The sequence below is a fragment of the Bartonella rattimassiliensis 15908 genome, from assembly GCF_000278215.1.
Taxonomy (GTDB): domain Bacteria; phylum Pseudomonadota; class Alphaproteobacteria; order Rhizobiales; family Rhizobiaceae; genus Bartonella; species Bartonella rattimassiliensis.
In genome coordinates, this window is sequence record NZ_JH725067.1 from 21,964 (window position 1) to 79,634 (window position 57,671).

The 57,671-nt window shown below is 35.8% G+C and carries 36 protein-coding genes and 6 pseudogenes (1 of these 42 running past the window's edge); 8 read left to right on the plus strand and 34 right to left on the minus strand.

The genetic code is table 11. The features are described 5' to 3' along the window. The 19 genes and pseudogenes from MCY_RS09635 to MCY_RS06035 all read right to left on the minus strand — a co-directional run. Positions 1 to 273, minus strand: a pseudogene (locus MCY_RS09635) (BID domain-containing T4SS effector); the annotation flags it as partial. Positions 274 to 595: 322 nt separating this feature from the next. Then, positions 596 to 1,909 (minus strand): BID domain-containing T4SS effector, encoded by a 1,314-nt coding sequence (locus MCY_RS05950; RefSeq protein WP_007347475.1) that lies wholly within the window; start codon positions 1,907 to 1,909, stop codon positions 596 to 598. Between the two features lie 343 nt (positions 1,910 to 2,252). Continuing rightward, positions 2,253 to 3,107: a BID domain-containing T4SS effector gene (locus MCY_RS05955; RefSeq protein WP_007347476.1), complete on the minus strand. Its 855-nt coding sequence runs from the start codon at positions 3,105 to 3,107 to the stop codon at positions 2,253 to 2,255. A 342-nt stretch (positions 3,108 to 3,449) separates the two neighbouring features. Next, positions 3,450 to 4,517, minus strand: coding sequence for a BID domain-containing T4SS effector (locus MCY_RS05960; RefSeq protein ID WP_007347477.1), 1,068 nt, complete (start codon positions 4,515 to 4,517; stop codon positions 3,450 to 3,452). A gap of 298 nt (positions 4,518 to 4,815) precedes the next feature. Next, the gene (locus MCY_RS05965; RefSeq protein WP_007347478.1) at positions 4,816 to 6,414 is read right to left on the minus strand and encodes a BID domain-containing T4SS effector; all 1,599 of its coding nucleotides are present in this window, start codon (positions 6,412 to 6,414) and stop codon (positions 4,816 to 4,818) included. Positions 6,415 to 6,527: 113 nt separating this feature from the next. Continuing rightward, positions 6,528 to 6,659, minus strand: a complete 132-nt coding sequence (locus tag MCY_RS10190; RefSeq protein ID WP_007347479.1) for a hypothetical protein — start codon at positions 6,657 to 6,659, stop codon at positions 6,528 to 6,530. A gap of 1,119 nt (positions 6,660 to 7,778) precedes the next feature. Beyond that, positions 7,779 to 9,695: a Ti-type conjugative transfer system protein TraG gene (gene traG, locus MCY_RS05975; RefSeq protein WP_007347481.1), complete on the minus strand. Its 1,917-nt coding sequence runs from the start codon at positions 9,693 to 9,695 to the stop codon at positions 7,779 to 7,781. Positions 9,696 to 9,851: 156 nt separating this feature from the next. After that, the gene (locus tag MCY_RS05980; RefSeq protein WP_007347482.1) at positions 9,852 to 11,486 is read right to left on the minus strand and encodes a BID domain-containing T4SS effector; all 1,635 of its coding nucleotides are present in this window, start codon (positions 11,484 to 11,486) and stop codon (positions 9,852 to 9,854) included. A 10-nt stretch (positions 11,487 to 11,496) separates the two neighbouring features. Continuing rightward, the gene (locus tag MCY_RS05985; RefSeq protein WP_007347483.1) at positions 11,497 to 11,718 is read right to left on the minus strand and encodes an antitoxin VbhA family protein; all 222 of its coding nucleotides are present in this window, start codon (positions 11,716 to 11,718) and stop codon (positions 11,497 to 11,499) included. 72 nt (positions 11,719 to 11,790) lie between these two features. After that, positions 11,791 to 12,861: a P-type DNA transfer ATPase VirB11 gene (gene virB11 / locus MCY_RS05990; protein WP_007347484.1), complete on the minus strand. Its 1,071-nt coding sequence runs from the start codon at positions 12,859 to 12,861 to the stop codon at positions 11,791 to 11,793. Continuing rightward, positions 12,858 to 14,018 (minus strand): type IV secretion system protein VirB10, encoded by a 1,161-nt coding sequence (virB10, locus tag MCY_RS05995; RefSeq protein ID WP_007347485.1) that lies wholly within the window; start codon positions 14,016 to 14,018, stop codon positions 12,858 to 12,860. Before virB10 ends, virB11 begins: the two co-directional genes overlap by 4 nt. Beyond that, positions 14,011 to 14,877, minus strand: a complete 867-nt coding sequence (gene virB9 / locus MCY_RS06000) for a P-type conjugative transfer protein VirB9 (RefSeq protein ID WP_007347486.1) — start codon at positions 14,875 to 14,877, stop codon at positions 14,011 to 14,013. Before virB9 ends, virB10 begins: the two co-directional genes overlap by 8 nt. Beyond that, positions 14,874 to 15,542, minus strand: a complete 669-nt coding sequence (locus MCY_RS06005) for a VirB8 family type IV secretion system protein (protein ID WP_007347487.1) — start codon at positions 15,540 to 15,542, stop codon at positions 14,874 to 14,876. Before MCY_RS06005 ends, virB9 begins: the two co-directional genes overlap by 4 nt. Further along, positions 15,532 to 15,846 (minus strand): lipoprotein, encoded by a 315-nt coding sequence (locus tag MCY_RS06010; RefSeq protein WP_007347488.1) that lies wholly within the window; start codon positions 15,844 to 15,846, stop codon positions 15,532 to 15,534. Before MCY_RS06010 ends, MCY_RS06005 begins: the two co-directional genes overlap by 11 nt. A 206-nt stretch (positions 15,847 to 16,052) precedes the next feature. Further along, complete coding sequence (locus MCY_RS06015; RefSeq protein ID WP_007347489.1) at positions 16,053 to 17,027, minus strand: TrbL/VirB6 family protein; 975 nt, start codon at positions 17,025 to 17,027, stop codon at positions 16,053 to 16,055. Then, on the minus strand, positions 17,014 to 17,499 hold the full coding sequence (locus tag MCY_RS06020) for a hypothetical protein (RefSeq protein WP_007347490.1): 486 nt from the start codon (positions 17,497 to 17,499) through the stop codon (positions 17,014 to 17,016). Before MCY_RS06020 ends, MCY_RS06015 begins: the two co-directional genes overlap by 14 nt. After that, positions 17,496 to 19,841, minus strand: a complete 2,346-nt coding sequence (locus MCY_RS06025; RefSeq protein WP_196793435.1) for a VirB4 family type IV secretion/conjugal transfer ATPase — start codon at positions 19,839 to 19,841, stop codon at positions 17,496 to 17,498. The genes MCY_RS06020 and MCY_RS06025 overlap by 4 nt, the downstream gene beginning before the upstream one ends. A gap of 31 nt (positions 19,842 to 19,872) precedes the next feature. Continuing rightward, positions 19,873 to 20,181 (minus strand): VirB3 family type IV secretion system protein, encoded by a 309-nt coding sequence (locus MCY_RS06030; RefSeq protein WP_007347492.1) that lies wholly within the window; start codon positions 20,179 to 20,181, stop codon positions 19,873 to 19,875. Further along, entirely contained in the window at positions 20,182 to 20,502 is a 321-nt protein-coding gene (locus MCY_RS06035) for a TrbC/VirB2 family protein (RefSeq protein ID WP_007347493.1), read from the minus strand. A 395-nt stretch (positions 20,503 to 20,897) separates the two neighbouring features. Here MCY_RS06035 and MCY_RS06040 point away from each other — a divergent pair, with 395 nt between their 5' ends. Both MCY_RS06040 and MCY_RS06045 read left to right on the plus strand, forming a co-directional pair. Then, positions 20,898 to 21,623 carry a hypothetical protein gene (locus MCY_RS06040; protein ID WP_007347494.1) on the plus strand — a complete coding sequence of 242 codons (726 nt, stop codon included), beginning with the start codon at positions 20,898 to 20,900 and terminating at the stop codon, positions 21,621 to 21,623. A gap of 1,054 nt (positions 21,624 to 22,677) precedes the next feature. Continuing rightward, positions 22,678 to 22,884, plus strand: coding sequence for an EexN family lipoprotein (locus tag MCY_RS06045; RefSeq protein ID WP_007347495.1), 207 nt, complete (start codon positions 22,678 to 22,680; stop codon positions 22,882 to 22,884). 490 nt (positions 22,885 to 23,374) lie between these two features. Here MCY_RS06045 and MCY_RS06050 read toward each other — a convergent pair whose 3' ends face one another. Together MCY_RS06050 and MCY_RS10335 are read right to left on the minus strand one after the other, a co-directional pair. Beyond that, positions 23,375 to 23,734, minus strand: coding sequence for a helix-turn-helix domain-containing protein (locus MCY_RS06050; protein ID WP_007347496.1), 360 nt, complete (start codon positions 23,732 to 23,734; stop codon positions 23,375 to 23,377). A gap of 663 nt (positions 23,735 to 24,397) precedes the next feature. Further along, positions 24,398 to 24,577, minus strand: a pseudogene (locus tag MCY_RS10335) (integrase); the annotation flags it as partial. A gap of 342 nt (positions 24,578 to 24,919) precedes the next feature. Here MCY_RS10335 and MCY_RS06060 point away from each other — a divergent pair. Together MCY_RS06060 and MCY_RS06065 are read left to right on the plus strand one after the other, a co-directional pair. Further along, the gene (locus MCY_RS06060) at positions 24,920 to 25,765 is read left to right on the plus strand and encodes a TIGR01459 family HAD-type hydrolase (RefSeq protein ID WP_007347497.1); all 846 of its coding nucleotides are present in this window, start codon (positions 24,920 to 24,922) and stop codon (positions 25,763 to 25,765) included. Next, on the plus strand, positions 25,765 to 26,766 hold the full coding sequence (locus tag MCY_RS06065) for a bifunctional riboflavin kinase/FAD synthetase (RefSeq protein WP_007347498.1): 1,002 nt from the start codon (positions 25,765 to 25,767) through the stop codon (positions 26,764 to 26,766). The genes MCY_RS06060 and MCY_RS06065 overlap by 1 nt, the downstream gene beginning before the upstream one ends. Before the next feature lie 2,458 nt (positions 26,767 to 29,224). Here the strand turns inward: MCY_RS06065 and MCY_RS06075 are convergent. Together MCY_RS06075 and parA are read right to left on the minus strand one after the other, a co-directional pair. After that, entirely contained in the window at positions 29,225 to 29,455 is a 231-nt protein-coding gene (locus MCY_RS06075; RefSeq protein ID WP_007347500.1) for a hypothetical protein, read from the minus strand. Further along, a complete protein-coding gene (gene parA, locus MCY_RS06080) occupies positions 29,452 to 30,081 on the minus strand; it encodes a ParA family partition ATPase (RefSeq protein ID WP_007347501.1) in 630 nt (209 codons plus the stop codon). Before parA ends, MCY_RS06075 begins: the two co-directional genes overlap by 4 nt. Positions 30,082 to 31,338: 1,257 nt before the next feature. Here parA and MCY_RS06095 point away from each other — a divergent pair. After that, positions 31,339 to 31,668, plus strand: coding sequence for a protein tyrosine phosphatase family protein (locus MCY_RS06095; RefSeq protein WP_007347502.1), 330 nt, complete (start codon positions 31,339 to 31,341; stop codon positions 31,666 to 31,668). A gap of 1,195 nt (positions 31,669 to 32,863) precedes the next feature. Here the strand turns inward: MCY_RS06095 and MCY_RS10050 are convergent. Continuing rightward, positions 32,864 to 32,960 (minus strand): annotated as a pseudogene (locus MCY_RS10050) (DUF4102 domain-containing protein); the annotation flags it as partial. 2,124 nt (positions 32,961 to 35,084) lie between these two features. Between MCY_RS10050 and MCY_RS06105 the strand changes: the two are divergent. Further along, a complete protein-coding gene (locus tag MCY_RS06105) occupies positions 35,085 to 35,489 on the plus strand; it encodes a hypothetical protein (RefSeq protein WP_007347503.1) in 405 nt (134 codons plus the stop codon). Positions 35,490 to 36,058: 569 nt separating this feature from the next. Here the strand turns inward: MCY_RS06105 and MCY_RS06110 are convergent. The 6 genes and pseudogenes from MCY_RS06110 to MCY_RS10055 form a co-directional block, all read right to left on the minus strand. Next, a pseudogene (locus MCY_RS06110) lies at positions 36,059 to 37,147 on the minus strand (MFS transporter); the annotation flags it as partial. A 679-nt stretch (positions 37,148 to 37,826) separates the two neighbouring features. Then, entirely contained in the window at positions 37,827 to 41,177 is a 3,351-nt protein-coding gene (locus MCY_RS06115; protein ID WP_007347505.1) for an autotransporter outer membrane beta-barrel domain-containing protein, read from the minus strand. A 135-nt stretch (positions 41,178 to 41,312) separates the two neighbouring features. Beyond that, positions 41,313 to 43,214 carry an autotransporter outer membrane beta-barrel domain-containing protein gene (locus MCY_RS06120; RefSeq protein ID WP_007347506.1) on the minus strand — a complete coding sequence of 634 codons (1,902 nt, stop codon included), beginning with the start codon at positions 43,212 to 43,214 and terminating at the stop codon, positions 41,313 to 41,315. Between the two features lie 145 nt (positions 43,215 to 43,359). After that, the gene (locus tag MCY_RS06125; RefSeq protein WP_007347507.1) at positions 43,360 to 45,813 is read right to left on the minus strand and encodes an autotransporter outer membrane beta-barrel domain-containing protein; all 2,454 of its coding nucleotides are present in this window, start codon (positions 45,811 to 45,813) and stop codon (positions 43,360 to 43,362) included. 543 nt (positions 45,814 to 46,356) lie between these two features. Beyond that, positions 46,357 to 48,813 carry an autotransporter outer membrane beta-barrel domain-containing protein gene (locus tag MCY_RS06130; RefSeq protein ID WP_007347508.1) on the minus strand — a complete coding sequence of 819 codons (2,457 nt, stop codon included), beginning with the start codon at positions 48,811 to 48,813 and terminating at the stop codon, positions 46,357 to 46,359. Positions 48,814 to 50,302: 1,489 nt separating this feature from the next. After that, positions 50,303 to 50,804 (minus strand): annotated as a pseudogene (locus tag MCY_RS10055) (phage integrase central domain-containing protein); the annotation flags it as partial. A gap of 464 nt (positions 50,805 to 51,268) precedes the next feature. Here MCY_RS10055 and MCY_RS09460 point away from each other — a divergent pair. Beyond that, the gene (locus tag MCY_RS09460; protein WP_155887041.1) at positions 51,269 to 51,439 is read left to right on the plus strand and encodes a hypothetical protein; all 171 of its coding nucleotides are present in this window, start codon (positions 51,269 to 51,271) and stop codon (positions 51,437 to 51,439) included. 790 nt (positions 51,440 to 52,229) lie between these two features. After that, positions 52,230 to 53,249 (plus strand): ketol-acid reductoisomerase, encoded by a 1,020-nt coding sequence (ilvC, locus tag MCY_RS06140; protein ID WP_007347509.1) that lies wholly within the window; start codon positions 52,230 to 52,232, stop codon positions 53,247 to 53,249. A 177-nt stretch (positions 53,250 to 53,426) separates the two neighbouring features. On the opposite strand, the pseudogene MCY_RS09140 reads toward ilvC, so the two are convergent. The 4 genes and pseudogenes from MCY_RS09140 to MCY_RS10065 form a co-directional block, all read right to left on the minus strand. Then, a pseudogene (locus tag MCY_RS09140) lies at positions 53,427 to 54,719 on the minus strand (amino acid permease). A 565-nt stretch (positions 54,720 to 55,284) separates the two neighbouring features. Next, entirely contained in the window at positions 55,285 to 56,685 is a 1,401-nt protein-coding gene (locus MCY_RS06150; RefSeq protein WP_007347511.1) for an amino acid permease, read from the minus strand. Positions 56,686 to 57,280: 595 nt separating this feature from the next. After that, positions 57,281 to 57,553 carry a hypothetical protein gene (locus tag MCY_RS10060; RefSeq protein WP_244832538.1) on the minus strand — a complete coding sequence of 91 codons (273 nt, stop codon included), beginning with the start codon at positions 57,551 to 57,553 and terminating at the stop codon, positions 57,281 to 57,283. A 40-nt stretch (positions 57,554 to 57,593) separates the two neighbouring features. Continuing rightward, positions 57,594 to 57,671 carry the final stretch of a LysE family translocator gene (locus MCY_RS10065; RefSeq protein ID WP_342341422.1) on the minus strand. 243 nt of this gene lie beyond the right edge of the window, so 78 of the gene's 321 nt are visible here — the last part of the coding sequence; its start codon lies off the right edge, out of view; its stop codon occupies positions 57,594 to 57,596.

Here is a 57,671-nt window from a genome sequence, read left to right on the forward strand (position 1 = left end):
GCGTGGAGGTTTTGATGAAGTAGGCGTTGCATAGGGTGGGGTATTCTCTTGAATTGTTTGTTTGCTTTGTTCCCTATCTCTTATGCGTGGAGGGGGCGGTGGTGCAACCTTTGTGCGGTGTGACAAAGTCTCTGAGTGTTGTTGGACAGATGATTTGGGCACATTTTGAGAAACTTGGTGAGGTGAGGTGCCGTTGGTGGGAGATTGTTCAGCTTGTTGTTGAAATTTTTCTATCATTGCGGCTATCAAAGGGGAAGGATTTCTTTTTTTCATGCATGTTTCCTTTTAAGCTCTTCCAATATTGTTTTAAAATACTATTTAAGAATGTACGTTGGTGTTTATTCTGTTTTATGCTTTTTTACTGGCTCTTATGAGAGAGGATATGAAACTGAATGGTTTTGCAAGATTTGGCTTTATTGATGTAAATCATAATTACTCTCTCAATATTGTTTTAATCTCAATACTTTATCAATAGTTTAGATTAAGTGCTGGGAGAATAAATTTTGTTCCAATATCGCCTCTTTTGCTTAACGCAAATGATTTTTGCTATGTGTTTGCGTCAAGGAGCAGATTTAAGGTGAAAACTTATGTCTGTTTAACTGGCAAAAGCCAGCGCTTTTGGTAGCGCAGTTTTGCGTGAACGAAGATCTGTTTCTCTTTGCTGTGTAGAGCTTGTTGCCCCTTCATGAAGAATGATTGTTGTTGAAGGCTCAGTGTATTCAGCAGAGCGTAATAAGTGTTGTTGTTGATGCAAGTCTTGCGTTCTTTCAGATGCTTCACGGTGCTCTTGTTTTGCTTGCTGGGTTTGTGAAATGCTTTCTTTTACCTGTATTACAGCCGTTGCATAATTGTCAGCTGCGTCAATTAAGTGAGAAAGACCCGCTTCAGCATGTCTGCGTGCTTTATTTTTAAAGCCACATAGGTTGACACCCGCGTATTTATGAAAAGATTGAGGGGCGCCGGCAAGTTGCTGTGTGAGCTGTTCTATCGTTTCAGGGTTTTGGAAAAGCTCTTCTACTTGTGATTGCAAAATATCTGATTTACCAAAAACAACTTCGCACCAATAGTAAATTTGTGCATGGTGTCTTTTAACTTTTGAATGGTGATGAATTTGGGTAGAAATTTCCGCTTCTGAAAGGCTTTTTCTTTCATGATGATCTGGTTTTTGCAGAAGTTTAGCGATAGCTTCCTTCCCCATTAAGTATTCATAGTTTTTGAGTTCTTGCTCTGGAGATTGTAATAGGCTCTCTTTTGCATGTTTTACGGCTTCTGTATAACAATCAACGGTGATACATAGAGCGGAGAAACTTTCTTCCGCTTGTCTGCGCGTTTGATTTTTAAAGCCAAACACGCTGGTGCCGGAAAGTTTAGCAAGACTTTCAGGATGGGCTGTCATGCGCCATGAGAGTTCTTCTCCTGTAGCAGGATTTTTTTGAATTTCTTCCAGTTTTTCTTGTAAAATTTGGGGGTTGCCATAGGCACTTTCGGATAAACGTTCGATTTCTTCTTGATATGCTCGAATCAATGAATGGTGTGGAAGTAGTTTAGTGATTTCTTCTTCTGAGAGCATTATGGTTGCCTTTTGTGAAGCAACAACTGATGAAGCAACGGTTGTGTGTGTCGTTTCAGGTTCTGGTGGTCCTTTGATCGAACTGGTTTCTGTTAGGGATGTTGTTTGATTTGTTTTCGGAACGGATGCTTGTGCAATTTCTTCAAAAACCGTTTTTTCTCTTAAAAGAGAGTGTCTTTCTTCATTTTTTTCTGGTATAGGGGACAATCTTTTGCTTTTTGAAGGCGTTTTTGTTTGAAGGGGGGCTGGAGATGAAATTTCTGCCGCAGCTCTTTCATAGAGCTTTATAATTTCTTGTATTGAAGAGGATGGAAAAGGGTGAGGATCATCTTTTTTCATACATATTTCCTTTTAAGAGTTGTTCTAGAAAACCTCTTTGGCGCACTCTTGTCCTTTATGCTTTGAGCGTTTTTAGAGGAAGATATCAAAATTGAGTAGCCTCCAAAGATCTGTGATACTTGTGACCAGCTTAATTGATATTTGTGTCTTTTATACAGTTTTTTTGTGAAATTTTATCAATAAGTTATCGTAAATTACAGGATTCATTTTTAGGTCTATTTTTTGTAACGTTCTAAAACAATTTTTGGCGCAATCACGATCAAATGATTTGCGCCAAAAAACTAAATAAAAAAAGAAATTACATGAAAAACAAAAATTCATCTGTTTTTATGTTTATGCCCCCTTATATGGCATAAGAAAATCCTTTGTTGTGCTCATGTCTTTGTCGTTGAGGGCTGTGTTCTGGACTATCTGGCTTTTGTCCTCTTTCGTGATGATGGCGATGATGATGATGGGGTCTGGCATCTTGCGGAGAATGTTCTTGCTGGCGTCGTTGTTCCGCCATAGGGGTTCGCAACAGCTGTTCTTTTACTTTTTCTACAGCTTTTGTGTAACCATCAATGGCATCAACGAGATGGGGAAAACCGTTTTCAGCTTCTTTGCGTGCTGAACTTTTTATGCCAAGTGCATTGTGGCCAGCAAGCTTATGAATAGATTCAGGCTTTGCTGCAATTTCATATGAGAGGTCTTTTCCTTTACTGGAATCTGTAAGTATTCCTTGCAAGTGTTGCTGGAAAAGCTTGTCATTGCCATAAACAACGTTACCCCAATGTATCACTTCTTCTGCATATGCTTGGACCTGTGGATTTTTTAAAAGCATAACAGTTATTTGCTCAGTTGTAAGTGAAGAAGAAGGCCTTCCTCTTTGTTGTGGAGCCACCTCTGTATAGTCGGTTTCAGATTCTTGTTGTCTTTGAGGGTGATGTTTGCCTCTTGAATGAGGAGGCTTGCTGTTAACTGATGCGTATAGAACTTCAGCCTCTTTCTTTGGGGGAGCAACTTCTGTATAGTCGGTTTCAGATTCTTGTTGTCTTTGAGGGTGATGTTTGCCTCTTGAATGAGGAGACCTGCTGCTAACTGATGCGTATACAACCTCGTCTTCTGGGGTTGGGTGGCGCTGTTCTTTTCTATTTTGTTTATTAACTTGTGCATAGAGGGCTTCTGGATTTGCAGAAGGATGTGGATGATGTTTTTTCATACATATTTCCTTTCAATATTTTTAGAAAACCTCTTTGGTGCATTCCCCACTTTTAGTTTTGATAACTTTTATACAAAGAAAGATATCCAACCGAATGATCTCCAAAGATTTCGCGCTATTCAGAGTCAGTATAATAGACATTTGTGTCTTTTATACAGTTTTTTTATGAAATATTATCAATAAGTTATAATAAATTACAGGATTCATTTTTAGGACTCGTTTTTGTAACATCCTGAAACACTTCTTGGTGCAATCGCAATGAAACAATTTATACCAAGAAGCTCTATGAAAAAAAGATTAAATGAAAAACAAAAATTTATCCATTTTTATATTTATGCCTCCTTACATAGCATAAGAAGGTCTTTTCTCTTCGTGTCTTTGTCGTTGAGGGCTGTGTTCTGGACTGTCTAGGCCTTGTCCTCTTGCGTGACGATGATGAGGGCGGTGGTGGTGATGATGTCCGTGTTCTGTGTCTCTTTCTGGGCTTTCTTGTCTTTGACTTCTTTCGAGCTCACGTGTAAACTCTTTGTGGAGCCTTTGTGTTATATGCACATGTTTCTCAAAAGCTGAGAAAAGGCTGCTAAAGCCATCTTCAGCGGCTCTGCGTTCAGAGCTTTTTACACCAAGGAGTTGTCGACCAGCAAGCTTAGCAGAACTTTCAGGATTTTCTGCAAAATCCCATAGGATATTTTCCGCATTTTGGGGATCGTTAAGAACTTTAGCAAGTTGTTGATTCAAAGCATGTTGGTTATCATAAACAATTGTGCACCATTTTTGGACTTCTTGTACACTCTGTTGAAAGTGCACGTTTTTTAAAAGATTTGTTGTAAGCTCATCTTTGGGGCTTCTGGGGGGAGGGGTTGTTCTTCCTGAGCCAATTCCTGCGTAAAGGGGATTTTCCAGTTGTTGGGAGTCTTGTCCGCCCTGTGCACCGATGCCAACTGTTGCATACAAAGATTCTACAGGTTTCTGGGAAGGATGCCCATTATCTTGATCAAAGTTAAGCTCTGAATAGAGATGTTCTTCTGGTTTTTGGGGAGTGCGCCCGCCGTTACTAGATGGTTCATAGAGGGGATTAGTACGGCGTTGGAATTCTGGATCTCCCGTTGACAGATTAACTATTTCATAGGGCTCTACGAGTTTTGATGAAGATGTTACAGGCGCCCTTCTACTATTCGGTGCATCATAGGCTCCTTCTGGTGGTTGTTGGGGAGCATAGATAGTTTCTGCTAGTGGGGTTTGAGGGGCATAGACAGTTTTTTCTATTGGTTCTGGGCTAGGCTGTCTTTTGGGGGATTTATTAACCCTTGCGTAGAGAGGATCTGGGTTAGGATTTTCTTGGTTCTGTTGTTCAAATCGTTTTCTTAGCTCATCGACAAGGGAAGAAGATGGTGGGTGACTTTTTTTCATGGCTGTTTCCTTTCAATATTTTTAGAAAACCTTTTTGATGCATTCCCCACTTTTGTTTGATAACTTTAAAATGTAAGGAAGATATCAAATTGAATGACCTCCAAAGATTTCGCACTATTCATATTCTATATGTAATGGATGTTTATGTCTTTTATACAGTTTTTTTATGAAATTTTATCAATAAGTTATATAAAGTTTTCGAAAATCTTTATGATGATTTTTTGTAACATTTTAAAACAATTTTTGGCGCAATTGAAATGAGAGTGCTAAGGTATGAGAAAAGTTCAAAGCACTCTTTTTAGCCTGTTAGAGCGAGCGATGAGGAACGGCTAAATTTCAGGGCTGGGGCTTGACATTGTGCTTCTTTGGTGTGCTTGACAGTTTGTGCAATTTCTTTTGCTTTGCTCTTTGATGTACCAAGTAGGCAAGCTAGTCTTGTATGATCTTTATCTTGTATGGCTTTACGATCTTCTGATGATAGACGACTGTACAGTTCGCGCGCAAAGCTCTGGAGCTCCCGTCGTAGTTCTCGAGAATTCAATAAAGCTTCTCTTTGTTGTCCACTTGGTAAGGAAAAAAGGTTTTGTAAATTTTTTCCAGGTTTTTCGACCGCGTGGCTTAAGCGATTTTGTTCTCTTTGGTGGGTTTCTAAAATTTCCTCTCTTGTTTGTTGTGTTATTGCAGCATAATTTCTAAGAGCTTGGCTGAGTTGTGGAACAGCTTGTTCTGCATGTCTGCGGCTTGAGCTTTTCATGCCAAATATTTTTCTTCCTGCAAATTTAGAAACTGATTGAGGGTTTTGTAGAATTTCATCAGCAAATTGATTGCCTAAGCTTGGATCTGCCGTTAAAAGAGCCATTTTTGTACTGAAGGTTTGCGCTCTTTTATAAACAATCTTTGATAAATTTTCGATTCTTTTTCGGCATCCTTCAACATAGGGATCAGTTGAAGTCTTTGTGAACAGTTCTTCATGTGTAAGAGAGGCTAATGTCTCTTTTGGGATTAGTGTTTCTTTGAAGCTTTGAATGTTGGTTTTTTGAAAGCAGAGGCGAGCGCCGTTCTGGAGTGTTTTGACAAGTTCTGGGGGAAGATCATCTTTATGGCCGACAACGAAATCACCATTTACTTCCATAACAAAACCTTCTAATGAAGCACCTCTAAAGATGCCATCGTAGGTTACACCTTCCTTTGCCGCAAGAACAACACGATTGTTAATTTCATCAAGCCCAGCATCTCTCATTTGGGTGATGAATTCCTTTAAAACAAGGGATTTTTGTGGATGAGTGATCTCTTCAAAAAGATCTTTCATCGGTTGGGGATTGCCATATTGTATGGCTTCAATGCTGGCTGTTGTCATGCGTTCTTTTGTGATGAAAGAAAAATCAACTTGGTGTCCTGCGGCTTGTCCAAGTTTTTCCATAAACATTCGATTGACGCGTCCATTGCCTTTTCTGAAAGGATGTGCATGCTCGAGCGCCATAAAAACTTCAGCAGCACTTTCAGCAAATTCTTGGCGCGATAAGCCTTGTAAATTATTATTTTCGCTCAGTGTTTTTTCGAGTTGGTTGAGCTCTTTTTGAATCTGTGGGCCAATGGCAAAAGGAATTTCATAGTCCTTGGGACGCATCGCTGGCATATGGGCAGAGGTGCCATCTTCAAATGTAAAGAGTGTATCACGAGTTTGTCCCGCCCATTCAAAAGTTTTGTAGAAGAGGCTCCAGTGAATTAATTTGAGATAGGTGAGATCAAATTTTTGTGGAAGTGGTTCATAACGAAAATTGATGGCTTCTTTGGCGGCGTCGTGGGCACAGCGTTCATACAGTTTCTGGGAATCTTTTATACCATATTTATTTTTTAGTGTTGAGGTACCTTTATATAGATAATTTTTTTCTAACATATCATTTCTCCTTAGAGGATAAGGCGGTTGGTAAATGAGCGTCTTTAAATGCCGCATGTGAAAAATTCCCCTTCGCGTATTTTTTAAAACTCTGAGTGTTATAAGAGGGAGAATTATTCCCTCAAATGTATGGGGGTAACGGTTGTGACTTTATGAGGAAGAATGGCTGCATCAACCGTTTTGTGATGCTTTTGAAAGGCATTTTGTGAAAAAGATGCAAAATGATCTATCGTGATTGTTTTCATGCATATTCCTTTTTTCATTTATTTTTGGAAAACTTCTTTATGTTTTTTATTATCTTGTTGCGTCGTAAAATACTGATATTTAGGGTGTTGCTATGAATCTCGTGAGGAGGAGAAAGATGGATTTTTTACAAATCAACTCTGGATGAAATCTTCCTCCTTTGAGGTATGGGAAAGAGGACAAAAAGAAAAATATTGCTTAAGATTTTTGAGGTTTTGCTTTTAACAAAGTTTTTTGCGTTTTTTGCAAGAGAGCTTTGAAAGAGAGAGGCGATACAGTGGGTAAGATCACTTTTGGTTATCGGATAGCATAGACATTTTTCATACATAGCAATCAGGTTGGTAAGTTTATGGACAAAAGCATTCATTAAAAATTTTTCTCCATTATGTTTTTATTATCAATTCAGATGAACGTCTTATTCGTATATTATTTACTACAAAATGTTTTTTTATGTTGTGTTATTGCTCTTATTGTATTGCGCTGCTTTAAAATCCATAAGAGGCAAAACTTTTCTTTAGATGGGGAGAAAAGCGTTTTTTCAGCGCTTAATCGTTAAAATAGAACACGCGATGATATCGTAAAGGGGGGAAACTTTGTATCAGAGTTATTTATTCATTTTGGTGTATACTTCTGAGTGTTTTTTTGAAAAATCGCTGTTTTTGAGTTGAGATGTTTTGAGAGCTTTTATCTCAGAGGTAAATCTTTTGTTTTTTTAGATTTGATATTGGTTAGTAGCATTGTGAAATGTTTTGGGTTGATTTTGAAATGTTTTTGTTTGTTTGTCGATTAATGGGGCATAAATTATTTGTGAAAACCTCTTTAAGAATGTGGCTAGAAGCTTTTCTAAGTGGAGATGTTAGTTTTGTTATTGGTGGGTTTTAGGAGGGATGTTTTTTATAGAAAGACGATAGATGCTGGTAAAACGATGCACAAAATATAAAAGGAAAAATTACGGATTTTTTTTATCGTATTTTGCTTGGGGATAGGGGCGAGAAAATTTTTGGTTTCATGAGCTTAAAAAAAACAGAAATGTATGCTTTTTTCTATCTTGGTTGCTATTCTTTTCATGTTCAATATCTCACAAAGAGGGGAGCTCGTAAGGGGAGTATTCATAGAAGGGGCTAGTTCTTCTTTTGTGGGGCAAAGCGGTTTTTTGCCGCGGCGGCTAACATTTCTTTTCTTCTGAAATAAATGGCGCGGCCACATCGTAAGGGAGGTTGTCCTTGCATAAGAATAATTTGTTCATCTTGACGCATTTCTTGAATAATCTCGTGGGGTAAAATGAGCGCTCTTTGTTGGTAATTGACGTTGTAAGAGCTTTTGCCTAAAGATAAGCCTCTTGATTTGTTCGTTCCGGTGACTTCAACGGTCATTTGACCACAGCGCTCTGAAATGTCTTTGGCAGTTTGGAGGTCTTTAATGGCAGCATAGCTGACAAAGGAGCAGCTTTCAAACCATGAACGTGCTCCTGACTCGCCAAAGTGATTAACCAACTGACCGGAGGATTGGTAGAAGAGCATTAAGGAAGTGCCGTATTTACGTCCACGATCGCGAGCTTCTTCTAAAATATTCATATATCCTAGAAGATCAACTTCATCCAAGACAAATAAAACACGCTTTTTATAGTTACCATCCGCTGTAACCATGGCATTGAGAAAAGCACCAATAATCACACGTCCAATAGCTGGATAACTGTTCAAAATGCTGGCAGGGAGATTGAGAAAAACATCTGTATTACCATTGGCAATATCTGAGGAGGAAAAATCGTCGCCGCAGACAAGATCTGCGTAATTAGATAAGGAAAGCCATTGGGTATCTTTGGAAGCCGTTGTATAGACTCCTGAAAAGGTTTGCTCTGCCATTTCCGTAAAAATACCAACCATTTCACGAATAAAAGGAGAAGGTGTTGTGTCTTGAATCATACGTAATTGATTGACAACAGCCGTTTCTGATTGAGAAAGAATTCCACGCAATGTTTTTAAATTGCGCTCATCTTCTTCATATTCATCAGAAAATATAACATGAGCAAGAAGAGCTGTTAAAAGATTATGAGCTTGTGTTGAGAAATATTCCGCTGAAGAATTATCTGATTTTTTATCTGTGAGAAGTAATTTGGAAAAGCTTACGATATTCGCTTCTCGTTGTGTGCGAGGTACGTTGTCATCTAAAAGCCAATCGATAACATTAAAATTTTTTGTTAAGAATGAATTGGGATCGAGAACAATAACATTTCTATTGCCCATCTTTTGACGGGCAAATTTGACCATGGGGGCAACTTCTGTTGAAGGATCAAGACAAACAATAGATCCTGGATAGGTTAAACACGTAGGAACCACTGTACTTGTTGTTTTATAGCCACCAGAACCAGCAAAAAAAATCATATGGGTTGAACCAAAATCAAGATTAAAGGTGAGCAAAGGGGCTGAGCCACCTTTGCCCCATGTTGTTTTATTGCTAGGAGAAAAGGGTATTTTGCACACATTATCTTGATCAACACGGTATCTTTCTCCCACAACAATTTGCCCATTGGCAGGAAAGATTTTTGCTGCCTCGCTTAATTTCATCCATGAAGCATCACCAAAAATAGCTTTCTTGGCACGCTTAATCTTACTTTTAGGTGGAGCGGTTGTGACGCATTGAATGACGGAAAAAAAAATACCAATGATAATGCCAAAGATAACCATGGGATCCATGAATTGAAGAGCATAGCTCCACGTTATGCCTTGTTGACCAACATAGGGACTTAGACGTTTTATTTCACCACCAACATAGTAAAGAGCCGTAATTCCAAAAAAAATAATCGAGACAAAAGTGATGACTTTACGTAGATACAATTTTTGCGAGAGACTATAAAATAATGAAATAGCCGCTGTTAGTGCTAAAATTAATAAAGGCTCTGAACGAAGAGTCCAATAAATTTGATCGCTCTTTAGTCCATTTGTTATAAATAACAAAAAATAAGGAACAAGGAATATCGTTAAAGAACCTAAAGCAATAGGGGTTAAAATAAGGGCCATTTGTGTCTTGGTATATTTCATTGTATTTTACTCTCAATTCTATCAGAATATACTGCAAAATGTTCTTTTTTCAGCTGTGCGATATTAACGCTCTTTCCTTTTTCAAAAATGCAGATAACACTAAAATAGTTTTCGTTTAATAAGCCCTTTTCATGAAGAGAAGGGATTTATCCATGCTTAATAGGCCATAGAGAATGTTTGCGAACGATGTATTGTACATACTTGTGCGTGCTGGTGTGCTTCTTTGGCTTGCTTAACGATTTGTGTAATTTGCTTCGCCTTATTTTCTGATACGCCAATACTTGTAGCCAGTGTTTCATAATCATTCTTTTGAATTGCTTTATGTTCATTTGGTGAAAGACGGCTATTGGTATTTTTTACAAAGTTGGTCAGTTCTCTTTGAAGTAAAGGATTTTGGGTTAAAGCTTCTTGCTGTAATTCTTTTTGTAAGGCGAAGAGAGCTTGCAAACTTTGACTTGGCATTTCTATTGTTTTTGCAAGGCGATTTTGTTCTGTTGCATGCTCTTGCTTAATTTCCTTCTGAGCATGTTTGACTGCATGCGAGAAATTTGCAACGGCTGTACAGAGCAGATCAATATGATTTTTAGCGTTTGCACGGGCTTGAGTTTGGAGTCCACATAAACTGAAACCTGTAAGACGAGCAACGGAGTCCGGTGTCTTTTCAATCTGATTGGCAAGCTGTTGGCCTAAGGCTGGATTTTTAATAATTTCAATCATCTTTTCATCCAATTTTTTGTGGTTACCATAAACAATTTTTGACAATTTTTGGATTTGCTTTCGAGCAGTGTGGACACCGGCATCTTCTGAAACGAGTTCGGAAAGTTCAGTTTTTCCTAAAGGGTCTAATGCTTCTTTTGGGATAAGCGTGTTTTTTAACTCTTGTGTTTGTGGGACTGTAAAGGTAAATTTATCACCCGGTTGTAATGTTTTGAGTTGTTCTGGTGTGAGATATTCTTTAGCGCCGATGATGTAAGCGCCTTTTACATTAAAAGCAAAACTATCATGACCAGCACCTCTATAGGTACCTGTGTAAGTTTCACCTTCCTTTGTGACTAAAACAGGACGATCATTAACATTGCGTCCAAGTTCTTTCATATTTTGCATAAATTCTTTTAAAAGATGAATTTTTTCTGGATTGGAGATATCTTCAAACAGATGTTGCATCGGTTCTAGGTCACCATGTTCTGCTACTGCAATACTGGCGAGCATCATGCGTTCTTTTGTAACAAGTGAAAAATCAAGCTGATGGCCTGCGGCTTGAGCAAGATTTTCAAAAAATGCCCGTTGTGTGCGTCCATTGCCTTCTCTAAAAGGATGGAGGTGGTTAAGGGAATTAAATAGATTCATTGCTTCAGTGTTAAATTCTTCGCGCGTTAAGCCTTGTAAATTATTTTTTTGGCTGAGCGTTTGATCTAATTTTTGTAAACCTTCTTGGATTTCATCACCGAGTGCAAAAGGATTGTCCCATCCTGTTCTTTTCATTTCGGGCATGGAGGCTGTGGTGCCATCTGAAAATGTAAAGGGGAGGTGGCGAAGATGTCCAGCCCATTCAAAGGTATTTTTAAACAAATCATAATGAATAGAGCATAGATAGGAACTATTAAACTGTTCCGGTAGCGGGGCTTCACGCAGATTTACCATCGCTTGAGCTGTATCATGGGAACACTTTTCCAGAAAGGATTTTAAGTCTTTTATGCCATATTTGTTTTTGAGTGTTGTGGTGTTTGGATAGACATAATGATGAGGAGAAGTTGTCTGTATATTTTTTGTTTTTGCTTTTGCTTTTGGCATGGTTACCTCCTTATAACGTTGTGTTGTCCATCAGAGTGTTAAATTCTTCTAGTGAAATATTTCCCCTTGCATATTCTTCTAAAATTTTCAGCGTTTTGGAATGAAGCGTTATGCCCTCTATTGCGTGGGTGCTGATAACTGCATCAACGGATTCACGGCGTTTTTTTAAATTTTTTTCTGTCTCCGATGAAAGATTTTTTTTATTTTCATTTTCTGTTGTTTTGGTTTTCATGCATTGTTCCTTTATATGTGCAATTATTGCTTTAAAAGAGCATTTAGCAGTTGGCGCCGGTGTGAGTTTTTTTTAGTTGCCTCCAAAGATGTTTCGTTGTTTGAAGGGATCATAATAAATTTCTGTGACCCTAAATTTTCCTTCAACTCGTTTACATTGAATGATGATGTCAATCATGGAAATCAATAGGCCTCTAATATCATCACGCTCTAAATCACTTCCTCCTTCACTTTCTTTGACCAAAAGGGTCATTTGCTCAAAGGCAGCAAGAGCTGTTGAGGCATGAACCGTTGTAATGGAACCTGGATGACCTGAATTGACATTGCGAATATAATAAAAGGCTGTACCATCTCGAAGTTCTTGCAAAAGAATACGATCAGGACGCATGCGTAAAGATGATTCAAGCAATTCTTTGGGGCCAACGGAGGCTAAACCTTGTCCATCTTTTGAATAGATCATCGAGACATGGTTAGGGTGCGGTATCACCAATTCTTGGGTGTCTTCAATGGTGATAATACGCTCTTCTTGAGGAATTTTGGCAATTAATGCTTTTGATAATGTTGTTTTACCCGAACCAGTTTTGCCCGCTATTAAAATATTTTTCTGATATTGTACAGCTTGATTTAAAAAAGAGATAAAGTCTTTATTGCAGTAAGCAGTGGCTAAGTTATGCTCGATGGCTTTGAGTTCGTTAAAACGAGAAGGATAATCATTCAAAGGTGTAAAAGAGATTTGCTCACAGAGTGAGAAGAGGCCTTTATTTGCGAGCTCTTCAAGAGAAAAGCTTTGCGATGATGGTTTACGAATTGTCATACTAATTGTGTCTTTTTCAACAGCCGGTGGAATGACAATTTGAATGCGCTCATTGCCTGGGAGTGTTGCAGATAATATTGGGTTTTTATCTGATATATTTTGTTTAGAATATGAAGCGATAACTTTCGCAATGCCCATAAGCTCATTAAAAGAAAGAGCCGGTGCTTCTATTGTTTTCCAGCCATCAATACCTTCAGTCATCACCTGATAGGGACGATTGATAACAATTTCAAAAAGACTCTCATCTTTCAAAAAAGTACTGATGGGGTCAAGTTTTGTAAGAACAATCGCGATGGTTTCATCGTTCATGGTATGTAAGTTTAGGTTCATTTTAAAGGTATCGCAGAATTATTGTAAAAGTTTCTTGAAACAGCTCGATTGATAATTTGTTTTTTATTTTCAATGATTTTTAATTTATAAACGCTAGAAAAGTCTAAATCACGAGCCACAAAGATATTCACCATTTCTCCTTGGTTTTTCGATAATGTTGGAGGAATATTGGCGTAATTTTCGACAATAATATTTGCAATTTGTTGTCCTGAAGAGATTGTTTCATTCTCTTCTTTGTCTTGTTTTTTGGATAAACGTTTATTGGCATAGCTTGTTACATCTTTTATCAGGGATACAAGAAGCGCAGATCCAATCCTCTCTAGCCAATGGTTATCAATATCTCCATCCATACCAGAACGTCCTAAAGCATCTGTTGCCGGTGAAGCTAAGGATATAATGACACCGTTAGGAGTTTGAGCTCTATTCCATAGTACAAAAAGACGGGTTTGACCTTTTTTCAAGCCGGCGCGATATTCACCAACAATTTTAGTGCCTTTATCAAGAAGGACAACACGGCCATTGTCTGATAAGATATCTCTGGAGACGATACAACTGGCAAAACCTTGTTGATCACTGTTAATGGCTGTTTCTAAAATACAAGGGATAGAAGTTCCCATCGTGATGATGTAATTTCGATTGCCAAGGGTGGAAGCACGAATACCTTCAAGCACCGTGGGTTTCAGAAGATGATTAAAGCGTTGTGTTGTCTCATCAGGTTTGCTTTCAAGTTGGTGAGATAAAACATCCTTATTTATTTGTGAATTTATTTGGCCTCTTTGGGTCTGCGCATACGCTAATACAGGAGCACGTTGGGCCGCTTCCAAAAGTGAATCATTAGGGTTTGATTGATTGACTGTTGGGGTGGGCAGATCAATTTTGGGTAATAGAGTATTATTTTGTTGAGGCTGTTTAGGAGAAGAAGGAGTAGGCTTTGCAGGAAGAAAAAGCTCTGTTTGTTTGATAACTTTTTCTTCTTTTAATGTTTCAGTCGGTTGTTTCTTGTCCGTGACAAGTGTTGAATAGGCTAAATAAAGACAGACACTGAAAAGAATCACAAGAGCGATTGCTTTCCCTACATTGCTTTGTTGGCTTTTTCCTTGAGCATTTTTTATTGTATCGCGATCATTAATGTTTTTTTCATCCACGTCGTTATTCATGGCTGCTTCCTATGTTCACTTTACGTTGTACAGATGGTGATGTCGTTCCCGTTTCAGGATTAATTCCTTCTGGAAGGAACCTTTTATTAAAGATGCACAATACTTCATTCCCACGACGGAGCGTGAATTGTGCAGATGTCGCATGAACAATGACCTTGTTGCCTTTAATCGATTTGGGAATAAGGGATTCTTGCCCATCAGGCGATACAAGGTAAATGGCAGGGATTTCAATATTGCCTAAAAAGGTAAAAGTTGTTGTTTTCCCATTATCATAGACAGAAATAGGCTCAATGAGGGCAGAGCCTTGAGCTTCATAAGCCCAATTACGTGGTCCATAATCTTCATGGATATTAAAAATATCATTGACAAAGTTTTCTTCACGTTGTTCAGCTCTTGCTGCTTCGGCTAACTTTTTACGTAAGGCTTCATCTTCTGGATAACGAAACTTTACTAAGAAATAGGTCTCATTACCGGCTGAAACATCACCTTCACGAACTTTCAGTTCAAATTGATAAGAGCGTTGTATTCCATCTGGACGGCTTGTGACAATTTGTAAATTAGTCACAGGTTGAACTTCTCGTGGTTTAAGAAAAACAAAATGGCCAGCTGGAGCAACTTGCCAAGCAACGGAATTTCCTATCCCTACATAGGTTACTTCTTCATCATCGGCAAATTCCAGTTGAACTGAAGAGCGAATGGAGCCAATGATTTGAGTAACGTTGTAGGGATCATAATTGACAAATCTAATGCGGCTATCTTTGCGTGCACTGATAGGCGCTGTTTCTGAAAATGAGGGCGCGGTGTAAAAAATGATAGTGATAGGAAAAACTAAAAAAATTGTTTGTAAAAGTTTAATCATTTTATCACCTCTGGATCAGATCTATATTCCGAGACTTGAAACCCAAGCGGATTGATGAGACGGTCAGACGTTGAAATGTGTGCGTTAACGTAAGAAAAATTTAAGATTGCAATCCAATGGGAAATATTTTCTTTTTCACTAAAGTCTCTGACCGTTTTATAGTAACGAACTTGAATGAGATTCTTGCTTATAAAAGAGATTGATTTGATTGTGACCGTAGCAATCATGTTACGGTAAATATTTTGTGGACTGTCTGGATTATGGCCAGCATACCATTTTGCAAAACGATTTTGTTCTTTTGGAGAAGATAAAAGAGAAATCAAACGAAAATTGTTTTCTGCTTCTGAGGCTTGAAAACTTTCACGAGCACGAACGTATTGGCCAGCAAAATAGCGCGTTATCGCTTCATCATAGTCGTTAGGGGATTCTTTTAGGGCACTTACAGTATCAATGATGCCTGTTGAGTTATCAACGCGGATAACAAAAGGCTCTACAGTTTTCAAAGGCGTTAAAGCTGCTACCGCTAAAGCTAGGGCAATCGTCATCAATCCAAAAAGCACTGTTAAAGCCATGGAAATTTTCATCCGCACGCGCATGCTATGCATGCGATCAATGTCAAAAGAGCGTGCTTCTTTTATATATTCTTCAAGGGCATCACTTTTCACGCGTAACCTCCACAGTTTTATCAGATTGTGCTTTATGAATAACCGGCTTTAATAGAGCTGGATTAAAGGCCGAAGCAGCTGTTGCTTTTTCACTTTCCAAAGTATTGAGAATAATGGCGCTGGTAACAGGTTTTACAGCCTTTTCTTGGTGGACAATGTTTTTATTGGTCCAATTCCACTTGTCTTTATTTAAAGCACGTGTATGTTTGCCATCACAGCGCGGTGGTTTTTTCGGCCCACTTAAAGAGGCACAACCGGTAAGGGCGATTGTTAGGACTATAACAAAAGTTATTTTTCGTTTCATTTTTTGAACTCACAAATAATACAACGCATGAGAGCCTTTATTTTGAACAATTATAAAAGTTGATGTGATGCAAGATTTTGATTGGCTAGTATGTTGTAAGACCCGGAATATTAGGTCTTTCCTGAAACAGGACTATGGTGCGTACGCTAAAGAGCGTACGCAAGGAAAAAACAAAAATACTGGTTTTTTTTAAGGGAGATTTTATATTAAAATCGGCCACGACCACCTCCAGATCTTGCTACTCTTGCAGCATTTCTAGCCGCACTACCGGCTACTCCTGAGAAATTTGAAGCCGCACTTTTTATTGCATTACTACCCGTTTTTGCACCACCAGAGAGCATCGTGAAAATCTGTCCTCCTGAAGAGACACCAGCGTTAAAGTATGGTCCGCCAGAGGCGAGAGCTGTGGCTATGCCAGGAAGTGCACGGAAGATAATAACTCCTATGATCGAAATAACGATGACAGGTGGGAAAAGAACATAGATTGAATCATATGAAGCGTTAAGAACTTGCAGGATAACTTGACATATAAGAGTGCCAAGCATGATCACAAGAACTTGTAAAATGGTAAAATTGACTAAAGTTGTAATCCATGCATCGCTGTATTTTCGCGTTGCATTGAACAAATATAAACTAATGAATAGAGGTCCAAGACCTATAATCATGACCAGTGCAACTTGTGCAAACATTTGGACAATAAAACCACCTATACAAAAGAGAATAACGGCCAGAAGCATAATAGAACCAAGAAGCCCCACAACGATTTTTTCAAAAAACCAAGCATTGTATAAGATTTTTTGATAACTAGAACTTGCCTTTAATAAAATATAATCAAAAACATTCGAGTTTGCAGGATTACTGTTGAGCGCATTCCCAATAGCGTTGGACAAATCATTGAAGAAAATATCTTTGATATATGTATTAAACGTCTCTGCATTCGTTGCCATTGTTGTCACAACAACAATTTTAACAACATTATTGAGAAGACTATGCATGGAGAGTGCAACGCGACCCGTCATAACATTATAACCATAGAGAAAGATAAAAATGATTGCGGCAAGATTTAAGGGTGCTGAAATAGCAGAAGATAAACCACTTACCGCTGAGTCCATTACATTGTCGAGGGGTTTTAAAATATACCCAGAAATGCTTGCAAAGGGAGCAAAACTATAGTCTGACATCTGTAACAGTACTTTCAATTTTTTCTTTTAATTTTTCTTCCTTTTCTTTTAAGTGTGCTTCAAGTTGTTTACGCTTTTCTTGCTCCTTTTCTTCACGGAGTTCATCTCTTGTCTTCGTATTTCTTGCTTGAATCAGACCAAGAGACTGAAGTTTTAAAGAACTTACTTGAAGATTGGCTTGAAGAAGAGAAAGTTCTACCTGAAGCTCTTGTCTAAGAGCTTGCAATTCTTCAGGTTTCTTTTCTGATGTTGATGAAACAGTTTCAAGTTTGGTCTTTATTTCTTTGATTTTATTTGCAGTTTCGATTGCACTTTTATAAATGCTTTCAGCTGTTTCTGATTTTGCTGCATCTAATGTTTGGGTGTTTTCGAGTGCTTGTTTATAATATTCATCAGCATCAGGGGGCGTTTGTGAGATTGCATGAGAAATGAAAGAAAAAGATAACAGTGTTACTAAGCCATATTTTTTCATTGATTTTTTCTCCTTTGATAAAATATGGGCAGCCATTTGTCAGGGTCTACACCATATTCGGTTATAATTTCATTCATAAGTTCAATATTTTTTGTTGTGCCACTTAAAACGGCGATCTCATCGTTCATTCCACGTAAGTTAAGTTCTGCAACAACAGAACTTTGTCCTTGTTTGACGAGAAAACGACGGGATTCTCTGCTTAATTCTGATTGTATTAGTTCAAATTCACGCTCAGTGAGCTTGAAAGCTTCAACATAATCGTGGTAATTTGCTTTTTGATTTGGGAAAAATATTTGGGTAGGGCATTGTTCAATAATTGTGTGCGCGATTGTTGAGTTTAAGGCGTCTTTGGGGCTTTGTGTTGCAAAGAGCATCAAGCCATTTTGTTTACGAATTGTTTTGAGCCGATCTTGCGCAAAAGCTTTGAATGAATCATCTTCTAAAGCTTTCCAGAACTCATCAACAACAATAATAATGCGTCTTCCATCAATCAGATCAAGAATGCGGTAAAAGAGATACATCATCAAGGGGCGCCGAATTTCTTCATTGTCTAAGAAATCGGTCATGTCATAGCCAATGAACTGTGCATTTAAATTGAGATCATCTTGATCATTATCAAAAACCCATCCTAAATCATTACCTCTAATCCAGCGTTGTAGCCGTATGGCAATTCCTTCTTTCGATGTGTTGTCAAAAAACAATTGAAGAGCTCCAAGAGAGCGTTGTATCGGGGGTAGATTTTCCAAGGAATCAATAGCTTTGGCAATATCTTGTCGCTCTTCTTCTGTTACTGTTTGTCCTTCAGTAGTTACAAGCTTTAAGATCCAATTACGAAGAAAGATTTTATTTTTTTCGGTGTATTCCATGCCCTTTAAGGGAGCAATGCCAGTGGGTTGTCCATTTTTTAAAGGTTTATATTTCCCTCCGCCAGCACGCACAAAAATTTCTGCTCCTTGATCTTTGTCAAAAAAAACCATGGTTGGGTTGTGTTTTTGTAATTGTGCAAGAAGAAAATTAACAATCACTGTTTTACCAGAGCCCGATGGACCACAAACAAAAGTGTTTCCAAGATCACCATAATGAAAGTTAAAATAGTAAGGTGAACCAGCTTGTGTTTTGAGCAAAGCTACAGCAGCACCCCAAATATTATCGTTTAGCTTGCCAACGGGAAAAGAATGAAAGGGCGATAAAGCTGCAAAGTTTCTGCTGGTAATGGCCCCTGAACGCGCACGATAATTAAAGTTGCCGGGTAGTTGTGCCCACCATGCTGCTTCCAATCCTAAATCTTCTCTGGCAATTACGGCACCTCCATTGGTTAAATGGGAACGTGCTTTTGATAAATTTTCAGCCAATATTTTGGGATGATCAGCAAAAACGGCTAAAGAGATGTGATGTTCACCCAAAACAAAACGGTTTGATTCTAAATCATCTAGCGCTTCATCCAGTGCGTCAATTTGTGAGCTAGCACGATCGGCCGCATTAATCATTTGATTTTGCCTGCGATTCATAATTGCACTGGCGGCTGCTTTACTTTTAAAGACAAAGGATTGTGTTAAGATGAATTCAAATGGCACTGTCAGCAAACCATCGGTCATCCCAGGGCGTGTTTTAGAAGGATATTCTTTCCAGCCAAACATGCCTACAAAACGTTCATTGCTTTCATGGCGAATTTCGATAATTTCTTTTCCAAAAATAACACGGTCTGAGTAAATTGTTGAAGCAATTGTTCCAAATGTGAGAGGAATACGTTCATGTCTTCCACCCACTAGCTGGTGGAGAAATTCACTTTGTTCAGAAAATAAAAGCCCTTCATGTTCATAGATTGATAGCAGACGGATTTCATATTCTTCCAAACCTTGCATAAGATCCTGGCTTAACTCTTCGATTTTACGAATAGCTTCCTCATCGGGTTCAGATTGTGTTTTTTTTGCCTTACTCAAGCGCTGAAAAAATGCAGCGAGTTTTTCAGTCTTATCTGCTGCGGGATTCCAAAGCAGTGAAATAAAAAGATCATTTCTATACAGTTCTTGCGAAACCATTTTCTTTTTATATTTTTCATCTAATTTGGTTGCAAAAGATGAAAAAAAATGGCCTTCAGGATAAATCGTTTCACGACGACGGATGACATGAGAATATAAAGCAACTCGTTCATCTGCGATATTTTTCAAAAGAGTGTTTAATTGGTTGTGTAAAGAATTTAATTGATCAATATCGGCAGTATCAAAATTAATACCTTCAATAGCCATCACAATCATTAAACAGCGTGAATTTAAAGCAATAACATGTTGGTTGATGTGACGTATATAGGGAATATATTCTTCAGGTAAAGTTTCCCGTTTCATCATTGTCGTCTGTTTCACCGGCTCAATTCCTTTAACTTAGTTCCTTATAATTGCGGATAAGGCGTAAGGGGGAGGTAGATCCTCCTCCCCATCGGTTCAGATTTTTTTGTTTCCCGCGGGTATTGAGCCAAGCAAATAATACACGAAATTGGTTGTGATCATGCTTTGTTATTTCACGCAAAATAAAGTGCATCCCAATCCCAAGACCAAACATGGTAAAACCACTGGTCAAAATAAAGAGAATGGATGTTGCCATAACATTGAGTGCCATCGCTTCCATTGTAACACCAGCAAACATTGTCGGGCGTGTACAGGCAAGGAAAAGGGTATCTTCGTTCATTTAGGTTGTACTCGCTAATTTACCCACCAGAGCAGGAGCTCCAAAAACAATAGCAATACCAAGAACGCAGTAAGCTGCTTTGCGTAAATCAATAAAGCCATACATCCAGCCAATCCCCACAGCAGCAACACATATAATGGCAATAAGCTTTGCTGTTGTACCCGTCATCATTGTGACAATGTTGTCTAAAACACCATCAAGATTTCCCAAACCACCTCCACCACTAGTAGAAGCAGCATAAGAAGGATCGGATACCAGTACTGCTGTAAAAAGCAGCATGATAACGATAAAAATGGCGTTCTGAAATCTATTATCTGTCATTTTACCTCTCTTTAACAAACAATATTTGTTCATCTGTTGACGTTCCATTGTCTCTAAAAATTGGAGAATTCTGTCATTTTATTACAGTCTTATTGCTCCTTATTTGTTCTAAAGGTCTTGAGAGTGGGGCTGCTCACTCTCCAAACTCTTCTTCTTAAAGAGACAGAAGTCTTTTCAAATTGGAATTGTGTTACATGAAAATGGCAATTTTAAGTTGTATATATTGGGAAAAACAATAATATTAAAACAATGCAAGAGAGAATATTATTCTTTACAAAATGTAGTTAATGTGCAACACCTATATTAGGATTTTTTCTTTAAAAACAAGAGGATTGCTGATAAATAATGTGAAAGGATAAGAAAACAATGAATTTTTTGAGTGAGCATGTTAAGAAATGCTGTTTAAATTGATTGTTATTATTTACATTATGGGATCCATAGTGTGGGGATTAAGCCAATATAAGGATAAAATAGATTTCAGCATTCTTAAACCATTTAAGATGCAAGATATCCAAGATATTGTCGATCTCTATCGAGAAGAAGAAAAGCTGGTTAAATCGATCACTAAACAGGAATTGGAAACAAATGAACCAGCTCTTAATTTGCAGAAAAATGTTTCATTAAACGATGTTGCCAATAATGTTGTTGTTTTTCATGGTAGGGCATCTGTTACGAGTGGTGTTACATTTAAATTATTGACGCCTGTGGCACAATCTTGGCGATCCCATACTACCCGTGATATTCATCTTTATGGGGTGGATACATGTGCTCCTCGTCAAAAAGCAAGATTAAAGGATCAAGAATGGCCTTGTGGTGCGGTTACAATGGCTTGGCTTGTCACCAAAACACTTGGTCAGGATTTATCTTGTAAGCAGGCTTTTATGCGAAATGGTATTTATTATGCACAATGTTTTGTTCAAGGAATTGATTTGGCCGAGGTTGGTCTTACAGAAGGTATGTTAGTTCTTTCAAAAGAGGGCGGAAATCCTATACCAAGCCAATACCATCATGCTGAAGAAAAAGCACGTGCCAACAAGATTGGTCTTTGGTCAAGCCATTTTACTGAACCTTTAAAATGGCGACGCGATAATGGATCTTACAACCCTTTTGCAGGTCCGTGATTGCTTTTAATGAACATATTTTCTTAAACCTTGCTAGAGAAAACTTTAGCAATAAAACTGCAACAAGGTCATAAAACTCAATTGGAATAAACCATGAGATTATTTTCATTTTTGAATGAAACGGAGAATATTATTCGTTTTCAAGAGAGATTTTTATTCAAAATAGCTTCTTTGGCTTTTACTCATGTGCTTTAACGAGAAGGGGAGTGCCATTGTTGGGACAAAAGGCTTTCAGGTATTGAGGCTTGAAGGATAAAGTGAGAAAATAAAAAACGTTCAAGAAATGGATTTCTAGAAGGAAATTGATCAAAGTAAAAAATAAACAGACCTTCAAATGGTGTCATGTTTGATAGAGCAGATAAAATATTTCACAATGGCTTAAAAAATTCATAGCAAAAGTTTTTTAAAAAATCAGAATTGTGTCTTCAGTATTGGATCAAGTCTGTTTCATTGCTTAAAGCGTGATCACTCTGTGGCATTCGTTGCAAAGTTTTCATATAAAATTATCTGCTTCTAAATGTTGGCTTCCACGTAATGGATAGATTTCAAATAGATCTTTACGAAAAAAACTTCATAAAAATGACTTGTATTATTAGTATTTTCTCTATACTTTGATATTACTAAGTATAAAATAATTATAATAACATAAGGGGAGAAATCAATAACCAAAGTATATGTAAAAAACATTAGTTCTTTTGCGTTGGTTGTTTTTTAGTCTATTAAGAATGAGACTAAGCGTTATAATGCTTATAGATTTTTTCAGAGGAATAACAGTTCCTATTGCAGTGTCTCTATCTGAGATCAGTTAGATAAAAGCATTTGTGCGTCTTCTCATTTTGTCATTTGTATTCAGTTTTGGCTCTTTCCTTCTCATTGTATTTTGTAACAAACTCATACGATGCTTATCATGAGCTTTTCTTACATTATTTTGCACAGGGGGGGCACTTTATAAAGTAAGTAAATGATAATAAAAACTATAGGCTCAGACAGTATGAAAATTCAAAACCCATTTTGGGGATAATGTTAACAGTTAAGGTATTTAAAGAGGGGTAAAATGAAAAAGTTTATTTTATTATGTACGGCTCTATTATTGGTAGCGGGGTGTGAAAAAAACTATAGTGTGGAAGATTTTAAAAAAGATGCAAAATTAAGGGAAGAATGGGGAAAGAAGTGTTTTCTTTCGGGATTAGCTGTTAAGGAATCTAAAAATTGTCAAAATGTCCTCCAAGCAGATACTGAACTATTTTTCTCGAAAGAGTAGCCTTCTATAGATTGAAAACACAGCTTTTTTCATCTTTCAGATGAGCTCCCCAAATTGTATTGGTAATTATATTGTTTGTTTCAACTTTGTTAAATTGAGGATTATTCTCACGAGAGTATAGGATCACGTTGTCTATGATAGCGTTGGTGTTGCATTGAGATTTTAGAGGAAGGAACATGCTTTTAGGATATATAAAAGATACTAAGCCTTTATAGCAAACATCTTACAAGTCTTTAAGTAGATCAAATGCACATCGTATAAAATCAATGGAGTATCCACAGTGTGAAGCGGGAGCTATCCTTTTACACGTATGGATGCTTGGCCTGTGGTGCTGTAAAACACCATCATTTGAGGTATGGTGATGTAAGGCATAAAATTTTATGCATAGGGTGTTTGGGTGAAAGAGTGCAGTAAATATTCAGGGGAGGGGTTGTTCATATAATTTTGGAAAAGGAACCCTATGAAATGGGAAGCTGAGAAGGAACGGTTCTTAAGAAGGTGGATTGTTTATCAACCGATTTGAGGAACGGTTTGCATCCTGTGAGATGTGGGGAGGAAGCCAAGAGCAATGTTCCTCTTTGCTCGAGGCGATTTCATCATAATGGTACGGGGTATTCTTTTTTTTGATAATATCAGTGTAAAAAAAGGAAACTGGAACATTTAAAATCTCGGAAATTTCTTTTAAACGTCCTGCGCTTAAACGGTTTAAACCTTTTTGATATTTCTGGATTTGTTGGAAGCTTACGCCTAAGTGTTGACCTAATTTCTTTTGAGACATCTGCAGCGTTTTTCGCTTAAAGCCAATTTTTTTGCCAATAAAAAGATCAATATTAAGATTTTGAGTTTGCATTATTCCCCCTCCGACTGTGAGCGCCCTCGCATGAGTATTCCGGGAGTTAAAAGTACTGAACTCAAATCAGAATTTTGCTTTTAGTGCTGAAAAGCACTTGGACATAGCAAAATCTCCCGAAATTCCGGGATACCCGCAAAGCGGGATCAATTCATGTTTGAGTTTTTCAGGCTTTTAATCCCTATTGGTCGTTGCGTATGCGACCAAGATATTCTTTAACTCATAAAGTAATTTTAGGAGATTGGCAATAAAAATAGTTTTTCTTGAGATGGATCGTTTTTTTTAATAAAAGGCTGTTTGCTTCTCAATTTTTTATGCTGACTCATTCAAGTCATGTTTTCAGTTCTTCTTTTCACAAAGATAAAGCTTGGATTTTAAGCTTAAGGTATTCCTACGGTGTTGTCTTTAGCCAATAATCAAAAGAAATCATTTTGTTTTTCTTATGTGATTGAGCAAAATGATTTGTTTTTATACAGCTGAGATATCTTGATGATAGGGGAAAGTTTTCACGAATGAACCCCTTTCATATCATATAAAATAAAATCAAAATATATAGATTGGGTTGTTGTCCATTCACAGGTTTGTTTTAAAGAAATGTTTTTCAATATGTGAGTCCATTTATTATAAATCCATAATTTTATACTTCAGGAAGTGATTTTTTTAAGAGACATGTCTTAATGCATTCAAGACCATTTCACGGTGATGCTCGTGAAGGGTAGAACGATAAAGTTATTGAGCACCTCCATCTTTATGTTTGTGAAGCAATAAGTTGGTGCCATCATTATATTTGCTGGCCCTCAATGTTGTGACAGATTTTGCATTAAGACGGTTCATAAGAGCCATTCTTATTCTTTTCTTATACAATTTTTACCCACACGCCAGCCTCGCTTGTGATGTGCAAGTGAGTGTTTTTGCTAAAAAACTGTATGAACACAGTTGTTGTTAGAATTGAAATTTTTATGAGAAAAATGAGCATTTGGAAATAATAAGCTTTTGTTATCAAGCGTTTTAGAATTTTGCACAACTTAATGAGAACTTATTTATTTTATCATTTCTTGTGGTTTCTATAGACGATACAAAGTTGGGATATGGTTTGAGAAAGCAGATGACAGAGCTATTATCTTTCGATAAGTAGTTTTGAAGTAAAAGATAGCTGGATAAATGATAAATAGAGATAGGTGGATCATGAATGAACTTACCCATATTGAGACTTTTATAACAAATTATGATGCTGTTTTTTGCGATGTGTGGGGTGTTTTGCATAATGGTGTTCATGCATTTGAACCAGCATTGAAGGCGTTGTATAAAATTCGACAAATGGGGAAAAGTGTCATTTTATTGACCAATTCTCCTCGATTACGGGAAGGAGTTGCTGCCCAATTAAAAAGTATGAATATTTATCATGATTATTATGATGCTCTTATCACTTCAGGAGATGTAACGCGCGATCTTATTCGCAGTGCTCCGCGTAAAGTTTTTTTCATTGGTCCACAATGTGATTTGGTGCTATTTGAAGGGTTAGAGTGTGAATTTGTTGAAGAATGGGAAGCTTCTGTTATCGTTTGTAGCGGTTTTCTTGAGGACTTTGATGAAGACCCTTCTGCTTATGAGAAGATGTTTCGTCGCATGCGGGCGCGGAATTTACCTTTTATTTGCGCTAATCCTGATGTGATTGTTCATTATGGAAATAAGGAATTTTTGTGCGCTGGTGCATTGGCGCGTCTTTATCAACAATTAGGAGGGGAGGTTCGCATTGCTGGAAAACCCCATGGGCCTATTTATGAATGTGCCTTTGAAAAACTTCAAAAAATGCGTGGAATAGTGGAAAAAAGTCGCGTTTTAGCTATCGGTGATGGTCTTTTGACTGATATTAAGGGGGCAGTCCATTTTGGTCTTGATGCCCTTTATATTATGGGGGGGATTCATTGTTATGATTATATACAAGATGGTGTGGTAGATAAGCAAGCTTTACATTCTTTTCTTGAACGTCATGGTTATAAACCACAGGCAATTATGTGGGCACTTCAGTAATGGCTAAATTTTTGCGTCTTCAGGGAATTCATACGTTTCCCTTAGCTTGGCGAGGGGCTGTGTTGGCTCTTGGAAATTTTGATGGTGTTCACTGCGGGCATCAGGTAGTGTTGCAAAAAGCACTTGATTTTGCACGTATAAAAAAGAAACCAGCCGTTGTTTTAACTTTTGAACCACATCCAAAAAATTTTTTTCAACGTTCAGCGCCTGTCTATCGTTTGACAGAGGCTGATGAAAAAGCTGAAATCTTTAAAATCCTTGGTTTTGATGGAGTCGTTGAACAGCCATTTGTTGCACAGTTTGCCGCTCTTTCAGCAGATGAATTTATTAAGTCCATTTTAAAGGAAGTTTTTGATGTTTCCGTTGTGGTGACAGGAGAAAATTTTCAATTTGGGCATCAAAAAAGTGGAAATTCACAGCTTCTTTGCCAAAGGGGAGAAAAATATGGATTTAAGGTTGTGCTCGTTCCTTGTTTTTCTTGTTCTCAAAATCCACAACGGTTGATCATTTCCTCTAGTTTTATTCGGCAGCTTCTCTCACAAGGAAAAGTGGAAAAAGCAGCCCATTTGTTAGGGTATCATTATCGAGTGTGCTCCAATATTGTTCAAGGTGATAAACTTGGACGCCTCTTAGGATTTCCTACCGCTAATCAGATGTTGTCTCCTCAAGTTCGTTTGGCACATGGTGTTTATGCGGTGCGTTTGCGTCGTGCGAACGGTGTTTTATATGATGGAGTTGCAAGTTTTGGTTGTCGTCCAACGGTTGTTAAAGATGGGGCTCCACTTTTAGAAACCTATTTGTTTGACTTTAACGATGATCTTTATGGGGAAAGTTGTACCGTTTCTTTTTTCCAGTTTTTGCGAGGACAAGAAAAATTTAATGGGCTTGAACCTTTGATTGCACAAATGCAACATGATGAAAAGAAAGCAAAAGAAATTTTAAAGACTGTACAACCATTATCAAAGTTGGATAAACTGCTCACTTTTAAAAATATGTCCTAAATTTATCTGAAAAAGATAAAAGAGCAGTAAAAATAGCACTTAAAGTGATTATAATTATTAAGAGATATTGCAAAATATCATGGAATATATGCTTTTCCCGTTGTTGAGAGGGAGAATCGAATATCTGAAGATCTGATTTAGACATTATCTTTTTCAAAGTTAATTTTATGGCTTTTATTATCATTCAAAAGTTTACTGCTTGTTTCTTTCTGATCCGTTAAAATTTATGATGAAAGATGCAGTAAATGAAGAAGCATAAAGCGTATTGGCAAATGATAATAAATGTGAAGAAGGAGAAATGATATTTGTAAAATTGCTTGCGATTTCAATCTTGAAATTTTATAAATTTAAAATCGATGACTCTTGTATTTTAAGAGCTTAGTAATTCTTTTTTTCTGATTTGTCTTAGTGATGTTATGTTGTTTGTACTTTATCATCATTGATGATGTTGTTGTTGGGTTAATGTAAAAATTTTAGCATGTGATAAATATTTTTAAGCAGGTTTTTTGTTGAGGTTCATGAAGGAGATCAGTAGTTAGTTGCAGTTTTGTTCTCATCAGTCATGTAAACCAGAATGAAACCAATGGAAAATGTTTTAAGCCTTGTTTTTCTTATATATTTAAGAGGACAGTGATCGATTGCAGATAAAAAGAAATTATTGCGGAAAGCAGACGTATTTTTTAAGAATTTCTAATAGTTTTGACGATGGATACAATACATCAATGTATAAAGATAATTCATCATTTTCAATATAAATTAGAAATCTAAATAGCGTAAGATTCCCTCATTGCGAAGTTGTGTAGGTTACAGCAATAAAAGTTATACTTTGATACGCCATAAGCGGGGGTGGCGAGGAGATAAAAATACGACAAGAAAAGCGTAAAAATGCTTCTTATGAAAATTCTCAAATACCAAGGGCTGTGCTATCCCCAAGAGCTTGCAACGCTTAAGAGCTGGTAAAATGTGTGATGGTGTTGGTATGCTCTTCTATTAAGCATAAAGATGGGAAGTTATAAATTCTATATTATTCATGGGAGATTTATCATTATACTCTATTACAAAGGACATCGCAAAAGGGGGAATAGGCTTTAAGATATGTCTCTTAAAAAAACTCGTTATTTTTTGAGGAAGCTTACATGTCTTATATCACTGCTATAAATAACGATGTGTTACGATATAATAAGACAATTTTTAAAGTTTTCTACATTGTAAGTTTTTTTATCACCGACAGTGATAATTTCAAGGCAGGGAAAATGTTATCATCAAAATTTTTTATGTTTCAATTGGTGTCTTGTTGTTTTTCAGTTTTATCTTTCTAAATTCTGCTACGCTGTAGTTTTTTCACAACCAACAATGATAAGCTCCGCGCAAAGCAATAGCGCTGTTATAATAAAACTGTTTATGGTTTTACCCCTCTTTTATTTTATCCTAATCGTAATGATCTTGGTTCCACGTCATTCCTGTATCGTGATCTGGCGTTTCATTTTTCTTTGACAAATACGCACAATTGCAAGGCAAATATATAAAATCATAAGAACCGCTTGCATTTATTCTTTGTACGGTTACTCTTTGTTTTTGGAGTGTTAAAACTTCAGCAGAAATTTTGATATCTTGACATTTTCAAAAAGTTTTTTAATCACTTATTTTCTTTTAGGAACTATTTTATCATGAAAAATGCACGAATATCTTGTCAAAAATTCGTAATGCCTCTATCCTTTACAAATTTGCTGCAAATGAAAGAATATGTCTTTTCATGAATTGATTGCACCCTTAATCATTCCGCCGAGAAAAAAATTTTAATCTCTCCTGCATTTTTTTAATACCAATAGAAATTCAACGAAGCTATCATATATTCTGATAAAAACAAAAAATACTCACCCTCTTGTGTAGCATAACAGGAGCATTAAATACCTTAGATTATAAAATCATATAAATGTAAGAAATAGTTTTTATAACATACTCAATGACTTCTTTTGTTTATTGAAAGTCTTAAAGTGCATCAATATCAATAAACGTTAGTTATTTTTATCCTTCTTATAAACATAAATATAATTAAAAAATAAAATGCTGTATAGCAAAAAAATAATCAATGCTAATCCATTTATATATATTAATATTAAGTAAAGTGAACAAAAAATAATTTCACGTTTAAAATCATTATTAAAACAATTTTTCTGGAAAAATAAATTTATCTATTCAGCTGCTCAGCTGCAATATAAGATATCAAGAAGTGTTATGATGATCACATCGATAGAAAAAAGTTTGAAATGGAGAATTTTTCATCGGTTTATAGCTATTGCATTAGATGATAGAGGATCTCAGGAAAAATAACTTTTATAAAGTGCTCTTCGTAAAAAAGAGAGGCTTTTATCACGATTAACTCTGTGTGAAAACGATCGATATTATCTTTAGAAAAAAGCCTTTAAACTAATGCAAACTTATTATCGTCTATCACTTGTTACACTTTCCCGTATTTTTGTGAAAGTAATTCACGTACCTCATCTGCTATTTTGGTACCACGACTTGCACAGCTGACCTTAATTAACCGATGCAAATTTTCTGGTATATCAATCGTGAGACGCTTCATGCTTTCATTCATGCACCCCTTTTGGCTTTCTACCCATGCATCAGCTGTTAAAGGAATTGATTTATTGGTTGGTTTCGTGCCAATTTTAATTTTTTTATTCATTGTGCAAACTCCTTGATTTCGGCTGCAACAGCTTCAATCTCTGCTGCTGCAGGGCCTTGCTGATCAACTTCATAAACAGCTTTCCCCTGTGCTGCTGATTCTGCAAAAATCACGCGTTGGGCAACGCTAGAAGAAAGAACATGTACAGGGTATATGCCAAGAGCTTCGTTTACATCACGTCCTATTGCTGTATTGACTATTTTACGATTAATAACAAAAACAGACTTGAGATTTTCTTTATAAACGCGTGCTTCGTCAATCAGCTTTACAATTCCATCGGCTGCCCAAATATCGTAGGGACTAGGTAAAACAGGTATCACTACCAAATCTGAAGCCATAAGAGCACTACGAGCAAGATCGGTCACACGCGGAGGACCATCGATAATAATATGATCATAACTACGACCAAGCTGTGTAACCTCTTTGTGAACCGTTGCACGTGGTAAACCAATAACTGAAAATAAAGGAGCATCTTCACGTGCAGCTGCCCAATCCAATGCGCTTCCTTGTGGGTCAACATCAATAAGCAATATGCGTGCACCAGTACGTGCAAAACTGGCTGCAAGATTCACGCTCAATGTCGTTTTTCCGACACCTCCTTTTTGATTCAAAAGTCCAATGATCATTCATGAGGCCTTTCAGCATTATCGTTTTTACGATTATACAGAAAGTAACAAAAGAAGCAAGCATTCAAGCACGCGTAAAATAAACACCCTTCTCATTTTGTAGGATAAAAATTTAGGATAAAAACAACAGCTCCCAATTTTATCTTTAATATTCTTTTAGTCTAGGAAAAAACATTATGAATATGATGTTTTTTAGGATAAAAAATAAATTGAAACAATAAACACACCCTTCTTCCCAGCACTAAAGGGAAGGTTTTAAAATCCATATCGATCTGTAAAAAATAATTTGTAAGTAATCTTTATCTCGTACTTTCCACTTGATTTCCTTTGTGTGGTTCACTTCATAAAATTCTACAAGAAAGCTTTACGCTTAAATATATAATAAACATGTACATTTGAAGACATAAAAATGTATGAAAAGTTATGCGATGATCAAGAAAATATTATTTTTATTTCACCTTTTATCATTGTTTCATCTTCTTTTTTTTTCCGTTACCAATATACCTCATTTATATGCTATAGACACCTAAAACGATAAAAAAAGAATGAATTTCACATTCCGTATAAAAGGCACACAAAGCATTCTATAAAAAGCCGTAAGCCATAAGTTTTATGGTTTCTTAGCAACATATTGATTGATCATCATTCATTATTTTGCATATTGAATGGGATTTTGCATGTTGAATAAGAAAGCCGAAATTTGTAAGATTTTCTCATTTTAAGCTCTCTTATATTGCAACAATTAAAATCACCTTCTTGCATATCAAAAGCAGAGCTATCATGTGAGCAAAAATTGTTAAAGGTAGAAATAAAAGTGCCTTTTTATGAAGAGTCTTAAGGTCAAAAATTGTTGGCAGCATCAGTGGCTTGTGCATGATGATGAGACCGGCTTGTAATTGTTCTTGAATGTAAAGATGGGAAGACACAATGGATATACTCTTTATGCTCGAAAGGGTAAAATGAGTTTGAAGAGATATAAGGATATCTATGGATGTAAACAAGTAACACAATGGGATGTTCTATGCTTTATAAACACAATGAATGTTCCATAGGAGAGCACTTCTTTATCTTTCATAAGGTTGAATAACGAACATATTGCGGATAAAGATATTGGACACCTTATAACTCATTTTTCCCAAGTATATCTTCTCGACAAACAGAAGATTTTTGTTAAGATGTCGTTGAAAAATTTTCCTTTATCATGTTTTTATAGACCAAAGAGTATCGTGAAGATTGTGCAATTGGGAATAAATAAAAATGAATTTTCAACAAATTGAACCTGATATTTTTATTGGTGCCCAGATTAGCATAGAAGATATCAAAACATTGGCACAAGCTGGTTTTAAAACAATCATCTGTAACCGCCCCGATAATGAGGAGCCTCATCAACCTAGTTTTTCTAGCATAAAAACGGTCGCAAATGAATATGGCATAGAAGCCTATCATATTCCCATTTCTCCTCCGACCATAGAAAAATCAGATATTGAAACTATGCAAACAATTTTAAAGACAGCTTCTTTTCCTCTTTTCGCTTATTGTTATCGTGGAACACGTTCGCTGCATCTTTATCGTTTAGCGCTTCTTTAACGTATGCTTCATGCGCTTCCTCCTTGTCCTAAAAGACAAAGATTTTTAAATCGATACTGATTTGTAAAAATAATCTGTAAATAATTTTTGTCTGGCACCTTCTACATTTGGCACTTTCTGCTTGACTTTTCTTCATGGACGCCATTGTAAAATAGGTGTGATGAGCTTTAAGACATGTTTCTTTAAAAAAGCACGTGAATGAGAAACATAAGAGCGCTCTGTTTTGTATGGGGAATGTAATTTCCCATTAAAGGGCGCCATCATGAAATGGATATGGGAAGCGTTGAGAAATGTTTCTGTAAAACAAATATGTAAATTAGACATATAAATCAATGTATTATATATTATAACTCAAGGTTTTTACAGTATTTACGAGTGAAAATAGGCTTATATTTTAGGCTTATATTTAAAGTATACGTACAAGTACATGACAGATATGTATTTCATGAAAAATCTACAAAGTTTGGAGCTTGTAGTGTTTTGTTTTTCAATTGAACGTGGAAGTGGGGGAGGTTACCCTTAAAAGGATTATGATGATTTAAGAGAATAAAAAATTGTGTTTGACTATAAAAAAACGCTTATAAAAAATAATTGGTAAAACAAAAGCAGTTAGCTACAACAGTTGAAATCAATCTATGATTAATCTGCTGTGTTAAATTGTTTTTTTAGTCTTAAGTTTGCGCTCTTCTTTGAAAATTTTACCCAAAAGTTTAGGTATTTCATTAAAAAGCAAAGAGAATCTTTTTAGTAGATCTCTATTACGAGAGCTAAAACAATAAAAGCATTGATGCTGATGATCAAGGTTGAATAAAGCATAGCGGTTTTTACAAGATCAGTCATAAGAACCTCTTTCTATTCGTTTGGAGGTGATTTTATGAATAACAATATGTTACAGATTGTAATATATGCTGATACAACATATTAGGCAAGCTTAAAATTTTTTCTTTTTATAAAGGCTTGAAGAATTAGAACCCTGTAAGGCATAAAAAGAAAAGCTTTAAAATGAGTATTGATTGATTTTGTAGGTTTTGTGTTTCAGAAACCTCTTTTTATCCTGTTATATCATAAAATACTGTCATTTGAAGTGTAGGGAGGACGTCAAACATGCTTTCTAGATCGTTTATCTCATAATAAGATTGGTTGATTCTTGCATGGAGAAAAAATGTTTCAAACAGAATATACTTGTGTTGCTATATTTATGCTTATGGAGAAGCAAGCTGGCACCATCATTATATTTACCAACTCTCAATGTTGCGGACAACCCTTGAATTCAGATGGTTCATAAGAGCCATTTTTACTCCTTTCTTATATAGTTTTTACCCACACACCAGTTCCGCTTATGACATGCAAGCAAGGGATGTTAATTGTTTCAATCTGAGAGGGTTTAGAATAAGAAAGTCTTACTATATTCGGGTCTTTAATTCAATATGTAAAATAGTAAATTATCATTATAAATCAATGTGTTGTGATATTTGGGCGCTTGTTTTAAAGAAATATTTCTTAGGGTAACCATATTGCATAATGGTGCTTGTGAAAAATAGAGCGCCATTGGGTTGTTTATTTACATGCTTTTTTAAAGAGATATGTTTTAAAGCTTGTCATCCCCATTTCATGACGGCGGCCATGCAGGGTAGAACGATAAAGCCCCTATGAATAATATAAAACTTCATGAATAAGATAAATTTATAGAGCATCACCATCTTTGCGCTTATCAAAGTCATAAGCCAACATCATTCCATATTTTACCAGCTTTTGGGTGTTGCTAGTCCTTGGTATTTGAGAGCATTCATAAGAGGCATTTTTACTCCTTTCTTCTAGTAACTTTACTCTTACGCTAGCTCTGCTTGGGATGGGTAAGTAAACGGGTTCAATTGGAGAAAGGTTACAAGAAGAAAATCCTACGATATTTGAGACTTGGATTTAAGTTGAAAGCAGATGTTTTACCTTTATAAATTAACGTGTCGATCATGAACGCTATAACGGTAAGGCTCCTATGAAATAAGATAAAAGTTTGAGTAATATAAAATCTATAGAGTGCTATTATTTTCATACCTAATGAAGCAAAAAATTGGCATCGTCATATATGCACATCCAATGTTTACAATAGTCCTTGGTTTTTGAGAAAGAGGTATAACGTCTTTTTTTAGTGTACTTTATCAGTCCGTTAGGTTTTGTTTGTAATATGCAAACAAATGAGCTTAATTCATTCAACGTAGAAGAGATGTGAAAGGCGATAATTCTACGATTTTTAAGATATTTATTTAGGATAATCAATAATAATTAAATCAATATATCGATTTATCTGGACAAACATTTCAATGAAAGAGAATAACTTTTTTAGGACCCTGAAAATAAGAGGAAATTCGTCGTAGAAATTGTACCTTTATTATAAAATGATTGTTTTCAGTTTTTGTGCCAGCAGCGCATGTAAAGCAGGAATATTTAAGAGTGAATTATGTGTTATGGAGTGAAATAATCTACAGAAAGATGATGTGAAATACTAAAAATATCAATATGGGGGGAAGTTATGCGTTATGCGATTGAAAGCATATCGAACTGGCAGACTAAGAAACTCTTGAAAAGGTTTAAAAAATCTTATATAGTTATTCACTGCAAAGAAAAGCGAATGATAATTTAAAAAGGGAGATTGAGGGCTGTTTAGCTATTTTAAGATGCCTTCTTTAATAGCGCTATATGGCTGATCTGTTCAAAAGAACATTCTTTTTGTGTTTTGTGTGAAAAATTGCATGTGTGCAGAGTATGCAGGACAGGAAGGTGTGTCCTTTTTAAATGGATGCAAGCTAATCTTGTAGAATGCCATCCTATGCGGTGTCGAAGGTATACAGGGTTAGGTGTGGGGAAAGCCATAAGGTTATAGAGGATAAAATGCTGTGATCAGTAAGTTATTCAGTAAAATGCTAAATTTTAAGTAGGCTTTAAGTCTTTGATAGGTTGCGAGATATTGCAAAATACGTTGTAAGTTTTTGTTGGCAGATGTTTTTTTGTGGCTAAGATGATAGTCAGAGCAAGATGAGAGTTAGAGTATTGTTGTTCTCTGTTGAAGGCTTGATGACGATAAAGTAGGCAAAACGAACAAAATAGAGTACAAAACGAACAAAATAGAGTGAATGTGAAAATTTCAGTCTTGCGGCGTAGAGGTTTAAGTTTTTTTAAGTTTATAGCATTTTGATTAACTTATACAGCAGCAATAATAGTTTTGGAGCAAAGCAAGAAAAAGTATTTCAAAGAATGCGTTGAGAATTGCAAGGAGTATACGCTTTTAAGGGTTGTGGTGCTGTTGTTTGAGCAATGCTCGCGCTACGAGTGCAATTGAATGTATCAGCATTGAAGAGAAACTGTTTAATCTCCCTCATTTGAAAGCAAGATTGAACAATATGATTGAAGGGGAAATAAAAATGTCTGTAGTGCAATATGGTGATGATAGTTTTGCAGCAAAAGCAAAAGTTCTTGATAATAATCTTATTGATCGTGATTGGGCGATGACAAAATTTATCTCTGCTGTTAAAGGGTTAGCCCAAGTGATTGATTATGAAAGCAATATGCTAGAGAGCAGTGGTGTGCCAGATTACGAAGAAATAAATTTATGTAAAATACGAGGATTGCGGGATCTTAATAAATCTATGAGCGATGTAAAACGCTACATGAATCAAGATATTGAAAATGAGGTTGAAAGTTTGTTGTCTGATTTACAAGAAAAATTACTGCGTAATAGTGAATTACTTCAAACGCATTTAGGTGCAATCAATGATCTTTCGCGAGCTATGCAAATAGCTGGACGTGTAAAAGAAACAGAGGAATGATCCAAATTTGGTCAATGTCAGTTGTTTTAAGCAATGACAATGAGGAGATGGAGCATTGATTTGAGTAAAGGTCGTGTTTGTTAAGTGTCCGTGTTTGAAGTGTGTTTGCATATTTAAATTATTGTTATTATTCGTTGTATCAAAAACGATGTTTTCAAAACGTATACAAAGCAGTACTTAAAACAGTGTTCATTTAAAATAGTATCCTTTGAAACGTGGTGGTAGGAACCATACGCTGTGGGAAGTTAAGGGGAAGAAGCTAAAAATAAGGTGGTTTGTTAAAAGAGCATTGTTTGCAGATTGGTGTGGTAGGGATCTGCATTTTTTAGTTCGGGTAGGAGGAGATCAAAAGAATAGTTAGGCCAGCTTATGGTGCTTTATGAAATGGCTTCCTTTTGAAGTAGTATATTATTTCCTTTGGGATTGCATAATGTAAGGTTTTATACTTTTTCTTCTCATATTGATAAATCAATCAAAATCATTCGTTTGCACATCATAAAGCCATTATAATTCCATGCTTCGTGGTTTTTCAATGTATAGCGTTTAAAGTTATCAGAATCTCGCATGTTATTTTTCTTAATTTTTATAATGCTAATCATTCCAGTGGAAATAATGAGTGCAGACATCGTTAAAAAAGAGCTCACAACTCTTACGAGTGCAAAAAGTCCAGCAATAAAGCCAGATACAGCTTCAGCAGAATTTGCTAGAGTTGAAAAGGTTCCAAAACTCTTACAAAAATCTTCACGATGAGAATATAATTGAATGGCTGAAACTAAACTAATATCCACAAATGTACCAATCAATCCTAAAATAAAGGCGGACGCGAGAAGCAGTTTTAAATAAAGGACTGAAGTTAAAGGTATAACAAACAGAATAACTCCATACAGAAGCCAAAATACCATGAGCTTCAATGCTGTAATATTTAATATAATTTTACTATATAATAAACCGTCTATAATCGTTCCAGCAGCCATGAGAGAAAAAATAGAACTCACAAGGCTTTCCTCTTCATCTGCAGAAAGAACAAAAGCTGGAATTAAAAATCTTAAAATTGCACCCGTAAAGAGAATAGCAACTGATGAGCCAACGAGTGTAATAAATAAATTTTTATGAAATTAAATGATTTATTCTCGCTTGAATCTAAATTCACGAAATTAAATCACACGATAATAGATATAAGATAGGTAAAAAAATCAAAAATAAGAACTGCAGGTTTGTTGGCGAAAAGAAGCAATAGGGAACACAACTAAAGGGCAAATTACAGATGCTGTTTCCTCTATAATTTGTGCAATTCTATTTGCCTTTGTCAGATCCTTTCTTGGAAAATATTCTGGGAATAGCAGCTTGAAAACTCAGTTGAAAAACACTCTTTCCTATTGTTGTACATATTGCTGTAAAAATGAGAATAATAATATGAGCACTCCCTGTTATATAGGTTATCAAAACGAATAATGAGGCAAATAATCTCATTAATTCACTTAAGATCATATTTTTCTTCAAAGAAAAATTATCCGCTAACCAACTGCCTATAGGTCCAAAAAAAGAAAAGGGATAAAGCGAAAAAAATACACAAGACCTATAAAAAAGGAGTTACCTGTTAATTCTAAGACAAGAAAAATAAAAACAACTTCATAAGCATAGTCGCCAACTTTAGAAATAAAAAGAGAAGAAAAAAGAGAAAATGGGCTCTTTTTTTAAAATAAATCCATCTCAACCATCCGATATTAAATTTTTCGACAGTTAAAGTTCCACTCCCTTTAATAAAATTGGCGATATAAACTTCAAGGGAATATGCATCATAAAATAAGCATTTAGACCAATATTTTGATTTTAGTAGAAGTTTTTATCCTTTTAAAGAATGAATATATCAGTGAACAGATATTATCATATATAAGTTCTTTTTTAGCTATAAATCTACTCGTTTCATCCAGTTTTTTTGCGAGGAGTCGTGCAGATAAAAAACGTTTAAGAATTGCCTAAAATTCCTATAATGAATGGTCTCAAGTGCTAAAAGTTGTTGCACGTCAGAGGCAGCAAAGTGCATGATAATGCCACTGCGCTTTTTTGTTAAGCATAACGATGGTGGTGCTCTGTAGATTTTATATTATTTCCATAGGGGTTTTATCATTATACCATTTACAATTGCAAGTTGTCTCACGAGGTAGTTGTGTTATGAACACCATTGCGAAATTAGGCTTGAGAAGATTGAGAGATGTTTTCTTAAAAAAAGCGTGTGAATTGGCAATATAAGTATATTCCATTTGAAGGGGACTGTTTTACGTAAAAGGGCAGCACAAAGCACGACCCTTTTATTTAAGTTAAAATTGAATTCTTGTTTTAGAAATAATAACGTATTCCACCAGACAAATTAGTACTAGAAATACCAGCTTTTTGTAGTTTCTGTCTATAGCTAATATCGGCATTCAGCACGATTCTTTGAGAAAAATATGCGTTAACACCCATGCCTCCTTCAACTGAAGAACCGCTAGGATCAAGAGGAAAAGTATCCACAATTTTTATGGTTTTATTATCACCAAAGCCTCTGATAACATTCATTTTACCATAGAAAGAAACGGCCTTGCTTTCTTCAATAGCCATTACTGTTTTCGTTAAACGTCCACCAATGCGGACCAACCATTGGTGTGGATTGCCCATATCTATTTTTAAGCCATTGGCATCTGAGAATGTATCAAACATGAGATTTTGATAAATAAACTGTGCTTGTGGTTCAAAGACCAATCCTTTTGTGTCGGTTGCTAATTTCTGACCAATGGTTGCAGATATATTAAGAATCTCAGTACCATCTAATTTTGCCGCATTCCCAACAAGAGCTGTCGTAATATATCCTTTTAAAGCTCCATAGGAAAGAAGTGTGTTTGCATATAAACCATTGTTATGCTGAATGTTGCTATAAGCGGTGAGTGACCATTTATCAAGTGTTGTCTTTTCAGAATCTTGCATCCCTTTTGGCGCAAAACTAAGCTTTCCGTATGTTCCTAAAAGACCAAAATGTGTGCTTATGTCTTTGCCTTCTAATGTAGCTAATATGATTCCTAGTTGTAAAGCTGTATAGTTTATATCAGCACCGTAACCATAGTGGAGTGGATCGCGGTTGGAAGATAAGGTGGCTTTCTCACCATAGGAAGAAAAAAAGATGCCATTTTTTTTCTTGTCTTCTGTTCCAAATACTGTTGTTCGCATATTGTTTAACAACATATTTTGATTGTTTACATCAGAAAATCCAGCAGAGAATAAAGTATTAGATAGGGTTAAATAGTTTGCTACCTGTGGTAAAAGTGCTCGAACTTTTTTATCCTTATCAAGGTAGGCATTCTGTAAGCGGAAATCCCAGAAGTTATTATTCTTGCCAAAAAGATTTTGACTCTCATGAGATGTTCCAGGTTTATAGCCTGTGAGTACATACTTATAAGGTAGGTTTCCGATTGTCATATAGTTTCCTGCTAACTGGAAGGAATTTTCGTTTGCTTGTCCGGAAACTTGAATAATTGAAACTCCATGGGTTTCTAAAGGAAGAGAAGCCATATCTTCTCCCCAAACAGTAGCGCTATCTATTATCTTTGTATTTTTTTCTTGGAGATTGATGTAAACAACAGTCTGGCCTAATACGTCACCATTAATCACAATGCGATCGGTTTTTTGTTCTGCGATAGAAGAATTTTTGTCCCATTGAGTGTTGACATAAACCTTTGTAGCACCTGTTGCTTTATAAACCGCTGTTTTTTGAGCTGTTTCACCTGCTTGTGGAAGATGAGGCCCTATAAACAAAGTTTGGTAATGTCCCTCCCTTGGTTTGTCAAACAGAATGATACTGTCTGTAAGGCGTAATGCAGAAAGGTTAGAATATGATTCTTCATCAACACTAAATCGTACATGATCATTTGAATCATTATCATTATTGACAGCGTTTTTATTTACCTTTAAAAGCCATCTCGTACCTTCTTTTAGATCAAAAATTGTTCTATTGCCTTTAGACGTTCTTACTCGCCCTTCTAAAGAAGAGTGGTTTGCAATGAGCATAATAGCGTTTGTGGCGGCGTTTTCATTTTTTATATTTTTTAATAAAACATCGGCATGAATTTTGGAATTTGTAAGGCTGACTTCCCCGTTTACACCTGTTCCATAAAGGTTGATACCCGTACCCTGTTCAACGAAAAGTTTTGTATTTTCTAGCATTACTTTACTGATCATATCTTGTTGTTGAATGGGGGGGATATTTCTTTCAGAATTGCGTGTATATCGTTGTCTAAGAGCATGATATGGATTATTGCGGAAAACAATACCATCTGTTTCATAACTTCCTGTGACATTTACACTTGAATCTTTAAGGGTAATTGTCCCATCTATGTTTACCAAACCAGTTGTTTCTGCTTTTACAGTAATACCTGTGGCTTCAATTTCTCCACCATTTGATACACTTAGTGCAACAAAACCCGCATTAACTGTTCCTCCGATCATATGGATTTTTGAATTATTCCCTTTTGCATGTATAGCAAAACTGTTGTCTTGTATTTTTTTGTTATGCAGAGTTACGGTCTTGCCGTTATTAACCTCAACTCTAGAGCTTATAGCTTCGATTTGTGCAGACTTTTCAGGTTGTTTTATCGGTGGCACTGGTTTTTCAGATATTTTTTGTGCAGATTCTGTTTGTTCAGCTCCTGGTCTTACAGATTTTGGCAGTTGTGATGATGTTGACTGTTCCGCGGCGGGCCTTAAAGATATTAACTTTGGTTCTTTAAGCGTTTGTGGTTGCTCTGTTGTTGGTTTTGGAGATTCCGGTCTTGTAGATGCTGATGGTTTAGTCCCTGGTTTTTCAGTTTCTGACGGTTGTGGTGGTATTGGTTTTTCGACTGTGGGCCTTAAAAGTTCTGGCGATGTAAGTCCTGATTCATTAGGAGAGGGTGATAGCTCTGTTGCTGGTTTTTCAGGTGTTGGCAGTAAATTTGATGATGGTTGTATTGGTTCTGGTTTTAAGGATATGGCAGAGATTGAGGGCATTTTTTCACTTGAAGTGTCTGTAGTTAAGGAAGGCGCACCTGAACGTCTTCTAGACTTTACTTCCATTCCTGTCGTTGAAGAGTGTGTAATTATGTCTTGTATGGTTAAATTAGGTGGAGATTGTACATTTTCTGCCATTTGAGCTTTTGATGTGTGTGTACTTTCTTGACTAATCTCAGATTTTTGTCTCGATGAAGAAGTTATATCTTCAATCGTTAAATTGGGGAATGACGTTCTTTCAGAAGTGTTTGTAGATGTTCTAGAGTTTGTAGGGTTTGTATTGCTTCTTAAATTTTCTCTCTCTTGCCTTTGGTGAGGTACAGTGCTTGTAGAAATAGACGTTTCAATTTCAGTCCTAGGAGGAGGAGGGATAATGAACGTTTCTGTGAAATTAGATGGTGGTGAAGAAATTAGAACGGTAAGGCTAGATGCTGAACGTGGATGCCGATATGATGCATTTTGATATAGTGGAGGTAATATATTTACATTTCTTTTGGGACCGTATGAATTAAAAACTCTAGCTGTAGCTAATTGATTTTTAGTATGTGTGGGGCGTGGAGAGGGGAGATCTATCGTTGATAAGGGAGCCGTATTATGAAGAGCATACGACAAGTTGGAAGAAGAATAAAACATAACCCCCGAAACTGTGTATAGTAAGAAGCTTTTTTTCATATGGATGTATTCCTAAAATATTTTTCCCCTCTCTATATAGAAAATAAAATATTGACCTCATTATGTTTCTTTTGTAGAGACAAAACGAAACATAATGAGGGCTCTTTATATTTCAAGATAGGAATACAAGTATTTTTAGAAACGATAGCGCATTCCGCCGGAAAGATTTATTCCAGTTATGCCAACTTTTTCGAACTTATGTTGGTAGCTGAGATCACTATAAAGCTCAATATTTTTTGATAAGTGTGTATGAATACCAAAACCACCTTCGATTAAAGATCCCATAGCATCAGGCTCAAAATTTTTACTAAAAGCTTTAACTAGGTTCAGTTTGCCGTAGAAGGAAACGGCACGACCTTTGTTTTGCGTTAAACGTCCACCAACACGGAAAACCCATTGATGAGGGTAGCCTATATTTATTTTAGAATTATCGCCATTTGGAACGGATCCATCATTGGAGAAAGAGCCAAGCATGAGACGCTGATAAACAAGTTGTGCTTGCGGTTCTAGTATGACACCTTCCCAACCAGTTGACAGTTTTTGTCCAACAGTTGCTGCAGCCCCTAATATTGTTTTATTATTTACCTTCAGAGTATATCTGATATTATTTTTAGTAATATTTTCTTTGAAAATTCCACAGGAGAGAAATGCACTTGCGTAGACACCACTGTCATGCTGAATGTTTCCATAGGCAGTGAGTGACCATTTATCAAGTACATTCGTATGAGAGATTTCTTTGTTTTTAGGCGCAAAAGATAAATTCCCATATGTTCCAAAAAAACCAAAATTGGTATTGATATTTTGATCTTTTAGCGCGACTAATGTTACTCCTGCTTGCAATGCAGTATAGCGAATATCTGCACGAATACTGGATTGAAGGTTGGAATAAAACGTGCTCTTATTGCCATAAGTGGATAAGAAAACGCCTCTTTCTTGAGAGTCTTTAGGCTCAAACATTGTTATTTGCATATTGTCTAACAAGATATTTTGATTGTTGACATCAGCAAGCCCAACAGCAAACATTGCGGTCGGCATCACTAAATAGCTTTCCGCTTGTGATGGATGAGCCGTTCTTTTTTCCACTACATTAAGAGAAGTAGAGGTTGCAGTTGCTTTTTCATCCGTAGGTCTAGAGCTGTTCTGGGTATCGGTGTTATCAGCCTTCGCATTTTCATTTACTTTAGGCTGTATAATTTCACGATCTGCTCTTGTGGATAAATTACTCTTGCGTTGGGAAACAACATTCCCAGCGTGCCTTTGTTTTGTGTTGGAATCAATAATAGAGTGTTGATCCTCTTTAAAGGCAATAGAGTCTCCTTTCTTCTCCACGTTTGTTCTTCCATCGCTGTTCAAAGCATCTAGTACTGCTTTGCGTAAAGTATTGGCAAGCTCCTTATTTTGTCCTTGTAAGGCACTATCCACTTGTGCTGCTTTATGTAATATTTCTGCTTTATTTTGCAGATTATACCAATCGCGATTGTCTTGCGTTGTCCATTGTTGACGTTTAGCGTTAATACGTTGTTGGTTATCAGCATCAAGGATTGCTGCCGCTTTTGCGGCATCAGAAACCGCTTTCTCGTAACCACGTAATAAATTTTCTTTCGTTATCATCCGCTCCTGCCGTAAGCGATCTAGATACGCATTGGCTTGTATCATGTGTTGCGTATTATTTGCCATGACTTGGGCGTGGATATTATCTCTTGCTTTCTGCAATTCCTCTCTGTGAGCAGAAGATCCATTACGACCAATCCCTGAAAAATAACTATTAATTCTACCTTCTACTTCATCTAATATTTTATCTACTTGTGAATTATCTTGCCTCATGGTGCCAGAGGCGATCTCCTCAAGATTTTTTTCTGCTTGTGTTGGTGTGCTTACTAAATCAATGGCATGGCGATATTGTTGAGGTAATTTGATAATTTCTTCAAGGGTACGGCGTGTTTCAGGACTTAGGCTAGAGGCGATACTGGTAGAAGTGAAGTTAGAGGAAAAAAACAAAGCACAAGCGGCTGTGCATAACAAGAGATTTCTATGCATAGAAATGTTCCTTAAGATACTTTATCTTTTTTGATAAAAAACGGATACTCTTTGACACATTACGTTTTTTTGTAACGCACCAAACATAGGCAGCACTGCTTACATTTCAGTGCCGCTTATATGTCAAAATAGAAAGCTAAAATTGTTAAAAGCGATAACGCATTCCACCAGAGAAATTAATTCCAGATAACCCAGCTTTTTGAAGTTTATGTTGGTAATTAACATCAGCATGAAGCGCAATCTTCTTGGAAAGTTGTGCGTTAATGCCAAGTCCACCTTCAAGGGAAGAACCTATAGAATCAACATGGAAAGACTCAACAATATCGATTGTGCTTTTCTCACCAAAAGCTTTGATGACATTCAATTTACCATAAAAAGAAAGAATACGATCGTTTTCAATAGGAAGAATCATTTTCGTTAAACGCCCCCCAATACGAACCAACCACTGATGGGGAGTCTTGATGTTAACCTGAAAGCCATCGACATCTGAGAGAGTGCCAAACGCAACATGTTGATAAATAAGCTGTGCTTGCGGCTCAAAAGCTAATCCTTCAACACCAGTTGCTAACTTTTGTCCAATGGTCGCTGATATGTTTAATGTATCTGTATTGTTTAACTCTGCAGTATTGTTGATAAGAGCTGTTGTAATGTTTCCGTTTAAAACACCGTAAGAGAAAAGCGCATTAATATAAAAACCATTGTCATGATGGAGGTTACTATAGACTGTAAAAGACCATTTATCCAGTATGCTCTTGTCTGAACCTTCCATATCCTTTGGCGTAAAAGCTAGTTTTCCATAGGTACCTAGAAAACCAAAATTCGCGATAAGGTTTTGATTTTCTAACGTTGCTAACGTAATGCCTGCTTGTAAAGCAGCATAGCGAACATCCGCGCCATAACCATATTCTAATGGACTACGGTTGGAAGATAATGTAACCTTATTGCCATAAGTCGATAAGAAGATCCCCTTCTTTTTATGACCTTCTAACCCGAAAACTGTTGCGTGCATATTATCTAACAGTGTGTTTTGGTTATTTGCATCAGCTAATCCAGAGGAAAATAGTGCGTTACTCATAACCAAATAGCTTGCCATTTGAGGAACAAGAGCTTTGATTTTTCCTTCATCATCGAGAGTTGCACTTTGTAAGCGGAAATCCCAGAAAGTATCATTGTTTTCCAAGAAGAGTTGTCTATTGTTCTCTTTTTCAAGGGATGTCGCATCAGGACTTTTTGCATCCTTCTCTTTTGATTCTTGTGATACTGATTTTTGTGCTATTTCGCTTAAATGATTTTGTGCCCAATCAGCTTTCCCATGTCTGGAAGTTGGCCCATAGCCATTGAGTATATATTTATAGGGCAATCCATTCATTGTTGTGTAGCCATTTGCAAGTTTGAAGGAATCTTCATTTGCTTGCCCAGAAACTTGAATGAGTGAGAGTCCACGCGCATTCAAAGGAATAGAATTTCTTTCTTCTGATTCCTGATTGGATGATTCCGTACGCTTTGAAAGATTGTTAAAATAGACCCTTGTGGTGCCTGAGACATCACCATGAACGAGAAGGAGGTCAGTTTTTTGTTGTTCTTTTATAAGACCATTACTCCATTCGGTATTAAAGTAAATTCTCGCGTTGCCTGTTGCATTGTAAACCGCTGTTTCATTAGGAGTCGCATTTTCTTGCGGTTTAGGCTCTTTAGATTGCGGAAGTCTTCCTACATTTAAGATTTGATAATGGTTTTCTACTAAATTATGTGGGGCATTAAATATGATAGAGCTGTTATTAAGGTTTAGGATTGAAACAACAGATTGTGCTCGTTGTTTAATGTCGATAAGTTTGTACGCATTAGACGAACTAAATTCATCTTCTACTTCAAATGGGCTAATTTTTAAGTGCCACTTGCTGCCATTGTTTAGAGTAAAAATCGTCGTATTTTGAGTAAAGGTTTTTACTTTTCCTTCCATAATTGAATTATCAGCAGTTAATACGAGAGTCTTAGGTTTCTTATCCTCCGATACGCTTTTATTCTTCAACAACATATCAGCACGAATTTCTGAGTTTTTAAGAAAAATCTCAGCAACAGATTTTGAAGAGTATGGCCCTGCAATACCAATACCATTTGTCATAAGAAGTTTTGTATTGGTGAGAAACACCTTATTGACGACACTTTCTCCCTCTTTTACATAAGAATCCGAGATGTAGTCAAAACGAATACCATAATTTTTATGATGTCCTGGAACGGTTATGATTGAATTTTCAACATGGATTGTTCCATTGGCAATTTCTAAACCATTTGTTCCTGCTTTTCCCACAATTTCTTTAGCATGAATGTGTCCACCTGTTCTTGCAGAAAGCAAAACGCCACTGGAGCGCAACGTTGAGTTTTTAACGGTAATAGAGGATTTGTCATCGGCAACTACCGCATTGTTACTGCGGACAAAAACATTTTTAGAGATTTTTTCTTCTTCTGCCTTATCCGCACGAACCATGCCCATTATAGAAGGTTGTGTATTTGCATAAGTTGAACCGAAATGAGAAAAAATGAAAGTTCCAGCAATTGTACATAACAAAAGATTTTTCTTATAAATATATTTCTTACACATAGATATGCCTTTAGTCTTGGTATGTCTTTGATGCTTACTTCATTCCCCTGATGGCGCAAGTACTTTAGTGATCTTTATATCATTATGTTTTTTATGTAAAGAACAAAACGAAATATTATGTCGTGTTCTCTATAGTTTGAAGATTTGCTTTGGGAACACTTTTAATTTGGTAATGGAGATCAGTGAAAAAACATTCCAAAAAAACATAAATTTAGTCAATCCATGTTCAAAAAATGCTATGAATTTACATTCATCGAATAGAGCTTATTATCATGAGAGTTTTATAGAATTGAGATGGAAAGATGTGTTATTACGTTTATAAAAAACTTTGAGTAGATTTTTTCTGTATTAAAGAGTAAGTAATTCGTTACGCTGTTTAAATATAACTAAAAAAATCAAAATATTTCTTTTTTTGATAAATGTTTAATAATTTTTCAACAGGTGGCACTTTTTATGATTTACAAAATTTAAGCAGCACTGCTGGTATTTCAGCGCTGCTTATATTTTTTAAGCTGACATCTTTAAAATAATGATCAGAGATTTTTAAAAACGGTAACGTATGCCACCAGAAACATTTATTCCGGATATACCTGCTTTTTGAAGTTTCTGTTGATAATTAACATCAGCATGAAAGACAATATTGTGTGATAATTGTGCATTCACACCAAGGCCACTTTCAAGGGCAGCTTCCATAGAATCAAAGTGGAATGTATCCCCAATCTGTATGGTGGTATTGTTAGAAAAAGCTTTAATAATATTCAATTTACCATAGAAAGAGAAAATATTATTTCCTTCAGTAGGAATCGTTGTTTGTGTTAAGCGCCCACCAATACGCACCAACCATTGATGAGGATTGCCCATATTCACATTAAAACCATCAACATCTGAGAGTATGCCAAGCATAAGACATTGATAAATAATTTGGGCTTGTGATTCAAAGGTCAATCCTTTCGTATTGGTTTTGAATTTTCGTCCAATGGTCGCTGATGTATTGAATGTATCAGCGTTCGTTAATTCTGCCGTCTTTCCTATAAGAGCTGTGCTGATATTTCCCTTGAGGGTTCCATAAGAGAAGAGTGCATTGACGTAGAGACCATTATTATGATGGAAGTCACCATATGCCGCAAGAGACCATTTATCAAGTGTACTCTTATCAGCACCTTCCATATCTTTTGGCGTGAAGGATAATTTTCCATATGTACCCAAAAGCCCCCAATTCATGGCAATGTTTTGTTCTTCTAGTTCTGCTAATATAACGCCTGCTTGTAAGGCAGCATAGTGAACATCAGCGCCATAGCCATATTGCAATGGAGTGCGATTAGAGGATAGTGTCATCTTATTACCATAAGAAGATAAAAAGAGTCCTTTATTTTTATGATTTTCTGTTTTCAAGGCCGTTGTGCGCATATCATCTAATAATGTATTTTGATTGCTTACATCAGAAAATCCTGTGGAAAACACAGCATTAGGCATCACCAAATAGCTTGCAACTTGAGGAACAAGGGCTCTGATCTTTCCTTCATTATCAAGTGTAGCATTTTGCAAGCGGAAATCCCAGAAATTTTCACTTTGCGCATTTTTTTCATTTTTTGTAACTCCTTCAAGAGTAGTTCCTGTTATAACATAGCTTGCGAAGTCTTTAAGGGTGTTTTCATCTGATTCTTGAGAGATGCTTCCTAAGATGTTTTGTGTGCTCTCTGCTTTTCCACGGCTTGAGGTTGGTCCATAAGCGTTGAGTGTATATTGATAAGGTAAGCCTGCTAGTGTGACATAGCCCTTCGCTAGTTTGAAGGATGTTTCACTTGCTTCTCCAGATACTTGAATGAGTGAAAGTCCCCGTACGTTTAAGGGAAGAGAATCTTCAGCCTCTAATTTTCCATTGTTTGAAAGATTATTAACATAAATTGTCGTGGTACCTGAAACATTTCCATGAACAAGAAGACGATCTGTTTTTTGTTGTTCTGTTTCTAAACCATCACTCCATTCGGTATTGAAATAAATCTTTGCATCACCTGTTGCATAATAGGCAGTTTCTACAGTAGGGACCATATTGTCTCGCGATTTATAAACTTCAGCGGTTCGTCCTACACTCAAGATTTGATACTGCCCTTTCCCCAAAGCAGATCTTCCATTAGTAGATGGGGCGTTGAATATAATAGAGCTATTATTAAGATTCAGTACTGAAACAGTAGAAAGTGCTCGTTGTTTAAGGTCACTGAGGTCGAAATTAAAGGTATTAAAATCAGTATCTACGTCTTCTTGACTGACTTTTAAGTACCATTTGCTGTTATCGTTCAGAGTAAGAGATGTTGTATTTACTTTTAGGGTTCTTGCTCTTCCTTCTAGAATCGAATTGTTAGCAATTAATGTAAGAGATACAGGAAGCATATCGTCATCATAAAATCTACGTTTAGTTTTATTTCTCAATAAAACATCAGCTCGAATTTCAGAATCTTTAAGGAAAATTTCAGCAACAGATTCTGAGCCATAAGGGCCCCGAATACCAACACCATCTTTCACAAGAAGTTTGCTCTTGGTAAGACTAATCTTATTGATAACACTTTCGCCCTCTTTTTTCTCACGCTTTGGGGTTTCATAAAGAACGATACCACCCGCTCCAGCTGTTTGAACGGTTATAATTGAATCTTCAATATTAATTATACCATTCTTAGTTTCTAAACCTTTGTATATTGAATTCGCATCAATTCCTTTAGCGTGAATTTGCCCACCTTTTGATACGGAAAAAGCGGTTGATTCTGTGTGTATTGTTGAATTCGTAATTGTGGCAATCGCTTTTTCAGTCGCCGATACTCCAATTTGCTTGTTGCGGATAAAAACATTATTAAGAGTCTTTTGTTCTTTTTCTTTATCCAGCTTAAACTCATTAATAATTTCAGGAGGTTGTGTATTTGCATAAGTTGAACCGAAATGAGAAAAAATCAAAGTTCCAGCAATTGTACATAACAAAAAATTTTTCTTATAAATATATTTCTTACACATAGATATGCCTTTAGTATTTGGTATGCTTTGATGCTTACTTCATTCCCCTGATGGCGCAAGTACCCAATCAGCTTTTATATCATTATGTTTTTATTGTAAATAACAAAACAAATTATATTGTGGTGTTCTCTATAATTTGAAGGTTTGTTTCAGAAAAGCTTTTTCATGATTATGAAAAACAGTGAAAAATGGATTGCATAAAACCTAGCCTAATAAGCTTATACTTAAAACACGATGAAGGACGATCTTTAAAAATTGTTTTTTAAGGATAATTCTTATAAAAACTCTATAGCGTTGAGATGGAAGATGGGGAGGAGAGATATTGTTTTATGCATGCAACAAAATTTCAGCTGATTTTCTCTGATCTAAAAGAAAAAAATTTGATACGGAAGAAGAATTAAGAAGGATGATATTCACGAGCTTTCTTTCAAGAAACATGTCTTAAAGACACAAAGCCCATTTCAAGGTGGCCCCTTATGAAGGCTATAATGGTAAAGCCATTGAGCTCCTATTTTTACGTTTAATATAAAGAATAAGCTGGCATAATCAGACACTTTGTTAGTATCCAATGTTGCAAGAGCTCTTGGCCCTTGAGCCAATTCATGAGAGGTATTTTTACTCTTTTCTTCTGGTGTTTTTATTCCATACCAGTTCGCTTGTGATGTGCAAGAAAGTGATTTTTATTGATTTAACATGAACCAGAGGTGAAATGAGGGAACCTTGCGATATTCGGGTCTCTCATTCAACATGTAAAACGGTTAATAATTGTTATAAATAAATATCTTGTTCTTCTAAGGTTGTTAATGCAATATCAGCTTGGAGAGAAGCATCGTAAATATCGGAACCATAACCGTATTTTAGAGGATCATGTTTGAAGGATAAGATTGCTGTATTTCATAGATGTATAAGAAGAGTATATCCCTTCTTCTTTTTCCTATGGTTGATATTCTCATATATCAGCTAAAAATTCGTCTTTCTGAGCTATATCGGTTAATTTTGCGTGAAAGAGAGCATTTGGTATCACTATTATAGCTTGCTGTTTTGGGAATAAGTTTTTCTACAGTTAAACCAGGGATAAGAAAGTCTTTGTGCAAACGGAAATCCTAAAAGTTTTCCTCTTTTATAACAAATACAGAGAGGTTTTGGTCGCTATTGCTTGTATCATTGATTGATTTTTGTCCATAACATGTTAAGGTATATTTATAAGATAAACTGCGCACTATAGTAATCACTCACGAATTTAAAGAAATCTTCTTGTGCTTTTCCAGAGATTTAAATAAGCGAAAGTTCACCAGTGGTTGAGGGAGCGGAAGCATTTTCTATAAAACTTTTTTTCCTAAAACGCTGTCAATACAAACTGTTGTGTTGTTTGAGATATTCCTATGAATTAAAAGTCTATCAATTTTTGAGTGGTATTTGCTTGCTATCACTCCATGCAATGTTAAAGTAAGTTTCTGCATTTCCAGAGGTTCTTGTAAACTTTTCAGGGGAGGCTAGTAGACTGATGTGTCGCTTGTAAATCAACCTCCAAACCCAAAGCAGCCGCATGTTTAAGACAAAGGTTAAGACGTATCAAGGTAGTCTGAGCAGTCCCAGCTTTTGTATGCCAAATAGGAGCAAGCGTATTGCGTATCTATGTTTGGGTAATTTTTGAAACGAACAAACGGCCTAATTTGGGGAGAATATAACGCCGTGAAGGTGCAAACCAGTTTCCATATTTCCCATCACCTTTTAATTCAGCTTTACGGCTTTCAAAAGCATCCACGGCAATGTCTTTTAAATAATGGAGATTGCTTCACGTTTTTGTTTATCGTGTTTTTTAATGGGGATACGATCCTCATGCAAAACAGAACGCCATTGATTGGTACATTCACAGGCTTTTTTAAAGAAACGTTTCTTAAGGCACCCAAGCCTATTTTATGATGGTACCCATGAATGGTATAACAGTAAATCTATTGAGTACTTCCATCTTTATGCTTATGGAGAAGCAAGCCGGCATCATTATTATATTTGTCTGCGTGTGCTAATGATCATTTTCAGTTGCGTTACTAAATGCAACTGTAGTTATTGTCGAGATTAAATACAGGAATATCAGGACGTGATCTTTGAGCAATATCAAGGAAGTTTTCCATTGTTATCCTTTTTGTTTGTACTGTTTTGTATGGTTTTGTGTGTATTGCTTTGCAAAACAAAGTGTACATTTTCGTCTTGGTAATATTTATTCTGTTCTCTAAAGTAGAATGAGCGGTGTTTAAGATCAAGGTGTGGCATTTAGTTTAATATTTTTGTTTTTCCAAGACTCTTTTTTTTTAAACATACTATTTCTTAATAAAACATCAGTGTGGATTGTTGAATTTGTGAGATTGATTGTAGCGTTAAAATGTCTACAATATTTATAATGGGAAAAGCAGTAACGAAAATTCCAGTACTATTTTCGATGTATTGGTCAAATTGATTGCGTTTTTTTGATGCTTTTGGAAGGTATCAAGGGAGTCTGGTTAGGATTACAGATAACGAAAACGGCAAGGCTGCGATTTCTACTGTTGCAGAAACATCTGTTAAACCAAGATGCCCATTACGCTTTATTCGTGATGTAACGGTTTTTGCTTCTTATTCCACTTTATGATGCCTATTTTAAAATAGGGGTCATAGGCTGCAAGCCCAAATTTGTTCTATAAACACGTGCAACTGCAAGTGTTTTTTGCCCTTTGGTATAGTATTTCCAGTAAATGGAATGACGATATTAACGTATCATTTTATAACGTAAAAAGAGTATGCACAATAAACTTTAAATGATCACAAAGCTTAAGATTATTACATCTTAGATTATTATAGAGGACGCTTGAAAAAAGCTCGAGCGCATTAAGAGTTTTTTAATAAGTGCATGAAGGAATAACACAATGTCATTCTGTTTCGCACGAGAAGCAGGGCTATTAAAAAATGTAAAAAATAAAAGCATCCTTTTCGTGATATTTAACGATATTACTATATGTTCTTTTGAAGTTTGTCCTAAACAACACTTGTTACTTTATAATTTTTCTTGCCATATATACTTATTTGGTTCATGCTAAAAATTGTATGTTGTATTTTAATTTTTAGGGTACAACGTTTCGTTGCCCGGAAGAAGAATAGAATATTCGCAGATATATTTTCTTTAGAAATCTTGTTTTGTGTAATATACCGTTTTTGTAGAGCAGCTGGTGAAATTTATTTGGCGATTTGTATATGTTTTGGGAGTGTTTGGGGATTACAGTTTTTTTTGACGCAATATGTAAGCTTTAAAAGATTATGCAATTGCTCTGTTTTTATAAGCGGTGTTTTTTGTCTTTATAGTGTGTGATGCACTGAAGATAATGTTTTTACTTAATAAAAATAAGTTGAAGTCCAGTTTAAATCAAGAAAGAAGGAAGTGTTTTATGCGTGTTTATTATGATCGTGATGCGGATGTTAATCTCATTAAAGGAAAAAAAGTAGCTATTGTTGGTTATGGTTCTCAAGGGTGTGCGCATGCTTTAAATCTAAGAGATTCTGGTGTCCAAAATGTGCAGATTGCTTTGCGTTTAGAGTCGGAAACAGTTAAAAAGGTTATGGCTGATGGTTTTAAAGTGGTGAGTGTTGCTGAAGCAGCAAAATGGGCAGATCTCATTATGATGGCAACACCAGATGAATTGCAAGCTGATATTTATAAAGAGCACATTCATGACAACTTACGTGATGGGGGTGCAATTGCTTTTGCTCATGGTTTGAGCATTCATTTTGGCTTGATTGAACCTAAAAAAAACATTGATATTGTGCTGATTGCTCCTAAAGGTCCAGGCCATGCAGTTCGTTATGAATATCAACGTGGTTGTGGGGTTCCTTGCTTAATTGCGGTGGCGCAAGATGCTTCAGGGCAGGCTCATAATGTAGCATTATCTTATGCATGTAGCCTTGGGGGAGGACGTGCGGGGGTGATTGAAACAACTTTTAAAGAAGAGTGCGAGACTGATCTTTTTGGTGAACAAGCGGTTCTCTGTGGTGGTCTTATCGAATTGATTCGAGCTGGTTATGAAACGCTAACGGAGGCAGGTTATGCACCAGAAATGGCTTATTTTGAATGTTTACATGAGGTCAAACTGATTGTTGATCTCATGTATGAAGGTGGCATTGCAAATGTGAATTATTCGATCTCAAATACAGCTGAATGGGGAGAATATATAGCTGGTCCACGTGTAATTACAGATAAAACAAGAGCAGAAATGAAACGTATATTGAAAGATATTCAAACAGGTAAATTTACATCAAATTGGATTCAGGAATATAAGGCTGGTGCTGCTCATTTTAAAAGTATGCGGCGTTTAAATGATAATCATCCTATTGAAGAAGTGGGTAAAAAACTTCGCTCTATGATGCCTTGGATAAAATCTAATGCTTTGGTTGATAAAGAGCGTAATTGAAATCGATACAGAGATATTTTGTAAAGGGCTTTTATAATTTTTATAGATAAATATCAAAAAAGGGGTAGCTAAAGTTACCCCTTTTTATATGTTTTTTGCATATAGGCTTTAGTTTTTTTAAGTTTAGCATAATTCTTTCTTTCGAAAAGTAAAGTATACAATTGCTAAAAATATAAACTACGCTGGCGTGTATTTTAAAGCTATGGCAGTATCAGATTCTAAGGACAACAAATAAGTCATACATACAAAGAAAATGAGAAGCACTCAATAAAAATACCTCCTGGCTTTTTATTAAGGAGAGACACTATGTTGGAGAAGGCGATTGCGATGATAGGTGATATAGCTGATCAAAATGATAGACCATACAAATATAAACAAAGTTGCGGCAATGGTCGTAATAATGGTAAAAGCGGCTATGAGGGGTGGAGATAACGATACAGCTGCATAACTTAATAAGATGTATAAATATGAAAAGAATAATGCATTGGCTGGAATGTGGTTATTAAAAAGTTTTTCTAAAAATTTAGGAGTGCCTTTTTGCATTGCTAGCTCATACATCATACGGCTGGTAGAAAAAATTCCACTATTTGCTGAAGATGTGGCAACTGTAAGAACAACAAAGTTCATCAAACTAGCAGCAATTGGAATACCGATAAGCGCGTACATTGTTACAAATGGGCTTTTTTCTGGACTGATTTGGTCCTAAGGTGTCACAGATATAATTACAAGAAGAGAGAAGATATAAAAGAATACAATGCAAACTGGTATTGAATTGATAGTTTGTGGTAAGGTAATTTAGGTTCCTTTACTTCAGCAGCAGTTGTTTCTGTAAGTTCAATTCTAATAAAAGCAAAATAACAATTTGAAAACCAGCAAAAAAGCCTGTAATTTTCCGTGGAAAAATATTTTCGTCATTCCATAGATTGCTAAGGGGTGCTTCAGTACTATTTGGAGAGATAAAACCGATAAAGAATCACATAAAATCTCACAAAAATTAAGAATAAAATTGTTACGATTTTGATAAAAACAAATTAAAACTCGAGTTCGCCAAAGAGTTTCGCGACGACAAGGTTAAAAAGTAAGAAGGCCATAATACTCATGATAACAGAAATTCATGGAGTGCGTTCAAGCCACCAAAGGTGTGCATAAGTGACAATAGTGGTAATTTTAGCAGTTCCTGTGACAATCCAACACAACCAACTATGCCTAACTGATAAAGAATCCGATACAGAGCTCTAGAAGATTGGTCGAGAAGTCAATAAAAGAGCAGTATTGTAAATCAGAAAGCAATAATTCTCTCATAGCACTACGCATGATAAAGTATAAAGTACAATTAACAGTCACGTAAAAGAAAAGAATTGAGGAGACTTCTATACTGATTGTTTTTCTTGATCCCATAAAGAAATTTGTTCCAATCGTTCGTTTAAGGGCTATAGGTTGTATGTGGCGGTTATGGAGTCTACGTTGCAATTTCTTTTTGGGCTTTTTTCTAAATTTTGTTTATTCATTTTTGGGAAATTCCCCTTAATTATTTTTTACAAATAGTAATATAAATAAATTTTAGTGTAAATTTTAATTTTTTATTATTTAATATATTGTTAAAAAATAATATATTATTATCCATACTTATGGAATTTACATTTATATTTATTATAATTTAAATTATAAAATTATAAAATTATAGAAATAAGTATTTATATAAAAAATTACTTTTAAAATAATTTAAAGTTTTTATTAACATGAAAAATAACTCTAAAATATAATGAGTGAAATTTGTTCAAAGTAGAAAAAATATCTCCATAGAAATTTTTTAGTGTGGATCGTTGTTAGCATATATTTTGTTTAAAGTTTTGTTTCTAATTTGAAGAAAAGTTGAATATAAATTTTTTCTAAGGCTTTAGATAAAAGCTAAATGTTTAACCAATAAACAATATCGATGGAGTTTATAGAAAATTTTTTGCAGAAAGCTTATGTCTTATGTCAAAAAAGGGTAACTTTTGGTACCCTTTTTTGACATGTTTTTTATGGATACATTTTATTTATTATTTTGAGATGTGCGTTTTCTTACGAACATGAAATACGTAATACCTAAGAAAATAAACCAGAATAAACTGTATTTTAAGGCTGTTAGAGTGTCGGATTCTAATGTCAATAAATAGAGCATGAAAGCAAAGAAAATTAAAATAATCCCACACATAATCACACCTCCTGGCATTTTGTAGATGGATTTAGCGTGCAGATGAGGGTGATTGCGACGATAAACAATATAGCTAATCAAAATTACAGACCATACGAATAAAAATGCAATAGCTGAAATGCTCGTCACAATTGTAAAAGCACTAATAAGGGTTGGAGAGAGCGAGGCAATTATATAGACTATTAAAATACATAAGCAGGAAAAAAACAGAGCATTGGCTGGAACATGATATTTAGAAAGTTTTCCTAATATTGGAGGAGCACCTTTTTGTGTTGCAAGCCCGTATATCATACGGCTGGTAGAAAAAATACCGCTATTTGCTGAAGAGGCTGCTGAGGTGAGAACGACAAAATTTACCAAGCCAGCAGCTATCGGAATGCCTGCGAGTAAAAACATCGAGACAAAGGGGCTTTTATCTGGAATAATTTGATTCCAGGGTGTGACAGACATAATTACAGTGAGAGAAAAGACGTAAAAGAGGACAATACGGATTGGTATTGCATTAATTGCTTTGGGGAGAACTTTTTTAGGTTCTTTTACTTCAGCGGCGGTTGTTCCAGCAATTTCTATACCAACAAAAGAAAAAATGGCAATTTGAAAGCCAGCAAAAAAACCTGTAATTCCGCGTGGAAAAATATTTCCATCGTTCCATACGTGGTTGAGAGAAGCAACTGTACCATTTGGAGAGGTAAAGCCTGTAGCGATCATATAAAATCCAACAACGATTAAGGCTAAAATGGCTAAAACTTTGATAAGACCAAACCAGAATTCAAGTTCACCGAATAGTTTCACGGCAAAGAGATTAAAGCTTAAAAAGACACTAATACAAGCGAAAACGGTAAACCACGGATTGAGTGTTGGCCACCAAAAGTTCATATAAGTAATGACGGCAATAATATCAGCAGCTCCAGTTACAATCCAGCTTAACCAATAGCTCCAGCCAACAAAAAAAGCGATTCCTGGTCCTAGCATATCGGTTGAAAAATCTATAAGAGAGCGGTATTGCGAATTAGAAAGCAATAATTCTCCCATAGCGCGCATCACAAAGTATAGAGCAAAACCGATAATAGCATAAACGAGTATAATGGAAGGACCTGCTACACTAATTGTTTTTCCTGATCCCATGAAGAGACCTGTTCCAATAGCTCCACCAATGGCTATAAGTTGTACATGGCGGTTGTGCAATCCACGCTGCAACTTATCCTGAGAGTTATCTTTTAAGTTTTGTTTGTAGCTCATTTTTTTGGGGTTCCCTTTAATTATTCTGAGGTTAAATTATACTAAAAAAGACATTATTTTGTATCGAACCATGATATAAATGAGGTGTAAAGGAAAAAAACATTTTTTATGATTTCGTGTGGATAAAGAACAGAATATAGTTTTGGAAAAAGAAAATGTTTTTTTCGTAAATAATGTACCAGATATTTGAATAGGGAGTTTATTTGTTATTTTGATAACAAATAAATGGCTATTCTATATATAAGGGGGAAAATTATTTCAGAATGTTATTTGTTTTGCCATAATAAGGAAAGTTTGAATTCTTGATCAGATAGTACTGGAGAGTTGTCATTTTGGTTTAGGAATCAAAAGCCCTCAATGGTAGAAAATTTAAATGATTTCTAAAATCATTTTATTTGTTTTTATGATGCTAACATAAGTAAAAGGAGTTCTTTTTTTACAAAAGAAAAGAGGAATATTCTAGATTCTTTACTTCTAAAGTGGAGAATAAGAATTTCATTTGTATATTCATAACACTTGATTAAACGTTGTGATAAATTTATATTGTTTACATAAAGGTCCTTGAGACTATGATAAAAAAGGCAGCGTCATTCAGTTATCCAAAGAAAATGAAAAAAGAAAATAGCGATAAAACTCTTCCTGTTGCTATATTAATGCATACTTTTATTTTTTTCTTTTTTAAAGTGGTGCTTGCGAATAATATAAAAATGGTCATTAAAGTAAACCATGCAAAGATGTGGAAGGAATGGATCGTTACAAGTTCAAAGCCTTTTTTAATGCTACCGCCAGAAGCTAAGAGTTTTGGAAAGGCTGCTATGTAAAATATTGATACTTTGGGATTTAGTATTTGTGTTAAAAAAACGTCCATATAGCTGGTAAAAAGCTTTGTTTTACTGACAATGCTTTTTTCATTCGTTGATATTTTTTTCTTTTGAATTTAAGCTATGTATTCCAGATTTAATCGATTTAAAACCCATATATAATAA

Excerpts from the sequence above, each read along its gene's own strand:
- MCY_RS05950 (WP_007347475.1), bottom strand. The coding sequence starts at position 1,909 with ATGAAAAAAGATGATCCTCACCCTTTTCCATCCTCTTCAATACAAGAA.
- MCY_RS05955 (WP_007347476.1), bottom strand. The coding sequence starts at position 3,107 with ATGAAAAAACATCATCCACATCCTTCTGCAAATCCAGAAGCCCTCTAT.
- MCY_RS05960 (WP_007347477.1), bottom strand. The coding sequence starts at position 4,517 with ATGAAAAAAAGTCACCCACCATCTTCTTCCCTTGTCGATGAGCTAAGA.
- MCY_RS05965 (WP_007347478.1), bottom strand. The coding sequence starts at position 6,414 with ATGTTAGAAAAAAATTATCTATATAAAGGTACCTCAACACTAAAAAAT.
- MCY_RS10190 (WP_007347479.1), bottom strand. The coding sequence starts at position 6,659 with ATGAAAACAATCACGATAGATCATTTTGCATCTTTTTCACAAAATGCC.
- traG (WP_007347481.1), bottom strand. The coding sequence starts at position 9,695 with ATGAAATATACCAAGACACAAATGGCCCTTATTTTAACCCCTATTGCT.
- MCY_RS05980 (WP_007347482.1), bottom strand. The coding sequence starts at position 11,486 with ATGCCAAAAGCAAAAGCAAAAACAAAAAATATACAGACAACTTCTCCT.
- MCY_RS05985 (WP_007347483.1), bottom strand. The coding sequence starts at position 11,718 with ATGAAAACCAAAACAACAGAAAATGAAAATAAAAAAAATCTTTCATCG.
- virB11 (WP_007347484.1), bottom strand. The coding sequence starts at position 12,861 with ATGAACCTAAACTTACATACCATGAACGATGAAACCATCGCGATTGTT.
- virB10 (WP_007347485.1), bottom strand. The coding sequence starts at position 14,018 with ATGAATAACGACGTGGATGAAAAAAACATTAATGATCGCGATACAATA.
- virB9 (WP_007347486.1), bottom strand. The coding sequence starts at position 14,877 with ATGATTAAACTTTTACAAACAATTTTTTTAGTTTTTCCTATCACTATC.
- MCY_RS06010 (WP_007347488.1), bottom strand. The coding sequence starts at position 15,846 with ATGAAACGAAAAATAACTTTTGTTATAGTCCTAACAATCGCCCTTACC.
- MCY_RS06015 (WP_007347489.1), bottom strand. The coding sequence starts at position 17,027 with ATGTCAGACTATAGTTTTGCTCCCTTTGCAAGCATTTCTGGGTATATT.
- MCY_RS06020 (WP_007347490.1), bottom strand. The coding sequence starts at position 17,499 with ATGAAAAAATATGGCTTAGTAACACTGTTATCTTTTTCTTTCATTTCT.
- MCY_RS06025 (WP_196793435.1), bottom strand. The coding sequence starts at position 19,841 with ATGAAACGGGAAACTTTACCTGAAGAATATATTCCCTATATACGTCAC.
- MCY_RS06030 (WP_007347492.1), bottom strand. The coding sequence starts at position 20,181 with ATGAACGAAGATACCCTTTTCCTTGCCTGTACACGCCCGACAATGTTT.
- MCY_RS06035 (WP_007347493.1), bottom strand. The coding sequence starts at position 20,502 with ATGACAGATAATAGATTTCAGAACGCCATTTTTATCGTTATCATGCTG.
- MCY_RS06040 (WP_007347494.1), top strand. The coding sequence starts at position 20,898 with ATGCTGTTTAAATTGATTGTTATTATTTACATTATGGGATCCATAGTG.
- MCY_RS06045 (WP_007347495.1), top strand. The coding sequence starts at position 22,678 with ATGAAAAAGTTTATTTTATTATGTACGGCTCTATTATTGGTAGCGGGG.
- MCY_RS06050 (WP_007347496.1), bottom strand. The coding sequence starts at position 23,734 with ATGCAAACTCAAAATCTTAATATTGATCTTTTTATTGGCAAAAAAATT.
- MCY_RS06060 (WP_007347497.1), top strand. The coding sequence starts at position 24,920 with ATGAATGAACTTACCCATATTGAGACTTTTATAACAAATTATGATGCT.
- MCY_RS06065 (WP_007347498.1), top strand. The coding sequence starts at position 25,765 with ATGGCTAAATTTTTGCGTCTTCAGGGAATTCATACGTTTCCCTTAGCT.
- MCY_RS06075 (WP_007347500.1), bottom strand. The coding sequence starts at position 29,455 with ATGAATAAAAAAATTAAAATTGGCACGAAACCAACCAATAAATCAATT.
- parA (WP_007347501.1), bottom strand. The coding sequence starts at position 30,081 with ATGATCATTGGACTTTTGAATCAAAAAGGAGGTGTCGGAAAAACGACA.
- MCY_RS06095 (WP_007347502.1), top strand. The coding sequence starts at position 31,339 with ATGAATTTTCAACAAATTGAACCTGATATTTTTATTGGTGCCCAGATT.
- MCY_RS06105 (WP_007347503.1), top strand. The coding sequence starts at position 35,085 with ATGTCTGTAGTGCAATATGGTGATGATAGTTTTGCAGCAAAAGCAAAA.
- MCY_RS06115 (WP_007347505.1), bottom strand. The coding sequence starts at position 41,177 with ATGAAAAAAAGCTTCTTACTATACACAGTTTCGGGGGTTATGTTTTAT.
- MCY_RS06120 (WP_007347506.1), bottom strand. The coding sequence starts at position 43,214 with ATGCATAGAAATCTCTTGTTATGCACAGCCGCTTGTGCTTTGTTTTTT.
- MCY_RS06125 (WP_007347507.1), bottom strand. The coding sequence starts at position 45,813 with ATGTGTAAGAAATATATTTATAAGAAAAATCTTTTGTTATGTACAATT.
- MCY_RS06130 (WP_007347508.1), bottom strand. The coding sequence starts at position 48,813 with ATGTGTAAGAAATATATTTATAAGAAAAATTTTTTGTTATGTACAATT.
- ilvC (WP_007347509.1), top strand. The coding sequence starts at position 52,230 with ATGCGTGTTTATTATGATCGTGATGCGGATGTTAATCTCATTAAAGGA.
- MCY_RS06150 (WP_007347511.1), bottom strand. The coding sequence starts at position 56,685 with ATGAGCTACAAACAAAACTTAAAAGATAACTCTCAGGATAAGTTGCAG.
- MCY_RS10060 (WP_244832538.1), bottom strand. The coding sequence starts at position 57,553 with ATGGACGTTTTTTTAACACAAATACTAAATCCCAAAGTATCAATATTT.